The sequence below is a fragment of the Rhodococcus sp. 1163 genome (genome assembly GCF_002091985.1).
Lineage (GTDB): Bacteria > Actinomycetota > Actinomycetes > Mycobacteriales > Mycobacteriaceae > Rhodococcoides.
The window spans coordinates 287904-345574 of record NZ_MKKX01000038.1 but is presented as its reverse complement, the minus strand read 5'-3'; the positions used below and the strand labels follow the sequence as shown (position 1 = coordinate 345574).

54 protein-coding genes (2 of these 54 cut by a window edge) are annotated in these 57671 nt (G+C 62.3%); 29 read left to right on the top strand and 25 right to left on the bottom strand.

What is annotated here, in order from left to right:
* Window positions 1–396: the 3' portion of a GNAT family N-acetyltransferase gene (locus BJD99_RS19320; RefSeq protein ID WP_084348765.1), read on the top strand. 141 nt of this gene lie to the left of the window's left edge; the window shows 396 of its 537 coding nt (coding positions 142–537); its start codon lies beyond the left edge, outside the window; it ends in the stop codon at window positions 394–396.
* 39 nt (window positions 397–435) lie between these two features.
* Here the strand turns inward: BJD99_RS19320 and zapE are convergent, their stop codons facing one another.
* Window positions 436–1449 carry a cell division protein ZapE gene (gene zapE, locus BJD99_RS19315; RefSeq protein ID WP_084348764.1) on the bottom strand — a complete coding sequence of 338 codons (1014 nt, stop codon included), beginning with the start codon at window positions 1447–1449 and terminating at the stop codon, window positions 436–438.
* Window positions 1450–1483: 34 nt separating this feature from the next.
* Here zapE and BJD99_RS19310 point away from each other — a divergent pair, with 34 nt between their 5' ends.
* The 5 genes from BJD99_RS19310 (at window position 1484) to BJD99_RS19290 (ending at window position 6187) form a co-directional block, all read left to right on the top strand.
* Window positions 1484–2302, top strand: a complete 819-nt coding sequence (locus tag BJD99_RS19310) for a pyrimidine reductase family protein (RefSeq protein ID WP_084348763.1) — start codon at window positions 1484–1486, stop codon at window positions 2300–2302.
* Between the two features lie 13 nt (window positions 2303–2315).
* Window positions 2316–3878 carry an alpha/beta hydrolase gene (locus tag BJD99_RS19305; RefSeq protein WP_084348762.1) on the top strand — a complete coding sequence of 521 codons (1563 nt, stop codon included), beginning with the start codon at window positions 2316–2318 and terminating at the stop codon, window positions 3876–3878.
* A gap of 91 nt (window positions 3879–3969) precedes the next feature.
* On the top strand, window positions 3970–5226 hold the full coding sequence (locus BJD99_RS19300) for a glycosyltransferase family 87 protein (RefSeq protein WP_084348761.1): 1257 nt from the start codon (window positions 3970–3972) through the stop codon (window positions 5224–5226).
* Window positions 5227–5235: 9 nt separating this feature from the next.
* On the top strand, window positions 5236–5661 hold the full coding sequence (gene msrB / locus BJD99_RS19295) for a peptide-methionine (R)-S-oxide reductase MsrB (RefSeq protein WP_084348760.1): 426 nt from the start codon (window positions 5236–5238) through the stop codon (window positions 5659–5661).
* A 67-nt stretch (window positions 5662–5728) separates the two neighbouring features.
* Window positions 5729–6187 (top strand): MaoC family dehydratase, encoded by a 459-nt coding sequence (locus BJD99_RS19290; protein ID WP_179142420.1) that lies wholly within the window; start codon window positions 5729–5731, stop codon window positions 6185–6187.
* On the opposite strand, the gene BJD99_RS19285 is transcribed toward BJD99_RS19290, so the two are convergent.
* From BJD99_RS19285 to hemE, 5 genes are read right to left on the bottom strand one after another with little or no spacing between them, the layout of a single operon-like run.
* Window positions 6168–8501 carry a molybdopterin-dependent oxidoreductase gene (locus tag BJD99_RS19285; RefSeq protein ID WP_179142419.1) on the bottom strand — a complete coding sequence of 778 codons (2334 nt, stop codon included), beginning with the start codon at window positions 8499–8501 and terminating at the stop codon, window positions 6168–6170. The two genes, BJD99_RS19290 and BJD99_RS19285, sit on opposite strands and share 20 nt — an antisense overlap.
* Window positions 8498–9205, bottom strand: a complete 708-nt coding sequence (locus BJD99_RS19280) for an HAD family hydrolase (RefSeq protein WP_218775731.1) — start codon at window positions 9203–9205, stop codon at window positions 8498–8500. The genes BJD99_RS19285 and BJD99_RS19280 overlap by 4 nt, the downstream gene beginning before the upstream one ends.
* A 38-nt stretch (window positions 9206–9243) precedes the next feature.
* A complete protein-coding gene (hemQ, locus tag BJD99_RS19275; RefSeq protein WP_084348759.1) occupies window positions 9244–9939 on the bottom strand; it encodes a hydrogen peroxide-dependent heme synthase in 696 nt (231 codons plus the stop codon).
* A gap of 4 nt (window positions 9940–9943) precedes the next feature.
* Window positions 9944–11305, bottom strand: a complete 1362-nt coding sequence (locus tag BJD99_RS19270; protein ID WP_084348758.1) for a protoporphyrinogen oxidase — start codon at window positions 11303–11305, stop codon at window positions 9944–9946.
* Entirely contained in the window at window positions 11302–12366 is a 1065-nt protein-coding gene (gene hemE, locus BJD99_RS19265; RefSeq protein WP_084348757.1) for a uroporphyrinogen decarboxylase, read from the bottom strand. Before hemE ends, BJD99_RS19270 begins: the two co-directional genes overlap by 4 nt.
* Before the next feature lie 156 nt (window positions 12367–12522).
* On the opposite strand from hemE, the gene BJD99_RS19260 reads away from it, so the two are divergent.
* The 6 genes from BJD99_RS19260 to BJD99_RS19235 all read left to right on the top strand — a co-directional run bounded on the left by BJD99_RS19260 (window position 12523) and on the right by BJD99_RS19235 (window position 19818).
* Window positions 12523–13122, top strand: coding sequence for a DUF3000 domain-containing protein (locus tag BJD99_RS19260; protein WP_084348756.1), 600 nt, complete (start codon window positions 12523–12525; stop codon window positions 13120–13122).
* Window positions 13123–13164: 42 nt separating this feature from the next.
* A complete protein-coding gene (locus BJD99_RS19255) occupies window positions 13165–14493 on the top strand; it encodes a ribonuclease D (protein WP_084348755.1) in 1329 nt (442 codons plus the stop codon).
* 72 nt (window positions 14494–14565) lie between these two features.
* A complete protein-coding gene (locus tag BJD99_RS19250) occupies window positions 14566–15792 on the top strand; it encodes an acetyl-CoA C-acyltransferase (RefSeq protein ID WP_084348754.1) in 1227 nt (408 codons plus the stop codon).
* Window positions 15789–17894, top strand: coding sequence for a 3-hydroxyacyl-CoA dehydrogenase NAD-binding domain-containing protein (locus tag BJD99_RS19245; protein ID WP_084348753.1), 2106 nt, complete (start codon window positions 15789–15791; stop codon window positions 17892–17894). Before BJD99_RS19250 ends, BJD99_RS19245 begins: the two co-directional genes overlap by 4 nt.
* Before the next feature lie 214 nt (window positions 17895–18108).
* On the top strand, window positions 18109–19506 hold the full coding sequence (locus BJD99_RS19240) for a sugar porter family MFS transporter (protein ID WP_084348752.1): 1398 nt from the start codon (window positions 18109–18111) through the stop codon (window positions 19504–19506).
* Window positions 19507–19533: 27 nt separating this feature from the next.
* Window positions 19534–19818 carry a YciI family protein gene (locus tag BJD99_RS19235; protein ID WP_084348751.1) on the top strand — a complete coding sequence of 95 codons (285 nt, stop codon included), beginning with the start codon at window positions 19534–19536 and terminating at the stop codon, window positions 19816–19818.
* A gap of 59 nt (window positions 19819–19877) precedes the next feature.
* On the opposite strand, the gene dxs is transcribed toward BJD99_RS19235, so the two are convergent.
* Window positions 19878–21758: a 1-deoxy-D-xylulose-5-phosphate synthase gene (dxs, locus tag BJD99_RS19230; RefSeq protein WP_084348750.1), complete on the bottom strand. Its 1881-nt coding sequence runs from the start codon at window positions 21756–21758 to the stop codon at window positions 19878–19880.
* Window positions 21759–21973: 215 nt separating this feature from the next.
* On the opposite strand from dxs, the gene glsA reads away from it, so the two are divergent.
* On the top strand, window positions 21974–23800 hold the full coding sequence (glsA, locus tag BJD99_RS19225; RefSeq protein WP_084348749.1) for a glutaminase A: 1827 nt from the start codon (window positions 21974–21976) through the stop codon (window positions 23798–23800).
* Window positions 23801–23893: 93 nt separating this feature from the next.
* Here glsA and BJD99_RS19220 read toward each other — a convergent pair whose 3' ends face one another.
* Both BJD99_RS19220 and BJD99_RS19215 read right to left on the bottom strand, forming a co-directional pair.
* Window positions 23894–24652: an anti-sigma factor domain-containing protein gene (locus BJD99_RS19220; protein ID WP_084348748.1), complete on the bottom strand. Its 759-nt coding sequence runs from the start codon at window positions 24650–24652 to the stop codon at window positions 23894–23896.
* Window positions 24649–25398, bottom strand: coding sequence for a sigma-70 family RNA polymerase sigma factor (locus BJD99_RS19215; protein WP_084348747.1), 750 nt, complete (start codon window positions 25396–25398; stop codon window positions 24649–24651). Before BJD99_RS19215 ends, BJD99_RS19220 begins: the two co-directional genes overlap by 4 nt.
* Window positions 25399–25524: 126 nt before the next feature.
* On the opposite strand from BJD99_RS19215, the gene BJD99_RS19210 reads away from it, so the two are divergent.
* Both BJD99_RS19210 and BJD99_RS19205 read left to right on the top strand, forming a co-directional pair.
* Complete coding sequence (locus BJD99_RS19210; RefSeq protein ID WP_084348746.1) at window positions 25525–26484, top strand: ATP-binding cassette domain-containing protein; 960 nt, start codon at window positions 25525–25527, stop codon at window positions 26482–26484.
* Entirely contained in the window at window positions 26481–27311 is an 831-nt protein-coding gene (locus tag BJD99_RS19205) for an ABC transporter permease (protein WP_084348745.1), read from the top strand. Before BJD99_RS19210 ends, BJD99_RS19205 begins: the two co-directional genes overlap by 4 nt.
* 13 nt (window positions 27312–27324) lie before the next feature.
* Here BJD99_RS19205 and BJD99_RS19200 read toward each other — a convergent pair whose 3' ends face one another.
* The 3 genes from BJD99_RS19200 to BJD99_RS19190 form a co-directional block, all read right to left on the bottom strand.
* Window positions 27325–27855, bottom strand: coding sequence for a CGNR zinc finger domain-containing protein (locus BJD99_RS19200; protein ID WP_179142418.1), 531 nt, complete (start codon window positions 27853–27855; stop codon window positions 27325–27327).
* Window positions 27856–28155: 300 nt separating this feature from the next.
* Entirely contained in the window at window positions 28156–29421 is a 1266-nt protein-coding gene (locus tag BJD99_RS19195; RefSeq protein ID WP_084348980.1) for a class I SAM-dependent RNA methyltransferase, read from the bottom strand.
* Window positions 29422–29426: 5 nt separating this feature from the next.
* On the bottom strand, window positions 29427–31424 hold the full coding sequence (locus BJD99_RS19190) for an APC family permease (RefSeq protein ID WP_084348744.1): 1998 nt from the start codon (window positions 31422–31424) through the stop codon (window positions 29427–29429).
* Between the two features lie 230 nt (window positions 31425–31654).
* Between BJD99_RS19190 and BJD99_RS19185 the strand changes: the two genes are divergently transcribed.
* Both BJD99_RS19185 and BJD99_RS19180 read left to right on the top strand, forming a co-directional pair.
* The gene (locus BJD99_RS19185; protein ID WP_179142417.1) at window positions 31655–32320 is read left to right on the top strand and encodes a TrkA family potassium uptake protein; all 666 of its coding nucleotides are present in this window, start codon (window positions 31655–31657) and stop codon (window positions 32318–32320) included.
* Between the two features lie 30 nt (window positions 32321–32350).
* Entirely contained in the window at window positions 32351–33025 is a 675-nt protein-coding gene (locus BJD99_RS19180) for a TrkA family potassium uptake protein (protein ID WP_084348742.1), read from the top strand.
* On the opposite strand, the gene BJD99_RS19175 is transcribed toward BJD99_RS19180, so the two are convergent.
* Together BJD99_RS19175 and BJD99_RS19170 are read right to left on the bottom strand one after the other, a co-directional pair.
* A complete protein-coding gene (locus BJD99_RS19175) occupies window positions 32984–33652 on the bottom strand; it encodes a DUF3159 domain-containing protein (protein ID WP_256895957.1) in 669 nt (222 codons plus the stop codon). The genes BJD99_RS19180 and BJD99_RS19175 overlap by 42 nt on opposite strands.
* 204 nt (window positions 33653–33856) lie before the next feature.
* A complete protein-coding gene (locus tag BJD99_RS19170) occupies window positions 33857–34234 on the bottom strand; it encodes an OB-fold nucleic acid binding domain-containing protein (protein WP_084348979.1) in 378 nt (125 codons plus the stop codon).
* A 167-nt stretch (window positions 34235–34401) separates the two neighbouring features.
* Between BJD99_RS19170 and BJD99_RS19165 the strand changes: the two genes are divergently transcribed.
* Window positions 34402–35109, top strand: coding sequence for an alpha/beta fold hydrolase (locus BJD99_RS19165; protein WP_084348740.1), 708 nt, complete (start codon window positions 34402–34404; stop codon window positions 35107–35109).
* Between the two features lie 57 nt (window positions 35110–35166).
* On the opposite strand, the gene BJD99_RS19160 is transcribed toward BJD99_RS19165, so the two are convergent.
* Together BJD99_RS19160 and dut are read right to left on the bottom strand one after the other, a co-directional pair.
* Window positions 35167–36024 (bottom strand): DUF3710 domain-containing protein, encoded by an 858-nt coding sequence (locus BJD99_RS19160; RefSeq protein ID WP_084348739.1) that lies wholly within the window; start codon window positions 36022–36024, stop codon window positions 35167–35169.
* 51 nt (window positions 36025–36075) lie between these two features.
* Window positions 36076–36600, bottom strand: a complete 525-nt coding sequence (gene dut / locus BJD99_RS19155) for a dUTP diphosphatase (protein ID WP_084348738.1) — start codon at window positions 36598–36600, stop codon at window positions 36076–36078.
* Between the two features lie 169 nt (window positions 36601–36769).
* On the opposite strand from dut, the gene BJD99_RS19150 reads away from it, so the two are divergent.
* Entirely contained in the window at window positions 36770–37222 is a 453-nt protein-coding gene (locus BJD99_RS19150; RefSeq protein ID WP_256895956.1) for a DUF3093 domain-containing protein, read from the top strand.
* 119 nt (window positions 37223–37341) lie between these two features.
* Here the strand turns inward: BJD99_RS19150 and BJD99_RS19145 are convergent, their stop codons facing one another.
* Window positions 37342–37644 (bottom strand): DUF4193 domain-containing protein, encoded by a 303-nt coding sequence (locus BJD99_RS19145; protein WP_084348736.1) that lies wholly within the window; start codon window positions 37642–37644, stop codon window positions 37342–37344.
* A 594-nt stretch (window positions 37645–38238) separates the two neighbouring features.
* Between BJD99_RS19145 and cei the strand changes: the two genes are divergently transcribed.
* The gene (gene cei / locus BJD99_RS19140; RefSeq protein ID WP_084348735.1) at window positions 38239–38919 is read left to right on the top strand and encodes an envelope integrity protein Cei; all 681 of its coding nucleotides are present in this window, start codon (window positions 38239–38241) and stop codon (window positions 38917–38919) included.
* Window positions 38920–38943: 24 nt separating this feature from the next.
* Here the strand turns inward: cei and BJD99_RS19135 are convergent, their stop codons facing one another.
* Window positions 38944–39792, bottom strand: coding sequence for an inositol monophosphatase family protein (locus BJD99_RS19135; RefSeq protein WP_084348734.1), 849 nt, complete (start codon window positions 39790–39792; stop codon window positions 38944–38946).
* A gap of 267 nt (window positions 39793–40059) precedes the next feature.
* Here BJD99_RS19135 and ppgK point away from each other — a divergent pair, with 267 nt between their 5' ends.
* Together ppgK and BJD99_RS19125 are read left to right on the top strand one after the other, a co-directional pair.
* Window positions 40060–40863, top strand: a complete 804-nt coding sequence (gene ppgK, locus BJD99_RS19130) for a polyphosphate--glucose phosphotransferase (RefSeq protein ID WP_084348733.1) — start codon at window positions 40060–40062, stop codon at window positions 40861–40863.
* Window positions 40864–40986: 123 nt separating this feature from the next.
* Window positions 40987–42363 (top strand): RNA polymerase sigma factor, encoded by a 1377-nt coding sequence (locus BJD99_RS19125; RefSeq protein ID WP_084348732.1) that lies wholly within the window; start codon window positions 40987–40989, stop codon window positions 42361–42363.
* A gap of 129 nt (window positions 42364–42492) precedes the next feature.
* On the opposite strand, the gene BJD99_RS19120 is transcribed toward BJD99_RS19125, so the two are convergent.
* Window positions 42493–42852 (bottom strand): DUF952 domain-containing protein, encoded by a 360-nt coding sequence (locus tag BJD99_RS19120; protein WP_256895918.1) that lies wholly within the window; start codon window positions 42850–42852, stop codon window positions 42493–42495.
* 311 nt (window positions 42853–43163) lie between these two features.
* Between BJD99_RS19120 and BJD99_RS19115 the strand changes: the two genes are divergently transcribed.
* Window positions 43164–43358, top strand: a complete 195-nt coding sequence (locus tag BJD99_RS19115) for a hypothetical protein (RefSeq protein WP_084348730.1) — start codon at window positions 43164–43166, stop codon at window positions 43356–43358.
* A gap of 125 nt (window positions 43359–43483) precedes the next feature.
* Here BJD99_RS19115 and BJD99_RS19110 read toward each other — a convergent pair whose 3' ends face one another.
* Window positions 43484–45226, bottom strand: a complete 1743-nt coding sequence (locus tag BJD99_RS19110) for a DEAD/DEAH box helicase (RefSeq protein WP_084348729.1) — start codon at window positions 45224–45226, stop codon at window positions 43484–43486.
* 212 nt (window positions 45227–45438) lie between these two features.
* On the opposite strand from BJD99_RS19110, the gene BJD99_RS19105 reads away from it, so the two are divergent.
* Window positions 45439–46632 (top strand): YihY/virulence factor BrkB family protein, encoded by a 1194-nt coding sequence (locus tag BJD99_RS19105; protein ID WP_084348728.1) that lies wholly within the window; start codon window positions 45439–45441, stop codon window positions 46630–46632.
* Here the strand turns inward: BJD99_RS19105 and BJD99_RS19100 are convergent.
* Complete coding sequence (locus BJD99_RS19100; RefSeq protein WP_084348727.1) at window positions 46605–46841, bottom strand: DUF3039 domain-containing protein; 237 nt, start codon at window positions 46839–46841, stop codon at window positions 46605–46607. The genes BJD99_RS19105 and BJD99_RS19100 overlap by 28 nt on opposite strands.
* An 83-nt stretch (window positions 46842–46924) precedes the next feature.
* Here BJD99_RS19100 and BJD99_RS19095 point away from each other — a divergent pair, with 83 nt between their 5' ends.
* The 3 genes from BJD99_RS19095 to BJD99_RS19085 all read left to right on the top strand — a co-directional run bounded on the left by BJD99_RS19095 (window position 46925) and on the right by BJD99_RS19085 (window position 49955).
* A complete protein-coding gene (locus tag BJD99_RS19095) occupies window positions 46925–47293 on the top strand; it encodes a DUF3099 domain-containing protein (protein ID WP_084348726.1) in 369 nt (122 codons plus the stop codon).
* Between the two features lie 51 nt (window positions 47294–47344).
* A complete protein-coding gene (locus BJD99_RS19090) occupies window positions 47345–48835 on the top strand; it encodes a class I SAM-dependent methyltransferase (RefSeq protein WP_084348978.1) in 1491 nt (496 codons plus the stop codon).
* Between the two features lie 148 nt (window positions 48836–48983).
* A complete protein-coding gene (locus tag BJD99_RS19085; protein ID WP_084348725.1) occupies window positions 48984–49955 on the top strand; it encodes a sigma-70 family RNA polymerase sigma factor in 972 nt (323 codons plus the stop codon).
* 172 nt (window positions 49956–50127) lie between these two features.
* Here BJD99_RS19085 and BJD99_RS19080 read toward each other — a convergent pair whose 3' ends face one another.
* Both BJD99_RS19080 and BJD99_RS19075 read right to left on the bottom strand, forming a co-directional pair.
* Window positions 50128–52773, bottom strand: a complete 2646-nt coding sequence (locus tag BJD99_RS19080; RefSeq protein ID WP_256895954.1) for a bifunctional GNAT family N-acetyltransferase/acetate--CoA ligase family protein — start codon at window positions 52771–52773, stop codon at window positions 50128–50130.
* A 43-nt stretch (window positions 52774–52816) separates the two neighbouring features.
* Entirely contained in the window at window positions 52817–54106 is a 1290-nt protein-coding gene (locus BJD99_RS19075; RefSeq protein ID WP_084348977.1) for an acetoin utilization protein AcuC, read from the bottom strand.
* 173 nt (window positions 54107–54279) lie between these two features.
* On the opposite strand from BJD99_RS19075, the gene BJD99_RS19070 reads away from it, so the two are divergent.
* Window positions 54280–54966 (top strand): metal-dependent transcriptional regulator, encoded by a 687-nt coding sequence (locus tag BJD99_RS19070; protein ID WP_084348723.1) that lies wholly within the window; start codon window positions 54280–54282, stop codon window positions 54964–54966.
* 68 nt (window positions 54967–55034) lie between these two features.
* Entirely contained in the window at window positions 55035–56030 is a 996-nt protein-coding gene (gene galE, locus BJD99_RS19065; RefSeq protein ID WP_084348722.1) for a UDP-glucose 4-epimerase GalE, read from the top strand.
* On the opposite strand, the gene BJD99_RS19060 is transcribed toward galE, so the two are convergent.
* On the bottom strand, window positions 56014–57138 hold the full coding sequence (locus BJD99_RS19060) for a DUF4192 domain-containing protein (protein ID WP_084348976.1): 1125 nt from the start codon (window positions 57136–57138) through the stop codon (window positions 56014–56016). The two genes, galE and BJD99_RS19060, sit on opposite strands and share 17 nt — an antisense overlap.
* 137 nt (window positions 57139–57275) lie before the next feature.
* Window positions 57276–57671: the 3' portion of a sensor domain-containing protein gene (locus BJD99_RS19055; protein ID WP_256895917.1), read on the bottom strand. Its footprint extends 249 nt past the window's final position; 396 of the gene's 645 nt are visible here — the last part of the coding sequence; its start codon lies off the right edge, out of view; the stop codon is at window positions 57276–57278.

The window sequence follows — 57671 nt, the reverse complement described above, 5'->3', positions numbered from 1 at the left end:
GAGCGGTTCGGTGAGTACCTGGCGGATCCGCAGCGCACGATTCTGGCGGCGACCGAGGATGATTCCATGGTCGGTTACGCCATGCTCGTGTCCGGACCACCATCGGATCCGGACGTCGCGCGAGTGCTGACGTACGCACCGACGATGGAAATCTCCAAGATGTACGTGCTTCCCGACCATCACGGGAGCGACGTGGCGGCGGCCCTGATGGCCGAATCGCTGGCCCGAGCGACCCTCGGCCGGTGCGCAGGTATCTGGCTGGGCGTCAACCAACAGAACCTGCGCGCTCAACGCTTCTATGCCAAACAGGGATTCGAGATCGTCGGAACCAAGACCTTCACACTCGGCTCCGAGATCCACGACGATTTCGTCATGGAGCGAGCACTACGGTCGTGAATCTGCGCCGACCCGACCGTCACCCGACTGACCTGAGCGTCATCCGACGGCGGCGAAACGAGACAAGGCAAGCAGACGAGACGTCGCACGGAGGTACTTCTTGCGGTAACCACCGGCCAGCATCTCCTCGGTGAAAATCTCGTCGAGCTTGCTGCCCGATCCGGTCACCGGAATACCTGCGTCGTACAGGCGGTCGGCGAGCACCACGAGTCGAAGCGCGACGGCCTGATCCGAAGCGGGGTGCACGTTCTTCCAGAACACCGCCTGCACACCGTCGAGCAGCTTTCCGTATCGCGACGGATGCAGTGTGCTCAGATGTGCCAACAACTCGTCGAAGTCATCGAGGGTCGCATCGGCCACGGAGTCCGCCCGTTCGATCAGTTCGGCCTCGGACGTCGGATCGGGGGCCGGGGGCAGATCACGGTGTCGGTAGTCGGGCCCGTCCACCCTGATGGACTCGAAGATGGATCCGAGCTTCTTGATTTCTCGCATGAAGTCCTCGGCTGCAAATCTTCCTTCGCCGAGCTGACCGGGCAAGGTGTTGGACGTTGCCACGATGGACACGCCGCGCTGGGACAACTCGGACAGCAATCGCGACACGAGCATCGTGTCGCCTGGATCGTCGAGTTCGAACTCGTCGATACACAGGACGCTGTGACCCGACAACTCCTCGAGCGCTTTGTTGAAGCCGAGCGCGCCCACGACGTGAGTCAATTCGACGAACGTACCGAATGCCTTCGGTTCGGGGACGCTGTGAAAGATCGACGCAAGGAGGTGGGTCTTACCGACACCGAAACCGCCGTCGAGGTACAAGCCTGCACCGGTAGAGGGCGCCTTCTTGCCGAAAAGTCCGCGTTTTCCCTTCCCGCGAATCTTGGTCACCTTCTCCGCGAACGACTCGGCTTTGGCGACTGCCTCTGCCTGGCTGGGTTCGTTCGGATCCGGGATGTACGAGGCGAAACTGACTTCGTCGAACATGGCCGGGGGGACCATCTGCGCGATCAACTGATCGGAGGGAACGACAGGATTACGATCGACAAGACGTCCAGGCATCTAGTAAGCGTAACGAGGTGGTCTTATCTACAATGTGCGCCTACTCGATATTGCGACCTACTTCACACCAGGCTCCGGCCCCTCGTACCCGGCCGACGGCGTCGTCGGCCGGGCCGAACTACGCCGGTTGTACGCCTATCCGGACAACCTGACCGCGCCGTGGATCCGAGCGAACTTCGTCTCCAGCATCGACGGAGCCGTCAGCGCCGACGGTGTCTCCGCGGGTCTCGGGACACCCTCCGACAAGGCCGTGTTCGATATGCTTCGGACCCTGGCGGATGCGGTTCTCGTGGGGGCCGGGACGGTCCGAAGCGAGAATTACGGGGGTGTCCGGCTGACGGAGTCACAACAGAACCAACGAATCGGCGCAGGCCTGGCACCAGTTCCCCCGGTAGTGGTCGTCACTGCCTCGGCGTCGATCGATCCGACATCGCGGCTTCTCACCGACACCGAAGTGCCGCCGACGATCATCACGACGGCCTCCGCGTCGGCCGAGTCACGTTCGACACTTCGCGAAGCAGGTGCGCGCGTAATCGAAGTCGAGGGAACGACCGTTCCGACCTCCGCTGTCCTGGCGGCCTTGGACGAACTGGGTCTGAGGCGAGTCCTATGCGAGGGCGGCCCAGGCCTGTTCGGAACGCTGCTTGCAGACGATGGCGTCGACGAACTATGCCTGACGACTTCGCCGAACCTGCTTGCGGGAAAGTCGGGGCGCATTGCGCACTCGAACGCCGCAGTACTGCACCGGATGAAACGTATTCACGTGCTCGCCGACGACGACGGAACTCTGCTGACCAGATGGGTCCGAGTGCGTCCGGCCGGTACCGGTGAAGTTCCGGGTGCGGAAAAGTAGATAGCCTCGCAGCGTGACGCAGAAAAGATCGTTGCTCGTAGTTCTTCTCTCGGTCTCGATGTTGGGGGCAGCATGCAGTGCTGGGCCGTCCGGACGCCCGGACGTCGCCGTCGAGCAGAACTCCCCCGGGCTACCCGACAAGTCGACTGCCGATCCGGAACCGGAGAATCCAGAATTACAGGCTCCGGTGGACGATCTTGCGTGGATCGACTGCACGCAAAGCACCCTCGATCTCTACGGCCTCACCTCTCGCACACCCGGGGTTGTCCTCGAATGCGCAGACTTCGACGCGCCCGTCGACCCATCCGGTCAGATGTTCGGGTCCTTCTCCGTCGGCGCACTGCGTGCGAAACTGGATAGGACGCCGCCCGATGCCGCACCCCTGGTCTTCACCTCTGGGTCCGACCGTGCGTCGATCGCCACACTTGCCGACCTCGCGGCCGGCAACAGCACGACGATGCTGGAGGCTCACCCGCTCGTCGCCATCGATCGGCGCGGAATCGGTAGGTCGACAGCCATCGATTGTGTCAAAGCCGACACTCGCGAGACGCTGGCGAACCTGGGGCAATTCGCGGTGTCCGACGGTGACGCCGTGGACCGCGCCGTCGCCGTCGGACGCCAGGCGACTATCGAATGCACCGATCTACTGCAGCCGCAGGAGATCGCTTTCGCTACCAGTTATGCCGCAGGCGATCTGGAACAGCTTCGAATCGCCTGGGGAATCGATGCGCTCGGCATCATCGGCACCGGGAACGGTGCATCCACTGCGTTGGCGTATGCGGCCCAGTACCCGGACCGAGTGGCGCGGTTGATTCTCGATTCGCCCACCGGAATGAACGTAGATCAAATGACCGTGGCCCAGCAGAAAACGGAAGGACGAGAAGCTGCGTTCACTGCGTTCGTGCAGCGGTGCCAGGCCCTCCAGTGCTCGCTCGGATCCGACCCCAAGGCCGCGGTATCCGAACTACTGACACAGGTGGCAAGCGGAGCCTTGGCACCTCTGTCGACCCACTCTGTGCTCGACGGGATCGCCTATGCACTCGCCTCGTCCTCCGGCGACCCGTCGAGACGGACACTCGAGCTTGCCGATGCACTATCCGCAGCCAGGTCCGGCGATCCGTCCGCACTGAGCCGGTTGTCCTCGCGCGGTGCAGTTGCCTACGGAACGGACGGTCAGTTCGTCGCACGGTGCATCGACGGCCGGCAGTGGCCGTCCCCGCAGGCCGTGCGGGATGCCGGCGCAAGTTGGAGCGAGCAGTACCCCATCTTCGGCACCGACGCCGCCCTGACAGCACTCACGTGCTCGTCGTGGCCGACTGCACCCGCTCCGCCCCTGCCGACGTCGCTGTCGGTGCCAGTTCTCGAACTCAGTGGCGCCGGTGACCCGGTCGTCGGCAACGGGGGGTTCGCCGGTGTGACCGGGCTTGTTGCCGCCACCGGCGCGCGTTCGGCCGCAATGACGTGGCAGGGTGCCGGCCACCCGGTGATCGGCGGGTCCGTGTGCGGCCAGGCCGCGGCCGCTGCGTATGCGACCGACGCGTCGCTTCCTCCCGATGGCAGCGTCTGTCCCGCATGACACGTCTGGTGCCGATCCACGGAGTGGTACCGAACACACCCAACGGGTGTCGACGGTCATTGCCCGAGCCCGGTCAAGGTACCGTTCCCACGTGTCACTTAGCTTCCTCGAGCCCCGCAACGGCCGGACGACCGCGGATGTAGTCCGGTTCGCGCTATGGCCGATCGCCATCATGACTGTTCTCAACCGGGCGATCGTACGGGCGGTCAACGGTGACTTCACCAATGATTTCATCCCCGTCTACCGGGCTGCTCTCGCGTTTCTCAATCGCGAGCCGGTGTACACGGCGAACTTCGACTCGGTCGATCCGCATTATCTCTATCAGCCGAGCGCGACGATGCTGTTGTCGCCTCTCGCAATCATCGATCCCGAACGCTCTCGCTGGTTGTTCATCTTGGCGAGCACGATTGCCATCGTTCTTGCGTTGTACATCTTGCTCAAGATCTTCGGCTTCGGACTGAACTCTGTCGCAGCGCCTGCACTTCTCCTCGCTGCCTTCGCGAGTGAAACAGTGACCAACACTTTGGTGTTCACCAACTTCAACGGTTTCGTTCTGTTGGGTGAGGTTGCATTCATCTACTGGCTGCTCCAGCGAAAAGACTTGTCCGCCGGTGTGGCGATGGGGCTGACACTAGCCATCAAACCGATCCTCGCACCGCTGTTGATCATTCCGCTGATGACCAAGCAGTGGAAAGTTTTCATCACCGCAATCGCAATTCCGGTCGTGTTGCTCGTGATCGCCTGGCCGCTGTCGGTGGACCCGATGGAGTTCATCGACCGCACCCTCCCCTATCTCCTCGAGTCGCGCGATTACTTCAACAGCGCGATTGTCGGCAACGGCCGCTACTACGGATTGCCGGAGCTCCTGATCTACGGAATCCGCGGGGTTCTCGGCATGATGGTTCTGGTGTCGCTGTGGTTGCTCTACCGCTACTGTCGCGAGGACCGCCTGTTCTTCATAGCGACAACTTCGGGCCTGGTACTGACTGCACATTGGCTACTCGGGTCACTCGGCCAGATGTACTACTCGATGCTGCTCTTCCCACTGTTGATGACGGTCGTGCTCAAGAACTCGGTTCTCCGAAATTGGCCGGCGTGGCTCGCAATCTATGGATTCATGAGCTACGACCGCTGGTTGTCCGGTCGATTCCCGACGGGAGGTCGAGCAATGGACTACATGCGCACTACATTCGGCTGGAGCTTGCTGATCATCGTGATCTTCTCGGTTCTGATCGGACGGTACTTCGCTGCTCGCAGTGACGGCCGCCTCGACGACGGAATCGAACCCGAGTACCTTCTTCCGGAGAGCTCACCTGCGCAAACAACGAAGCAGCTCGAGAAGTATTAGCGTGGTGTCATGAGTTCAGCGACCGAAAAAAATTCTGTTCCCGCCGTTCAGCTCACCGACGCACAATGGCGCGAGAAGCTCACCCCCGAGGAGTACGCAGTCCTGCGTCAGGCGGGCACCGAGCGTCCGTTCGTCGGGGAGTACACCGACACCAAAACCGATGGTGTGTACAGCTGCCGCGCATGCGGTGCCGAACTGTTTCGCAGTACCGAAAAGTTCGAGTCACACTGCGGTTGGCCGTCGTTCTTCGATCCCGCAGACAGTGACGCAGTCATCCTCAACGAGGACACCACGCTCGGTATGCGGCGCGTCGAGGTCATCTGCAAGAACTGCCACAGCCACCTCGGCCACGTCTTCGAGGGAGAGGGCTATCCGACGCCCACAGATCAGCGGTACTGCATCAACTCGATTTCCCTCGTTCTCGACCCGTCCTGACTGCCTGTCCTGACGGGTGCGCAGGAGGCGACTCCGCGGACCTTGGCGCTCAGCGCATAATGTGACGATGCGCACTTTCACCTCAGCACAGCAGATCACTGCGGCCGTCGGCGAGGACCTCGGCACGAGTGACTGGATGCAGATCACTCAAGACCGGGTCGACACCTTCGCCGACGCCACGGGTGATCACCAGTGGATTCATATCGACGTCGAACGAGCCAAGAAGGAAAGCCCGTTCGGCGGCCCGATTGCGCACGGCTACTTGAGCTTGTCCTTGATCCCGGTGCTCACTTGGCAGATCTACACCATCGAGAATGCCAAGCTCGGAATCAACTACGGGTCCAACAAGGTTCGCTTCATCAACCCAGTCAAGGTCGGATCTCACGTCCGGTTGCAGACCACACTGACTTCGGCCCAGGAAGTGTCCGGTGGCGCACTCCAGATCGTGGCCACCAACACACTTCACATCGAGGGCGAAGAGAAGCCCGCGTTGATTGCGGAAACGATCAGCCGAGTTCTCTTCTGACCGTCTCTCGTTCTACGAACTGTGGCGGATCGAACGCGGTGATCGGTGGCACTACGCCCTCGAAGCGTTCGATCTGCACCAGCACATGCTGGCCCGTGCACCCGTGTGACAGCGAGGATGTGCCGACGTCGGCTGTCAGTACATTCGGATTGCCATGCACGCACATCGAACCGACGTCCGCGGGGTCCTCGGGGTCGTACCAGGCACCCGTCGCCAACTGCACCACGGCGGGCATCATGTCCTCGTCCACCACGACACCGGCGAGACACGCACCACGATCGTTGAAGACCCTGACTACGTCACCGTCGCGTAGCCCGCGCTCGTTCGCGGCCTTGGAGTGCATCCGGATCGGCTCACGGTCATGCACCTTCGAAGCCTGACTTATCGCTCCGTGATCGAGTTGGCTGTGCAGCCGCGTTCGTGGTTGATTCGCGATAAGATGTAGCGGAAACTGTTGCACGCGTTCACCTTTGAGCCATTCCACCGGTTCGTACCAGGCTGGGTGCCCAATGCAGTCCTCGTAACCGAACCCGTCGATCACTTCGGAGAATATTTCTATACGTCCACTCGGGGTTCGAAGCGGGTACTTCTCGGGATCGCCGCGGTAGTCCTCGAGCAGGGTCAGCCCATCCTCGGTCGCCATCCGCCATGAACCGAGCTGCCAAAATTCTTCGAAACCCGGAGTGTCCACATTCATCCCGCGCAGGTAACCGCGCCACTGATCGTAGAGATGCTCCACCCACTCCCCCGAGGTGCGTCCCTCGGTGAAGTGCGCACCGACTCCGAGTCTTTCGGCCACCGCGGAGAACGTGTCGTAGTCATCTCGCGCGTCGGCAAATCGTGGCACGGCAGGGTGCATGGCGACCAGCAGTGGATCGTTGCGTGTGCAGCTGATGTCACTGCGCTCGAGCGACGTCGTCGACGGGACGACGATGTCGGCGTGCTTGGCCATGGGCGTCCAGTACGGGTCGTGCACCACGACCGTGTCGGGCCGTGCCAGCGCCCGGCGAAGTCGTCCGAGATCCTGATGATGATGGAAGGGATTGCCGCCCGCCCAGTGCACCAGCCGAATATCGGGATACGTCAGTCGCTGTCCGTCGAAATCGAATTGTTCGCCGGGGTGGAGCAGCATGTCCGACACGGCAGCCACCGGGATGAAAGTCTTCACCGGATTCGAGCCTTGGGGCAAGGTGGGAAGTGGATACGGTACCGGCGCGAGACCAGGCTCGTTCATCGACCCGTAGCCGTGCCCGAATCCCCCACCGGGGATGCCGATCTGTCCGAGCATCGACGCCAGTGTCACACCCATCCACGGTGCTTGCTCGCCCGATTTCGTCCGCTGCAGAGACCACGTGACGGTGATCAAAGTGCGACGCCTCGCCATCTCGCGTGCCAGGTCGGCGATCTCCGAGGTGGAGACTCCGCAGATGTTCGACGCCCACTCTGCGGTCTTGGGCGTGCCGTCCGAGACTCCGAGCAGATACTCCTCGAAGCGTGCGTATCCAGTGCAATATCGGTCGAGAAATGCAGTGTCGTGCAGATTTTCGGAGACGAGAACGTAGGCGAGTCCGAGCATCATCGCGACATCGGTGCCGGGAATCGGCGTCATCCAACGAGCAGCACCGTCGAGATCGTTTCGAAGCGGACTGATGGTGACGATCTTTCCGCCACGGGCGCGTAGCGCATCCAGAGCCGACGCGGTGGGATGGTCGGAAGTACCACCGTGGTTGATGCCGGTATTCTTCAGCGGAATTCCGCCGAACGCGACGATCAGTTCCGTCTTCCGGGCGATCACCTCCCAGGAGGTGGAGCGAGAGAACATCTTCCAGTGCGCGCCCAGAACGTGCGGCATGACGACGCCGGTGGCACCGAGCGAATAGCTGTGCACCGAGCGCGTATAGCCGCCGATGCAATTGAGAAATCGGTGAACCTGGCTCTGCGCGTGATGGAATCGTCCCGCACTGGCCCACCCGTAGGAGCCGCCGTAGATCGCCTGGTTGCCATGGATGTCGATCACGCGAGCAAGCTCGACGGCTAGCAATTCGGTGAGTTCGTCCCAGGACACCGAAACGAACTCGTCGCTGCCGCGCCGATCCGTCGGACCTGGACCACGCTCGAGCCAACCGCGTCGAACGGCAGGGCCCTTCACCCGAGACCGGTGCGTCACCGAGCCGGCGAGATTGCCCAGCACGGGCGAGGGATTACGGTCGGTCTCCCGGGGATGCACGGCGGTCACCTCGCCGTCGGCACTTTCGGCTCGAAACATTCCCCAGTGACCCATGTGCTGTGACGTTTCCTGGCGCGGCTGCTTCATCGAATTCCGCTGCTCGCCAGTGCATCCAGCAAGGCTGTGGGACGCTCCCCCGTCGCGATCGGATCGACGAGGGCAAACGAGCACCCTATTGCCCGTGCCGCCCCGTCGGCCTCTTCACTGTCACCGACCATCAATGTCCGCGCCGGATCCACCCCGAGCGAACGCACCGCAGAAAGGAATATTTCCGGCTGAGGTTTGATGTACCCGACCTCGTACGACAAGACGAACTCGCTGACGTAGTCGCCCACTCCGAGCATGTCGAATGCCGGGCGGATGTCGAAGGCAATATTGCTCAGCACCGCGACTGGTATCGCTCTGCTGGCAAGCATCGCCAGCGCGTCCGCCGTATCCGGGTATGGAGTCCAGCACGATGGGTCGATCACTCGGCCGTACACGGACTCGGCCTGAGCGCGGTCGCTGACGCCGGATTCACGAAGAACATGCAAATACGCCTGACGGTGCAGCGCCGGATCGAGATCGCGGTTACGCCAGGCGTGTCTGCTCACTTCGTCGAACTCGACGACCTCCCCCACCGGCGCAGTCATCCGTCGCATCAATTCCGCCGCACGATGACCGTCGACCGGTGTTCCATCCGAGTGCGTGACGGTCTCGAACCAACTCGCGTCCTCCTCCAAACGGAACAGCGTTCCGGAGAAGTCGAACACCACAGCTTCGATCGGAGACGCGTCGGACTGGTTACGCACACCGCTTGTCCCCGCCGCGTGCGTCTCCGACCCCGAGGTCACGGCAGTGACGTGACGAGCGCTTCGACGTCGACGCGTGGCCCGGTGAAGAACGGAGTCTCCTCGCGAACGTGCCTTCGTGCCTCGGTTGCGCGTAGGTCCCGCATCAGGTCGACGATGCGATCGAGTTCGGGAGCTTCGAAGGCGAGGATCCACTCGTAGTCCCCCAACGCGAACGCCGGGACGGTGTTGGCGCGCACATCCTTGTATCCGCGCGCGGCCTTGCCGTGGTCGGAGAGCATCGTGCGCCGCTCTTCGTCGGGGAGCAGGTACCAATCGACGGAACGCACGAATGGGTAGACACAGATGTAGGCGCCGGGTTCTTCACCAGCGATGAACGCCGGGACGTGAGACTTGTTGAACTCGGCCGGACGATGCAGCGCGGTGTTGCTCCACACCGGCGTACTGGCCTTGCCGAGCGCGGTGGTGCGACGAAAATCGGAGTACGTAGCCTGCAGGTCTTCGATGCGTTCCGCGTGTGTCCACACCATGAAGTCGGCGTCGGCTCGCATGCCCGCGATGTCGTACACACCACGTACTGCGACGCCTTTTTCTTCCTGACTCTCGAAGAACACTCGCGCCTGCTTGGCGGCTTCGGCTCGGTCCTCGCCCAGGACGCCGGGTGTGACCTTGAAGACCGAGAACATCAGGTAGCGGAGGGTCGAATTGAGGGTTGTGTAGTCCAAACGTGGCATGGCTCTATCGTGCCACTTCCGCTATGCGTGTGGCTGCTCTGGTGGCCGAAGCGACACAAGCCGGCACTCCGACGCCGTGACTCCACGCACCGGCAACGGCCACACCGTCGACATCCCGCACAGCTGCCTCGATGGCGGCAACTCGATCCAGGTGACCAGGCGCGTACTGCGGTAGGCCCCCACGCCATCGCTGGACGAACGAGGACGACGGCGCAGAGTCCACGCCGGTCACCCGGTGTAGGTCTCGTACGGCTGCCTCGACCAGCTGCTCATCGGACCAGGTGAGCGGACCGGCGTCACCGAATCTTGCCAGCGATGCACGGACGAGTGAGATCCCACGCTCGGCAATATGTGACCACTTCCTGCTGGACAACGTGAACGCCTTGACGGCCAATCCGGCGTCGGTGGCGACGAGTACGCCGGAGTTGTCGGGTAGGTCGACGGCGGTGTCGAACGCCATGGCCACCACGACGGACGACGCGAGCTCGATTTCGGCAGCAGCTGCAGCGGCATCCGGAACGACAGAGCGCAGTATCGACGCCAATGCCGGCGCGGGAACGGCCAGCACCACCGCGTCGAACTGCCCGATCGGATCCACCACCCAACCGCCGTTTTCTCGGCGTACGGACGTCACCGTAGTGCCCAACAGGGTGCGCGGTGCAGCGGCCGCAACCAGCGCATCTATCAAGGTGCGATATCCATCACGCAGTGCACCGAAAACCGGCGCGGAACTCGGAGCCGGAAGCGCGGACGCCACGGCCGCCGACAGACTTGTGGCTCCGGCGTCCAGGGCCGCTGCCAGGGTGGGTAGTGCTGCGCGAACCCCGATCGAATCGGAAAGCCCCGAGTAGACGCCGCCCAGCAGCGGGTCGACCGATCTCGCAAGAACCTGGTCACCGAATCGCGAACCGACCAACTCGGCGACACTGAGGTCGCTGGTTCGGTCCCAGGACAACTCGGTGTCACGCTCACCGGCGATGGTTGCCAGCGACCGTGCATCGACCAGGCCCTCCACGGAGGCAGCGTCCGCGGGGATACCCATCAGCGTCCCGGTCGGGAGTGGGTGGAGCGTCTCGCCCGAGAAGACGAGTGGACGCAATCCGGCCGGATGGACGAGCTGCGCGCTCAATCCGAGCTCATCCATCAGGGCAGGCACTTCGGGTCTGCGGCCGATGAATGCCTCGGCGCCGACATCGAACGGCCCGCCCGCCAACGTGACCGTGCGCAACGTGCCGCCGAGGCGCATCGATTCTTCGACGATGGTGATATCGGCTTCGGGACCCAACTTCTGCCGCAGCCTGAAGGCGGCAACAAGGCCGGTAATCCCGCCACCGATCACCACAACACGAGGCGGCCCTACGGTCACAGCGAGTGCACCAACTCCACAACCCGGGTCAGCACATCCGGATCGGTATCGGGCAGAACTCCGTGACCGAGGTTGAAGACATGCCCCACAGCGCCTGCTTCGACGGCGCGATCGCCCTCGGCGACGATGCGCCGAACCTCACTCTCGACGGCATCCCAACCGGCGAAGAGCACCGCAGGGTCCAGGTTTCCCTGCAACGCCTTCCCCGGGCCGACGCGTCGGGCTGCGACATCGAGGGGAATTCGCCAGTCGACACCGACCATGTCGGCACCGGCCTCTCCCATGGCACCGAGGAGTTCGCCGGTCCCGACACCGAAATGAATCTTCGGTACGCCGGCCGGGGACATCGCATCGAGCACCTTCGTCGAGTGAGGCAGCACGAACTCGCGGTAGTCCGCCAGTGAGAGCGCGCCTGCCCAGGAGTCGAAGAGCTGAACCGCGTCGACACCCGCCGCTAGCTGTGCCTGCAAGAACGTGATCGTCGTGTCGGCGAGAGTGTCGAGAAGGGTGTGCCACGTTGCCGGATCCGAGCGCATGAGCGCTTTGGTCTTCTCGTGGTTCTTACTCGGTCCACCTTCGACCAGGTAGGAGGCGAGCGTGAACGGAGCCCCTGCGAATCCGATGAGCGGGGTATCGCCCAATTCACGGGTCAGCGTGGTCACCGCATTGGTGACCGGCTCGACCTGCTCGGCGCTCAACTGCGGCAACGCTGCGACGTCGGCTGCCGAACGTACCGGCGACGCCACCACCGGCCCGGTTCCGGCAACGATGTCGAGATCGATACCCGCGGCCTTCAGCGGAACCACGATGTCCGAGAAAAGGATGGCTGCGTCGACGTCATGGCGTCGAACCGGCTGCAGCGTGATCTCGACAACCAGGTCGGAAGTGAAGCATGACTCGAGCATGCCGGTACCGACTCTGAGCTTGCGGTACTCCGGTAGCGATCGCCCGGCCTGCCGCATGAACCACACCGGACGACGCGATGTCGCCCGTCCCGCGATGGTGGCCAACAAAGGCGCGTCGGGCAGCTGACGGCGAGGGTACGGCGCGATTGTGTTCATTGCCATCCATGCTGCCACGAGATAAGAATATTGCCGCCATGCAGGCCTGAGCGCGACTCATGGCTCCGTCGACTCCAGGTCGGTTGCCCTGCAGTCGGTCGCACTTGCGGCGCGCCTCCGACGAACCCGAAGGTGACGAGTCTAACGTCCGGAGTCGTGACCAATCCCGGATCCACTGCCGAACCTGCGCCGTTTCGATCGGCGATCGAGGCGATGCACCGGGCCGTCGTGCACCCAGCCATCGAACTCGGACCGATCCGCCCACCGCAACGCCTAGCCCCGTTCAGCTACGCGATGGGTGCTGAAGTTCAGCATTCGACTTCCGAAGATATCGCGGAACAATCCGACGGCGATGCGTTCGGCCGGCTGATTCTGCTCTACGACCCAGACGGTGACGAAGCCTGGAACGGAACAATGCGTCTCGTCGCTTATATCCAGGCCGACGTCGATGAATCTCTTGCCTCCGACCCCATGTTGCCCGAGGTGGCATGGAGTTGGTTGGTCGATGCGTTGGAGAGTCGGTCGGAGTCGATGAACGCCCTCGGCGGGACGGTGACGTCGACGAGTTCGGTCCGCTACGGCGATATCGCCGGTCCGCCGCGAGCCCATCAGCTCGAGCTGCGCGCGTCGTGGACCCCCACCACCGGCGAGTTGGCTCCGCATGTCGAGGCCTTCTGCGAGGTGCTTGCTTATGCAGCTGGGCTGCCACCCGCCGGCATCACCGAACTCCGCACACACGGTGGTAACCGGACCTGAGTTCGCACGGCGTCGCGGCACGAGGGCTTAGAGTCTGCTCTCATGTCAGCGATGAGTTCCAACGATGCCTCGGACGTAACGAACGACGGTGACAGTGTCGATGCGCCCGCTCCGAAACCCCTGTTGGCGCCTGCCGACGGCGTTCCCGCAGTTGTCGACACCGTCGAGGGCGTGGTGGCGGCAGCCGAACTGCTCGCGGGTGGTCACGGCCCGCTCGCTGTCGATGCCGAGCGTGCGTCGGGTTTCCGATATTCGCAACGCGCCTACCTATTGCAGTTTCGACGACGCGGCGCAGGCACCGTCCTGCTCGATCCGATTCCGGTCACCGGTGCACTCGAACCGCTGGCTTCGGTGATCAATCCTCTCGAATGGGTCCTGCATTCGGCGGACCAGGATTTGCCAGGTCTCGCCGAGCTGGGGCTCGTGCCTGCGGCGTTGTACGACACCGAACTGGCCGGACGACTCGCCGGTTTCGAACGAGTCGGGCTGGGCCCGATCGTCGAACGCACGCTCGGCTTGTCGCTTCAGAAGGGACACGGAGCGGCAGATTGGTCGACACGTCCACTCCCCGACAGCTGGTTGAACTACGCCGCGCTCGACGTCGAAGTTCTGCTCGAGCTGCGTGATGCGATGGCAGAGGAACTCGCCGCGAAGGACAAAACCGAGTGGGCACGACAAGAGTTCGCGCACATCCTTGCGCTCGGTCCAGCAAAGCCCAAGCCTGACCGCTGGCGAAAGACGTCGGGAATCCACGCGGTCAAGTCGGCGAGGGTATTGGCCTCCGTTCGTGAATTGTGGCGCTCACGCGACGAGATCGCGGCACACCGCGACATTGCGCCGAGCCGCATTCTGCCCGATTCGGCGATTGTCGCCGCAGCGACGGCAGATCCGAAAACGGAGGGCGAACTACGTGCACTTCCGGTCTTCGGTGGTCCGCGTCAGCGACGCTCGACCAAGGTGTGGCTGTCTGCCCTCGAGCGCGCACGACGCTTGCCGACCGAGGAGCTTCCACCCAAGTCGGCTCCCTTCGACGGCCCTCCTCCGGTGAATCGGTGGGCACGTCGTGAACCCGAGGCTGCGGAGAGACTGGCCACCGTGCGTGCGGCGATGACAGCATTGAGCGAGGACGTCGAGGTGCCGGTGGAGAACCTGCTCATGCCCGATCTGCTTCGCCGCCTGGTGTGGGATTGGACACCTGTCGATCGTGATGTCGCGGAGGACATCATCGACAAGAAGCTCACCGAGGGGCAGGCCCGGCCGTGGCAGCGCGAGCTGGTCGTACCAGTTCTCGCCGCCGCGCTGACCTCTGAGCAAGAGACCGGTACCCCTGAACACGAGAGCGGTACCCCTGAGCAAGTTACCGGCGGGTAATACCGGCTAGAGTGGATGGCGGTCCGGCGTCAGCCGGGCCGCAATTCCGCATCTTCCCGGGAGGATCGAAGCGTGTCTGTACCCGCGTCCACAAGCTCACAGCGCAATGTCGTGTTCGTAGACGGCATCCGCACACCGTTCGGCAAAGCAGGCCCCAAAGGCATCTACGCCGACACTCGCGCCGACGACCTCGTCGTCAAAGCGATCCGCGAACTACTGCGCAAAAACCCGGCTCTGCCCCCGGAGCGCATCGACGAAGTCGCCATCGCGGCTACGACGCAGACCGGTGATCAGGGGCTGACCATCGGGCGCACGTCCGCTCTCCTCGCAGGACTCCCCCACAGCGTCCCCGGATTCGCCATCGACCGCATGTGTGCGGGCGCAATGACCTCCGTCACGACGACAGGTTCCGGCATCGGATTCGGTCAATACGACGTCGTCATCGCCGGTGGCGTCGAGCACATGGGCCGCCACCCGATGGGCGAAGGCGTAGACCCCAACCCGCGCTTCCTCACCGATAGGCTCGTCGATCCGAGTGCACTCGTCATGGGCAACACGGCCGAGAATTTGCACGATCGGTTTCCGAGTATCACCAAGGACCGCACCGACGCCTATGCCGTCGCGAGCCAGAACAAGTACGAGGCCGCCAAGAAGGCCGGCTTCATCGCCGACACACTCGTACCGGTAGCCACCAAGTCCGCTGCTGGTTGGGGCCTTGCCACCGAGGACGAGCCACCGCGTCCCGGAACAACCATCGACGATCTCGCGAAGCTCAAGACTCCGTTCCGCCCAGCGGGCCGGGTCACAGCAGGAAATGCTGCCGGTCTCAACGATGGTGCCACCGCTGCGATCCTCGCCGGCGAGGACACTGCGCACGAGCTCGGCCTGAACATCGGTATGCGTATGGTCGGCTTCTCGTTCGCAGGCGTCGACCCTGCTGTGATGGGCATCGGACCGGTCCCCGCTACCGAGAAGTTGCTCGGCCGTACCGGTTTGAGCATCTCCGATATCGGGTTGTTCGAAATCAACGAGGCGTTCGCAGTGCAGGTTCTCGCATTCCTCGAGCACTACGGCATCGCCGACGACGATCCCCGCGTCAACCAGTGGGGCGGCGCCATCGCCTGTGGGCACCCCCTCGCCTCCTCTGGTGTGCGACTGATGACTCAGTTGAGCCGCCAGTTCGCTCAGCGCCCCGACGTTCGTTACGGCCTGACGACCATGTGCATCGGTCTCGGCATGGGCGGAACCGTCATTTGGGAAAACCCGATCCACTCCGATTACTCAGGAGCGAAGGCATGAGCGACATCACCACAGCGTTCACGGACGAGGTAGTCACGAACGCGTTCACCAAGATCATCTCCGTACCTGGCCTCGAAGGCAGCATTGCCCTCGTAACCCTGGACAACGGCTGCGACCACACCAAGCCGTCGACATTCGGTCCGGCCGGACTCGCGCGGTTCGATGCCGCCCTCGATGAGGCCTTCGCAGCTGATCCCGTTGCTATCGCGGTGACCGGCAAGCCGTTCATCTTCGCCGTCGGCGCCGACCTCAACGGCGTACCCAACATCAAGACCAAGGACGAGGCGCTCCAGATCGGGCAGCTCGGCCACAAGGTGTTCCGCCGCCTGCGCGAGTCACGCATCCCGACGTTCGCTTTCATCAACGGCGCTGCACTCGGCGGTGGACTCGAAGTCGGACTGCACTCCCACTACCGAACTGTCGCTGACAACGCCGCAGCGCTGGGGCTCCCCGAGGCATTTCTCGGACTCGTTCCCGGCTGGGGCGGCACCCAGTTGCTGCCCAACATCGTCGGCGCTTCCACCGCAGTGACCGTCATCATCGAGAACTCGCTGAACCAGAACCGCACGCTGAAGCCACAGCAAGCTGTGGACCTGGGCATCGTCGACGCCATGTTCGGCGGCGCCGACTTCATCGAGCAGTCTCTTGCATGGGCTGTTCGGGTGTTGAACGGCGACGTCGTTCCGAATCGGCCCGAGATCGACCGCGGCCAGGCGTGGGACGACGCCATCGCGCGTGCGAAGGGCATCGTGGCCGGCAAAACAGGCAACTTCGCGCCGGGTCCAGTAGCTGCGGTAGAACTGCTCGAGCTTGCCAAGAACACCGACATCACCGATCCGGCTTCGCTGGACAAGGCCTTCGCCGCAGAAGACGATGCACTGTCGACGTTGCTGGTCAAGGACGAACTTCGCGCCGGGTTGTACGCGTTCGATCTCACTCAGAAGCGCGCGAAGCGTCCCGCAGGCGCACCCGACAAGTCGCTGGCTCGCAAGATCACGGGCGTCGGCATCGTCGGTGCCGGGTTGATGGCCAGTCAGCTTGCTTTGCTGTTCGTGCGTCAGCTGAAGGTGCCCGTCATTCTGACCGACATCGACCAGGAACGCATCGACAAGGGCGTCGGTTACGTCCATGGCGAAATCGACAAGCTGCTCGGCAAGAAGCGCCTCTCCCCCGACGCCGCGAATCGACTCAAGGCGCTGGTGTCCGGATCGATCGACAAGGCCGCTTTCGCCAAGACCGATTTCGTCATCGAGGCCGTGTTCGAAAACCTCGATGTAAAGAAGAAGGTGTTCGCCGAGGTCGAGGAATTCGTCTCCGCTGAAACGATTCTCGCGACGAACACGTCTTCGCTGTCGATCACCAAGATGGCAGCAGATCTGAAGCACCCGGAACGCGTTGTGGGGTTCCACTTCTTCAACCCCGTAGCCGTGCTTCCACTTCTCGAGGTAGTCAAGGGCGAGAAGACCGACGATGCAACGCTGGCAACAGCATTCGCGACTGCGAAGACACTCAAGAAGTCCGCGGTTCTGTCCGCAGATCTTCCGGGCTTCGTGTTCAACCGCTTGGTGACCCGCGCATCCAACGAGATCATCGGGGCGATCGACGAGGGCACCCCCTTCGACGTCGCCGACGGCGCAGTAGGCGAACTCGGTATGCCGATGAGCCCGTTGACTCTCCTCGCTCTGGTCGGGCCTGCCGTCGCATTGCATACGGCCGAAACGCTTGCAGAGGCTTACCCGGATCGGTTCAAGGACTCGCCCGGATTCCGCGCCCTGGTCGAGGCGAAGAAGCCCGGCGTCTGGACGTACGGACCCGAAGGCCAGGTCGTCGACCCCGAGGTTGCTGCCCTATGGCCGCAGGGTGACTCACCATCGACTGCAGAGCAGGTGCTCGATCGCACCCGCAACGCAATCGCCGACGAGATCCGAATCATGCTCGACGAAGGCGTCGTCGCGGCACCCGAGGACATCGACCTCTGCCTGCTACTCGGCGGTGGGTTCGGATTCTGGAACGGCGGAATCACGCCGTACCTCGATCGTAGTGGCGCCTCGGAGGCGGCCACCGGGCAGCGGTTCCTCGCTCCCGGTGTTGCCAGCATCTGAGCTGAACACTGGGAGGACGGCCCGCACTTTCGTTGTGCGGGCCGTCTTTCGTTTCGATACCGTCGCCATTTCCCTCACACCCGGCGCCTGCCCTTTACGTGCGGTAACTCTTCGGGGCAAGATCCGCCGATTTCCACCACTTTCGAGCGGGTCGGGGCCATGATGGCCTAACCACCATCGCTGCTGGCACACGACCTCGAAAGCTGGGTTCGCAATGACGCAACCTACAGATCGCTACACCGCGAAAGTCATCGGAGTCACCGTCGCTGCCGCGGTCGGGGGATTTCTTTTCGGTTTCGACAGTTCGGTCGTCAACGGCGCGGTCGATTCGATTCAAGAAAATTTCGGCCTGAACTCGTTCATCACCGGTTTCGCCGTCGCCATTGCGCTACTCGGTTGCGCAGTAGGCGCATGGTTCGCCGGACGACTCGCTGATAGCTGGGGACGCAAACGCGTCATGCTGCTCGGCTCAGCATTGTTCACCATCTCTTCCGTCGGTTCAGGTTTCGCATTCAGCGTTCCGGACCTGATGCTGTGGCGAGTCATCGGCGGACTGGGCATCGGGATCGCTTCGGTGATCGCGCCTGCATACATCTCGGAGATCGCCCCGGCGAAGTATCGGGGCGGTCTTGCGTCACTTCAGCAGTTGGCGATCACCATCGGTATTTTCGCCGCATTGCTCTCCGACGCGGTACTGCAGAACGCCGCAGGTGGGCCATCGAACGACCTGTGGTTCGGAATGGAAGCTTGGCGATGGATGTTCCTCGTCGGCGTCGTTCCCGCGCTCGTGTACGGCTTCCTCGCTACGCTCATTCCGGAATCGCCCAGATACCTGGTAGGCAAGCACCTCGACGAGGAAGCCGCGCGCATTCTCGGTGAAATCTCCGGCGAAATGCATCCGAACGAACGAGTCAAGGAAATTCGGCTCACACTCAGAGCTGAAGCCAAATCTTCGTTTGCGGACATACGAGGGCCCAAATTCGGCCTGCAACCCATCGTCTGGGTCGGTATCACCATGGCGATTCTGCAACAATTCGTCGGCATCAATGCGATTTTCTACTACTCGACGACTCTGTGGAAATCGGTCGGGTTCAGCGAAAATCAGTCTTTCGTCACCTCGGTGATCACCTCGGTCATCAACGTGAGCATGACCTTCGTGGCGATTCTGTTCGTCGATCGATTCGGTCGAAAGAATCTATTGCAGATCGGTTCCATCGGAATGTTCGTCGGTCTGGTTCTTGCCGCAGCATCGTTCACCCAGTCGATCGGGTCCGGGGACAACATCACCCTCCCCGACCCATGGGGTCCGGTCGCCCTCGTGGGTGCCAATCTGTTCGTCATCTTCTTCGCCGCCACATGGGGTCCGATCATGTGGGTCATGCTCGGTGAAATGTTCCCCAACCGAATGCGCGCGGTCGCGCTGGGCATCAGCACTGCCGCCAATTGGGTAGCCAACTTCGCAATCACGCTGGCTTTCCCTCCGCTGACCGAGACGATCGGCCTCGGATTCATCTATGCGTTCTTCGCGTTCTTCGCTCTGCTCTCCTTCTTCTTCGTCAAGTTCAAGATTCGCGAGACCAAGGGCATGGAACTCGAAGACATGGTTATCTGAGCCGCTCCTCGCAGAGAGTGAGATGTCATGTCCACGTTTATCGTCGAATATTCCTACACACCGGAATCATCGTCCGGTAGGGACGATCACCGGACGGATCACCATGCATGGCTCACCGAGATGATCCGACGCGGGATCGTGCGATCTTCCGGACCGTTGGCGGACCACACTGGCGCAAAGTTCATCGTCGAGTCGACGGACTTGGACACGGCCAGTCGACTGTTCACCTACGATCCGTTCGTTCGCGCTCATCTCGTCAAGGACGTACGCGTCGTCGAATGGTCGCCTCCTACTGACGATTCCAGCGACTGACTTGAACGATCCGATCGACACGACCCATCATGGCGCTGCCGGATGCACCAAGCGAAAGTTCAGGGCGACTTGGACCATCCCACGATTCGCTGTGCGACGTCTTCCGAGGTCAAACCGAGCTCATTGAAAATCTGCTCACGAGAAGCGTGATCCAGGAACCTCTGTGGCACACCGATGTCGTGGCAGATCGTGTCGACACCCGCGGCGCGGACAGCGGCAGATACGCTCGATCCGATTCCGCCATGTAGACCCGAATCTTCGATCGTGACGACGAGACGGAAATCCTTGGCCATCTCGAGGAGCGACTCCGGTACCGGAAGCACCCAGCGTGGATCGATCACTGTAACCGAAAGCCCCTGAGCTGCAAGCTTTTCAGCTGAATCGAGCGCCAATGAAGCGAAGGCCCCCACAGCGACGATGAGAATATCGCGCTCTCCGGACTCCGGCTCGACAAGAACGTCGACGAGACCGTCGAGTCGTCGCAGCGCTGGAACATCATCCGTCACGGCACCTTTGGGGAACCGCAGTGCCGTGGGACCGTCGTTGATCGCCAAAGCTTCGGCGAGCTCCTCCCGAAGGGTCGCGCAGTCACGAGGAGCGGCGACACGAATTCCTGGCACTATCCCCAGCAGCGACATGTCCCACATGCCGTTGTGACTGGCGCCGTCGTTGCCGGTGACACCTGCACGGTCGAGAACCAACGTAACCGGTAAGTTCAGCAACGCCACATCCATGAGCAGTTGATCGAATGCACGATTGAGGAACGTCGAGTACACAGCTACGACTGGGTGCATCCCGCCGAGCGCGAGGCCTGCCGCCGAGGTCATGGCATGCTGCTCAGCGATCCCGACATCGAAAAGCCGACCGGGGTACTTCTCGCCGAATGCAGCCAAACCTGTCGGGCCGGCCATCGCCGCGCTGATCGCGACGATGTCTTCACGGTCAGCCGCGATATCGATGAGTTCACGAGAGAAGACCGACGTCCAGTCCGGTGCAGCCACCGAACGTGATTGTCCGGTAAGCGGATCGATGACACCGGTGGCATGCATCTGATCGGCGACATTGTTCTCGGCGTGCGCGTAACCCATCCCCTTGCGCGTCACCGCGTGAACGATCACCGGGCCGCCGTAGTCCTTGGCACGTCGAAGTGCCGACTCGAGCGCCGGCTCATCGTGGCCGTCGACGGGTCCGAGGTACTTGATACCGAGATCGGTGAACAGGACCTGAGGACTCAGCGCGTCTTTCACCCCGGCCTTCATTCCGTGCAACATCGCGTATGCGGTCTTGCCGACGAATGGAATCTTGCGCACGATGCGTCGACCGTTGTCGAGGACCCGCTCGTAACCGGGTTGTAGCCGAAGCGCTGCGAGATGCTCGGCGAGGCCGCCTATCGTCGGTGCGTAGGAACGTCCGTTGTCGTTGACGACGATGACAACCGAGCGGTCCTTGCCTGCCGCGATGTTGTTGAGGGCCTCCCAACACATGCCACCTGTCAGGGCACCGTCGCCGACGACGGCTACGACATGCCTGTCGGTTTGCCCCTTCAGTTCGAAAGCTTTTGCCAGTCCGTCTGCGTACGACAGCGAAGCCGATGCGTGTGAAGACTCCACCCAGTCGTGCTCACTCTCTGCACGTGAGGGGTATCCGGAAAGACCGCCCTGCTTGCGCAGCGAATCGAAAGCTCCGGTCCGACCGGTGATCATCTTGTGTACGTAGGCCTGGTGGCCGGTGTCCCAGATGATCGGGTCGTGTGGCGAGGAGAAGATACGGTGTATCGCCAGCGTCAGTTCGACGACGCCGAGATTCGGTCCGAGGTGACCTCCCGTCGCCGACACCTTGTCGACGAGGAACTCACGGACCTCGACTGCCAGGTCTGCCACTTCGGACGGGGCCAGTAGGCGCAAGTCCTCGGGCGTCTGGATTCGAGCTAGGACACCCAACGAGATCGCTCCCTCCGGCCGGAAATCTTCGGTCCTTGCAGTCTTGCCTTGTTCGATGCGAACTGTCTTGTCTCCCCAGTCTACGTAGCGTCCCGTGGAGCGACGCCGAGATAGCTCCTACTGTTCGACAATACTGCGGTCCGGCACATGCACCCAACAATCGCGGCGCGTCCATCGTCACATCGAAAGAGGTGGCCGGAGCATAGGGTCACCTCATGACAACTGTCGTGGACCAAATCCTGAAGGACGTGTTCGACGCATGCCGAGACAATACGTCGGGTGCGGTTGCCGACTACATCCCGGAGCTCGCGGCAGTCGCACCCGACGGCTACGGGATAGCCCTTGCGACCAGCGATGGCTATGTCTACGAAATCGGCGACACCGCGACCCCCTTCACCATTCAGTCGATCTCGAAGCCGTTCACCTATGCATTGGCGCTGACAGATCGCGGTGAGGCTGCAGTTGCCCGCAAGATCGACATCGAACCGTCGGGTGAGCCGTTCAACGAGATCAGTTTGGACCCGATCACCGAACGTCCCAGAAACCCGATGATCAATGCCGGCGCAATCACCTCGGCGTCGTTGATCAAAGGACGCACGAGGAAACATCGGTTCGAACGGATCAGGGCGGCGTACTCACGTTATGCGGGCCGAGAACTCACCTTCAACGAGAGCGTGTACGCCTCCGAGGCCAGAACCGGAAATCGAAACCGCGCGATCGGATACATGCTGCGGTCCTTCGACATCATCGAGGAGGATCCAGACGCGGCCGTCGACCTCTACTTTCGTCAATGCTCGATCGATGTGACCGCCGCCGATCTGGCCATGATGGCAGCCACCATGGCCAACAACGGCGTGAACCCACGAACCAGGGAACGAGCTTTGGCACCCGCCCTCGTCGAACGAGTACTCAGCGTGATGACGACATGCGGTATGTACGACGGTGCAGGTGATTGGGTTGCGCGAGTGGGCATGCCGGCCAAGAGCGGAGTAGGAGGTGGACTGCTCGCAGTGTTGCCGGGGCAGATGGGAATTGCGGTGTATTCCCCCCGTCTCGATCAACACGGGAGCAGCGTGCGGGGAGTGGCGACCTGCCGCGAATTGTCCACCAGGCTCGAACTTCACTTCCTGCATGTGACCCGTGCAGCCCGTTCGGCCATTCGCGCTCGTTACACGCTCACCGAAGTACCGTCTCGAAAGCGCAGAAGTGACGTCGAACAAGATGCTCTCGCCGAGTTCGGTACTCGCGCAAGAGTATACGAACTACACGGCGACCTGCTGTTCTCGGGCGCCGAGACGGCTGTACGCGAGATCGGCAATCTCGACGACAAGCTCGACGCGTTGGTCATCGATGTCCGCGGGGTCGGCGAGGTCAGTGACGTCGCGCGCAGCATGTTCGACGCCCTGCACAGTCACCTGGCTGAACGTGGATGCCAAGCCTCGCTGGTCGACCCACAGGGAGTCATGGGACACAAGGTTTCCAGTATCGACCCGAACGCCGGAGCTGGCCGGGTTTTCTCCGACGCAGGCTCGGCCATTCGATGGGCAGAAGAACTGCTACTCGACCGCTACTGCGCAGGGCCGCGGCAACCGGAGACGATCTCGGTATCGGAACATCCGGTCCTGAGCGGACTGACCCCCGCTCAGCACAAGGAAGTGGAAGCGCTGATCGACATCCGGGACTATCCCCGCGGCCAAGTGATCGTGCGCGGCGGAGACCCGGCGTCGGGGCTGTTCCTGGTGCTCGCAGGTGAAGTCAGCTCGATCTTCGTGGCCGACGACGGTTCACGCCATCGAATAACCACGCTGTCGCCTGGCATGAGCTTCGGTGAGATGCCACTTTTGGCCGGCACGACCTTCCTCCTCGACTTCTGCGCGGACACGCCGTTGACCGTAGGGGTGCTTTCGGTCGAGGACTTCGATGCACTGACGAAAAACGCACCCGCCGTGAAACTGGAGCTACTGACCAACCTCGCTACGGGGGCATACCTGCAGATGAACACAGCGATAAAGTCGCTTGGCCAGTTCGAAACGCGGCGCTGAACATCGACCGCGGACTCCCGTTGGAGCCAGGACGCCGGCGGAAAAATCTCCACCGGCGTCCTCGTCCACCCAGCTTCAGCAATCACATTGTTGCTAGGCGCCCAATGTCGCCATTGTCAGCACCTCGGTCGGCTGCGGTGAGCCGCCTGCGGGTTCGAGCGAGAACGCGAAGTTGGTCGCTCCCCCCATACCCTCGATGACCGTCTGGCCGCCTTCCTCGAGTTGCGCCGGCGTGACGAGCCCGACCGATCGTGGAGTTCCTTCGACGAACCACATCTGGTAGTCCTTGCCCGCCTCCGGTGCCGCCACACCGTCGAGTTCCACCACGGCCGAGTCTGCTTCACGTGAATACGAGATCTTCGCAGTACCTCCACCAGGGAAGCTCGCTGTGGATTCCTGCGTGTCACCGTACGCAATCACCTGCTCGGCCTGCGTCGGGCTTGGATCGTTCCCGATCACTTGCGTCGCGACGACACCTCCACCGACTACAACGACCACCGCCGCCGCGGCAGCCATCAACGAGGTACGCAACCTGGTGCTTCGCCGTTCACGGTGACCCTTCATGCTCGTCACGTTCGACGCGGTCACCGGCGGTGGGGTCACCTGCGATGTACGCGGAACTTCGTCGAGAAGCCGTGCGCGAACCTCTGGCGGGGGCTCGACGGCATCGAGCACCGAAGCCAGCGCCAACGTCTCCTGAATCTCCCCGACGAGAATGCCGAACTGGACGCGGGCGGTGTCGTCGACCGACTCGAGATCGCGTTCGATCTCTGATTCTTCTGCTGCGCTGACCGCATGGAGGGCAAATACCTCCGCGGAATCGAGCAGTCGCTGTCGAATCGCTTCGCTCATGAGGGTGTCACCCCCAAACATGTCTTCAACTTGATCAGCCCATCTCGTATTCGCGATTTGATGGTCGGTACCGCTACCTCGAGGCGCTCGGCAACCTCGCGGTAGGTCCAACCGCTGTAATAAGCCATTCGCACAGATTCACGCTGGGTATCGGTCAACGTATCGAGGCATGCGATCACTGCATCGGACTCGAGCCGTTGCGTGACAGCCTCGAGAACCTCGTCGTGCTCGGGTGAGTGGCTGATGGCGCCGTACGCTGCCTCACGGTCGGTACCGGATTGCTCCGACCTGACCCGATCGACGGCCCGCCGATGAGCCAGAGTCATGACCCAAGCGAGCGGACTGCCCTGTTTCGGATCGTAGTTCGGAGCCGATCGCCAAATCTGGAGAAAGACTTCCTGGGTGGTTTCCTCGCTGTACCCGGGGTCACGAAGTACGCGTAGCACCATGCCGTAGACGCGAGCAGACGTCGCGTCGTACAACTCGGCGAACGCACGCTGGTCACCCTGGGCAACTGCTGCCATGAGACGACGAAGACGCTCGGTCTCGTCGGCGCGCAAATTACGCAACTGTGCGCTGGGGACCGCACACGCGGCTCCTTCGGAGTCCACCGATGCCGGCGGGTCGTCGTATGAATCGGATGTCCCCTGAAACGGCGAGTCCGAACTCGGGGTGGCGCTCACCGGACCAAGGTCCCAACTGATTCGAATCTGATCGCGTTCATTGATCAAGAGAGTAGTGCTCATATGGCTCTCACACCGAAACCTCCGCGTTTTCCCGCCGCACAAGGTATTCGGTACACGGAACGAAAGGGATGGGCGAGCGCGAAAAATGGATTGCGGACGAGGCGAAAATCGGGCAATCATGAAGGAATGGACACATCGGCGGCAATATCGACTCACGGCATCGTCAAACGATTCGGCGATACCGTTGCCGTCGACGGTATCGATCTGACCGTTCCATGTGGTGGGGTGTACGGCGTGCTGGGCCCGAACGGAGCAGGCAAGACGACAACCATCCGGATGCTGGCAACGCTCCTCCCCCTGGACGGCGGCAGCGCCCGCATCCTCGGTCACGACCTCGCCACCGAGGCGAGCGCCATCCGAAGCAAGGTCTCGCTCACCGGCCAGTTCGCGTCTCTCGACGAGGACCTGACCGGTACCGAGAATCTCGTTCTACTTGCGCGGCTCTATGGATACTCCCGTCCTGCAGCACGTTCGCGGTCGGAACAACTTCTTACGGCGTTCGGGATCGCCGATGCCGGTGGGCGTCAGGTGAAGACGTATTCGGGCGGAATGCGGCGTCGGATCGATATCGCCGCAAGCATCATCGTCACTCCTGAGCTCATTTTTCTCGACGAGCCGACCACGGGGCTCGATCCGCGGAGCCGAAACCAAGTGTGGGAGATCATCAGGGCACTCGTGGCCGGCGGAACAACAGTGCTGTTGACGACGCAGTACCTGGACGAGGCCGATCACTTGGCGGGTCGAGTCGCTGTCATCGACCGAGGGAAGGTCATCGCCGAAGGGACTACCGGAGACTTGAAGGCGTCGGTCGGGGCAGGTGCACTTCATGTGCGCGTTCTCGATCCGGCGCGGCGCAGTGCAGCCGCCGCGATATTGCGAACCATCCTCACCGACGAAGTCGTGGAGGACGCAGATCCGGTGGCCATCTCTGCGCGAGTCGACTCCGCGTCGTCGGTAGCGGCCGCACTTCCCGCTTTCGAAGCAGCGGGTATCGCAATCGCTTCCTTTGCGATCGGACAACCGAGCCTGGACGAGGTCTTCCTGGCTCTGACGGGGCATGCCTCGGAGACGGAGGCCGCATCATGACCACGACGCTCACCGACGCTTCCGCCTCGGTGGCCGAGGTGCTGCGCAGCGCAGGGCCACGACCATCGAGACCCAGCGCACTGTCCACATCGTCGAGTTTCGGCTGGCGGGCGTTGCTGAAAATCAAACACGTGCCGGAGCAACTATTCGACGTCACGATGTTTCCCATCATGTTCACGCTGCTGTTCACCTACCTTTTCGGTGGCGCATTGGCGGGTTCGACCACCGCCTACATCCAATTTCTGCTTCCCGGAATCCTCGTGCAGACCGTGGTCATGATCACCATGTACACCGGCGTCACGTTGAACAAGGATATCGAGAAAGGCGTGTTCGACCGATTCCGCTCTTTACCCATCTGGCGTCCGTCGCCGCTGGTCGGTGCGTTGCTCGGCGATGTCGTGCGTTACACGCTTGCATCGGTCATCGTGTTGATTCTGGGTGTGATCATCGGATTCCGCCCAGCCGGTGGGATGCTCGGCGTCGCAGCGTCGATTGTGCTGCTGCTGGTGTTTTCGTTCTGTCTGTCCTGGGTGTGGACGATGATCGCGATGATCGTCCGAACTGAATCAGCGGTCATGGCCGTATCGATGTTCATTCTTTTCCCATTGACCTTCGCCAGCAACATCTTCGTCGATCCGCAGACCATGCCTGGGTGGTTGCGAGCCTTCGTCGAGGTCAATCCGGTGAGCTTTCTCGTCACCTCGATCAGATCACTGATGTCCGGAGACACCGACATCACTGCATTGACGGTGACCACGGTGATGTGTGCTGGGTTTCTAGGCGTCTTCGGACCGATCACGATGCGTCTCTACAACCGAAAGACCTAGCTGTGTTCGGTTCCTAGTGGCCGTGTGCCGCCTTTCGTGTTCGATGTCGCCGCACCGCATCACGGTTGGAACAGACAGTCCCGCAGTATCGTTGACGACCCGTTCTGGACACGTCCGCGAACGCGGTGTGGCAATCTTCGGCCGCACACCGACCCAACCGCGACATTCCGCGGCCAGTCAGATGAAGCGCAGTTCCCACGCTGACCAGGGCCCGAATTACTGACCCCAGGGCGATATTGGGGTCTCGATAGTGGATGTGCCAACCATCTCCTGCGTGGTTGGTCAGACGCGGGTAGGCGGACGCACGGGTAAGTAAGCCGTTGAGGATTTCCGCTCGAGATTCATCGGTGGGGGCGTCCACCACCGATGACCATTCGGCCAGAAAAGCCATCGTGTCCACCAGGTCGACGTCACCGGGGACGGTGTCGACAACCAACCCCGCCTCGACGCAGCGCCGTCCGAGTTCCGCGGCCGACTCGGGTGGAGAATTGAGCAAGCCGACTCCCAAGTGCACGGCATACGTTCCGTAAGGGTTGATATGCATAAGACCATTACAGCACAGTGGGGTTATGCATAGCCACGAAAACCACTCCCATAGCTGGGCAACAGTCTCTCGTCACAACACGAGCGAAGGAGCGATCAGCTACCAGAACTGCGCATGCGGAGCCCAGCGGATTCTCTCCTCATGCATCTACGAGCCAGGAATCCTCGCCCTCGTCAGCGCCCGATGAGAGCGCATCTGGTGCGCATTGTTCTCCGATTCGGAGCGGTTGCTACCGATCCTGCACTCTGGCGGCGGAAGGGAATATCCGCAGCCAGAGTGCAGCATTCGGTCCCCTTCGACTTACTTCGTGAACAAGCCGATGCACTCCACGTGGTGCGTGAGCGGAAAGGCGTCGAATGCACGCATCGCTTCGAACGTATACCCAGCATCTCGGTACAGGCCGACATCTCGGGCGAACGACGCTGGGTCGCAACCGATGTGAACGATGCGACGCGGTGAACGTGATGCGACGCTCGAGACGACCTCTTTGCCAGCGCCTGCGCGGGGAGGATCGAGCACGACGACGTCGGGAGCGTCCAACAGCTCCACTACCCGTTCCACCCGGCCGGGCTTGAACGCCACTTGTTTCACGTCCTGCAGTGCTGCGGCGCCGTCCGCTGACGCGCGTCGAGAGAATTCGACACTGACCACCCGCCCGTCGGTGCCGACACTGGGTGCGAGGCTGGCAGCGAACACTCCGACACCGCCGTACAAGTCCCACGCAACCGATCCGGGATTCGGTAGCGCCCATTCGGCCACGACGTCGCTGTACATCTGCGCGGCCCCGCGATGTGCCTGCCAGAAGCCGTTCGCATCCAGCTCCCATTCTCGTCCGGCAACGAATTCGTGTGCCCGCCCGCTACCTACGACGGTGCGCTGCGTCCGCTCCTGCGCCGACGCAGCACGTCGGGCGGACGCACCACGCCTGCCCGGCGAACGTCGCCCCGTTTTCGACACCGCTGCGGGCGCAATCTCGACCACGTGTCGTTCGCCTGCACCGTCGACCGCCACTGCAAGCTCCGCGCCCGGACGCCATTTCTCCTCGTTCAATCCGTCGAGAGCACCCGACACCACCTGGGGGCACTCGAGTTCGGTCACGATGGTCGAACTTCGGTAGCGGTGAAAACCCGCGCGTCCGGCAAGGTCCACGGTCAGTCGAACTCGGCTTCTCCACCCGGTTCCATCTCCCGTGAACGGCAATTCCTCCACCTCGACGTCACGCTCGAGGCCCGCGATACGACGCAGTTGCTCGCTCACCACGGATGCTTTCATCGCCCGGCCCGCAGCCAAGGTCGCGTGCGAGTAGTCACAGCATCCGGATCCACCTGGACCGGATATCGGGCAGAGCGGCGCAATCCGATCCGGTGACGCGTCGATGATCTCCACCGCATCCGCTCGACAGAACGACCCGCCGCGATCCTCTGTCACTGCGGCGCGGACGATCTCGCCCGGTAGTCCGTGACGCACGAACATCACGCGGCCCTCGTGGCGCGCAACGCAAAACCCTCCGTGCCCCGGCGCCCCGAGTGTCACTTCGATGTTCTGGCCTACCCAGTTCTCGCTCATCGTGCTCATTTCGGCGTCGGCGGTTCGTACCCGCGGCGGGACGCACCCGGAGCGTTCTGGATGGACTCGCGTCTCGCTTTCTCCGACGAGTGCAACTGCCACGGGACGCTGGTCACCATCACTCCTGGCTGAAACAGCAGGCGGCTCTTCAATCTGAGGGCACTCTGGTTGTGCAGAATCTGCTCCCACCAGTGTCCGACGACGTACTCGGGAATGAACACGGTCACGACGTCGCGCGGCGAATCCCGGCGCACCCTCTTGACGTAGTCGAGGACCGGCCTGGTGATTTCACGATACGGCGACTCGACGACCTTGAGCGGTACCGTGACGTCGCTCGCTTCCCACCCCCGAACGAGTGCACGTGTGTCCTGTTCATCGACGTTCACCGTGATGGCTTCGAGTGTGTCCGGCCTGGTTGCGCGCGCATATGCCAACGCGCGCATCGTGGGCATATGCAGTTTCGACACCAGCACGATCGAGTGTGTCCGACTCGGCAGGACGCCGTCCCACTCTTCGTTCTCGAGCTCGCGTGCCACCGTGTCGTAGTGCTTGCGGATCATCCGCATCAGAACGAATATCGCGATCATGGCCACGATGGCAATCCACGCGCCGGCTGCGAACTTCGTGATCAGCACAATTACCAACACGGTGGCAGTCATGGCCAGGCCGATGCTGTTCACAATCCGCGAGCGGAACATGTGTCGACGTTGGTCCGGGTCCTTCTCGCTGCGCAGCAAGCGGGTCCAGTGGCGAATCATTCCCGTCTGGCTCAGCGTGAACGAGACGAATACTCCGACGATGTAGAGCTGAATCAGCTTCGTCACTTCGGCACCGAACACGACGACGAACGCGATCGCGGCGCCGGACAGAAACAGGATGCCGTTACTGAAGGCAAGGCGATCACCGCGTGTGTGAAGCTGACGCGGAAGGTAGCGGTCCTGCGCAAGAACCGATCCGAGCACCGGGAACCCGTTGAATGCCGTGTTCGCGGCAAGTACGAGGATCAGAGCAGTGACGACGGTGATGAAGAAGAAGCCGATCGGAAATCCGGAGAAGACGGTTTCCGCCAACTGGGCGATCAAAGTTTTCTGCTGATAGCCCTCGGGGGCGCCGATCAACTGCTCACCGGGATCCATCGCATACTTGATGCCGATCTTCTCGGCCAGAATGATGATTCCCATCATCAGAGTGATGCCGATGACGCCGAGCATGAGCAAGGTCGTCGCGGCATTCTTCGACTTCGGTTTGCGGAATGCAGGCACGCCGTTACTGATGGCCTCCACACCGGTCAGCGCAGCACAGCCGGAAGAGAACGCTCGTGCGATGAGGAATGCGAAGGCGATTCCGTACAGATTCGAGTCCTCGGCTTTCAACTCGAAGACTGCCGAATCCGCCTTCAGATCCTCACCGAAGACGTACACCCGGATCAGCCCCCAGGCCAGCATCAACACCATGCCGACCATGAATGCGTAGGTGGGAACGGCAAAGGCCGCGCCGGATTCTCGGATTCCTCGCAGGTTGATCGAGGTGATGAGCACGATCGCAACGACGGCGAACAACACCTTGTGTTCGGCCACCAACGGCACAGCCGAGCCGATGTTGGATGCCGCGGCCGATATCGAGACCGCAACGGTCAACACGTAGTCGACCATCAGCGCACTGCCCACCGTGAGCCCGGCCGTGGGCCCGAGATTGACCGTCGCTACCTCGTAGTCGCCGCCGCCGGACGGATAGGCGTGCACGTTCTGCCGATAGCTTGCGACAACGACAGCCATCACGACGCAGACGGCAAGGCCGATCCACGGCGTCAACGCATAAGCGGAGATTCCGGCGACCGAGAGGACGAGAAATATCTCCTCCGGCGCGTAGGCCACCGAGGACATGGCGTCCGAGGCGAAAACGGGAAGCGCTATTCGTTTGGGAAGTAGGGTATGACCGAGCTTGTCGCTGCGGAACGGCCTACCGAGCACTAGCCGCTTGGCGGCGGTCGAAACCTTGGACACGGTGCAAAGCGTAGGCCGTCCGAATACGGCCGCACCACCGGTGCGTCCGAAACTCGCCGAACAAGTTCGACGGGCATCCACCGCATTCCTGAAATGCCCGGATTTCGCATCGCAGCACCGGCTGGGCTCGAACGGCGACGTGCCGACGGTTACCTTGTTGTACGAGCACCGAGAGTCGCCGGTCCCTTGCCGGAAGACGAATCGACGCTATCCGAACGGAGCTGGAGCCTGTGTACGTAGTAGTGATGGGGTGTGGCCGCGTCGGCGCATCGTTGGCCGGTGCGCTTCACCGAATCGGCCACGAGGTGGCGGTCATCGATCGAGACGAGACCGCTTTCCTCCGTCTGGATCCGAGCTTCGACGGCCACCGCATCATCGGCATGGGCTTCGACAGGGACGTCCTCGTGCGCTCCGGGATCGAGAAGGCCGAGGCGTTCGCAGCCGTCTCCTCCGGTGACAACTCCAACATCATCGCCGCGCGCGTCGCCCGCGAGACATTCGGCGTCGACAAGGTCGTCGCTCGTATTTACGACGCGAAGCGTGCGGCGGTATACGAGCGGTTGGGGATTCCCACTGTGGCAACAGTCCCCTGGGCTACCGATCGGTTCCTTCATAATCTTCTGCGCGACGATCCGACCACCAAATGGCGTGATCCTTCGGGCAATGTCGCAGTTGTTCTACTCGACATTCACGAGGGGTGGATCGGCAAGAAGCTGGCACTGCTCGAAGAATCGACTCGTTCACGTGCGGCATTCCTCATCAGATTCGGCACCGGACTTCTACCCGACAAGCGCACGATCATTCAGGCAGACGACGAGATCTATATCGCAGCGGTGTCCGGGACGGTTGCCGAGGCAATCGCGCTGGCAGCCAATCCCCCGCCCTCCGACGACTAGTCACATCCGCACCGAGACGAACGGGAACCCATGAGAGTCGCAATCGCCGGCGCCGGCGCCGTCGGCAGATCCATTGCCCGAGAACTGATTCGCAGCGAACACAAGGTCATGCTGCTCGAGCGCAAACTCGACCACGTCGAACCCGAGGCGATTCCGGAAGCGGAATGGGTGCTGGCCGACGCGTGCGAGCTCTCACTCCTCGAAGCGTCGAACCTCGAGACATACGACGTCGTGATCGCAGCAACAGGAGACGACAAAGCGAATTTGGTGTTGAGCCTGTTGGCCAAGACAGAATTCGGTGTCAACCGAGTCGTCGCGCGCGTCAACGATCCTCGAAACGAGTGGCTCTTCGACGGATCGTGGGGCGTCGATGTAGCGGTGTCCACCCCGCGCATGCTTGCCTCGCTGGTCGAGGAGGCCGTCTCGGTCGGCGACCTCGTTCACCTCATGACCTTCCGCAAAGGACAGGCCAACCTGGTGGAGATCACGCTTCCGGAGAACACCCCGCTGGCGGGCAAGCCCGTTCGGAAGCTCCTGCTCCCACGTGACGCAGCACTGGTGACCATTCTTCGTGGCGGCCGTGTCATCGTCCCGCAGCAGGACGATCCGCTCGAGGGTGGAGACGAACTGCTGTTCGTAGCCTCCGTGGAAGTCGAGAACGACCTACGCGCCGCGGTCGGCCTGACCAACATCGCGACGGGTTGATCGGTCGTCTGTTGGTTCGTTCACTTCCTCGATCGCTCGATCGGCCCGTCGAACCGCCCAGACCGTGACCAGAAGTGCGACGCCGGTCAACGGCCAACCCATGCCGATGCGTGCGACGGCCAGCCAACCGGTCTGGTCGGCGTCGTACAACTCGGACTGCACGAGATAGCGGGCACCGAAGACAAGTGCCCACGCGAACGTGGCGATGTCATAGGAGTGAACCGATCGACGGTGTGACCGCCACGTGGTGCCGTTGCCGTTCAGGTATCCCCAAGCCACCCCGACGAGGGGCCATCGAGCGAGCATCGACACCAGGAAGACTGCGCCGTACAGCAGGCTCGTGTAGATCCCGAAAAGGAAATAGCCCTTCGCGTCGCCTGTTCGGTACGCGATGAACGCACATATCCCGACACCGAAGAATCCCGATATCGCCGGCTGAATCGGATTGTGCCGCAACAATCTCCACACCAACACACCCAGAGCGACTGCGAGGGCGGACCAGATTCCGACGGCAAGCCCGAACATGCTGTTGGCGGGGACGAACACCACTACAGGAAGAGTCGAGGACACCAACCCGGTCAAGCCGCCGAGTTGCTCGAGGACAGTTTGCTTGCTCTCTTCGTCCAGACTCGCCGTAACATCGACGACGTCGGACTCCGTGTGCTCGACCTGCTGGGACGGTTGATCTGCCGGTGCGCCCGGTTGACCCAAGGAGCTGTGCTCGGGCCCGGTTCCGTCGGCTGGAACGTCGAGCTCGGGGCGTGTGTTCTGGCCACCCATCGGGCGACTGTCTCTCTCGGTCACATCATCGAGCGTGCCACATGAACGCGGTCAGGAGTCGTCGCGGAGTTCGTAGTACGGGTTGTAGACAATTTTTCGGCCGTTTCGCTCCCCCACCCGGCCTCGGATGAGGACGGTCTTGCCTGGCTCGATTCCGGCGATCTTTCGTCGGCCGATCCACACCAGCGTCACCGGATCGGTGCCGTCGAAGAACTCGGCTTCGATGTTTGCGTTGGCCGCCTTCGAGCACGCTTCGACGCTTCGCAAGCGCCCCAACATCGTGACTTCTTCGCCCCTGGAGCAGTCACAGGCACGGCGGGCGCCCGACGCTTCCGAAGTTTCCGCCATCTCTTCGGCATCGAGCTGATGGATGTCCTCCGTCAACTTACGCGTGAGCCTGCGAAAATATCCTGCGGCAACGGGTGCCATGGTGCGCTCCTGGAAGCATCTGCGACGAGTTACATCGCTGTGAAGACCTGTACCAACGCCACTGTAGCCCCGCGTGAGGCCGACGGCCAACCGCCAGTTCAACCGCGTCTGCGGGGCCGAATCGTCCGATCGACGGTCCGTGTAAGCCACCGGGCACAATCACCGGAATGAACGTGACGAGACCGGCAACTCACGTGGTGGTCCTACCGGGTACCGGATCGGATGCGGAGTTCGCATTCGACGCATTTGCAGCGGCGGTAGCGGCAGCAGGAGCCACGATCGAAGCAGTGAGCCCCAACCCCAACGGCATCGTCGCCTCTTACGAGGAGGCGATGTCTGCAGCGGCGCACCGACACGGCCGAATCATCGTCGGCGGCATCTCGATCGGCGCCGCGGTGGCGCTCTCCTGGGCGCGCCGCCACCCACAGTCGGTGATCGGTGTCCTGGCAGCCTTGCCGCCCTGGATCGCCGATCCGACCGACGCACCGGCGGCACTCAGCGCGAGGTACACCAAAGAACAACTCGACGCTTCCGGGCTCGACGCGGTGACTGCAGCGATGGAAGCGACGACTCCGCACTGGCTGGCGTCGACTCTCCGGCGTTCATGGGCGTCGCAATGGCCCGATCTTCCCCGCGCTCTCGCCGAAGCGGCCTGCTACGTGGCGCCCACTCTCGACGAACTACGCAGCACCCTCGTGCCCACCGCAGTGATCGGCGCCGTCGACGATCCGGTCCATCCGATGGACGTTGCGCGGACGTGGCACGACGAAATTCCGAACTCACGCCTGTCCACTGTCGCCCTTGCCGACATCGGTGCCGATCCAGGGGTGCTCGGTCACCGCTCGATGCAGGATCTGAAGAGCCTCGTCGACTGATACAGATGCCCGTCGGCATGACTGATCACCTGTCGCACGGACATCGCCAACGAGGCGTCAGCCGCCCAGCTGCTGCATTGCAGAGCCCGAGGAGCCTCGACGCGGGCCTTCGGTGGGTGTTGTCTGGTTCGCAGGCGCGGCGGAGGTCGGTGGCTGAGGCGGCGCTTCCTGTGGCTCTGTTCGCGCCTGCTCCGCCTGCTGCTGCTGGGCCGCGGCGAGTTGCGCGGTCAGAGCGGCCGGAAGGACCACCGGGAGCGGGGTGCGTACGGGATGCGGCTCGGTACCGCGATCGACCACCGTCTGTGCGAGGACGTCACGCGCGATCTGCACGAGTGGCGAGTCGTTGGCGACCGCGCCCGATGGGCCTGCCAGAACACAACGGACCATCCACCGATAGCCGTCGACTCCGATGAAGCGCAGATCCGCGTTCGATGTCACTCCGTGCAGCTCCCGTCCCCAAGGACCGGTTTCCATACTGACTGCGGACTGATCCGAGCGAAGCGAGGTAGCCAAATCGGCCGCAACCTCGCGCCACTGGCCGGGCGACTTCGGCGCGGCGTAGGCAGCAATGGTGATCCGGCCGTGCGCGGTGACGACATGCACTGCCTGCGGTGCGCCGGCCTGATTCATCTCCACCTGCAGCTGGCCTCCCGCAGGCAAGGGCACCAATACCGATCCCAAATCGAGTCGCGTCTGGGCAAGAGTGTCGCGATCTTCGTCCAATTCGGTGAGGTCGAACGGACCGAGATCGGGGTCCGCCTGCTCACCGACGGTTTCGTCGCGCGCGGCGGTCGCGGTGCCGAGCGCGTCGGCTCCGCCTGCCGAACTCGAGTCGTCGAAGGTGTCTTCGTCTCCGAAGAACCCACCGGTCGACGCTTCATCCTGTGCTGCGGTCTTCTTCCGCCGTCCGAACATGATCAGTTCTCTTTCTCTGCGAAATCAGTGCATTCTCTGCGAGTCAGGGTTTTATGTCTGTCGATTGGGGGCGACGCGAAGGCCCGCGTGTCCACCACTCGACCCGTAGCCGCCAGTTCCTCGTACCGTCTCGTCCAGAATCTCGACCTCGACGAAGGACACCAATTCGACCTTCTGCACGAGGAGCTGAGCTATCCGGTCCCCACGGACCAGTTCGATGCTCTCACTCGGGTCGAGGTTGATCAGGCACACTTTGATCTCGCCTCGGTATCCGGCGTCGATAGTTCCCGGTGCATTCACGATCGAGAGTCCGGATTTCGCGGCCAGACCCGAGCGCGGATGAACCAAGCCCACCATTCCGAATGGAAGCGCCACTGCAATTCCGGTTCCCACCACCAAACGTTGACCGGGAGCGAGTGATGCATCGGCCGTGATGTGCAGATCTACCCCGGCGTCACTGTCGTGGGCTCGCTTCGGGACCGGGAGGTCTGGGTCGAGTCGTTTCAACGCGACAGTCGGTGGATCGACTTCGCCGATGTCGGCTGAGGCACTGTTGGGATCGTCGCTCACGTGCACCGAGACTACGCTGCCACGACGCTCGGTCCATCTCTTCCCTTGACGTACGGCTCTACGTGTTCGACAGGGATACACGTATCCTGGACGAGTGCCACAGGAACAACATCACGATCTCGAACCCTCAGCCGTCCCGGATTCCGCGACGGGCACTGTCGTCTATACCGAAAAACTGTGGGTTCCACTGTGGTGGTGGCCGGCAGCGTTGGCTGTCGGTGCATTGCTCGCAGCCGAGGTCCACATGGGCGCGCCGGGAGTTAGGGCGTGGCTTCCGTATGTGATTCTGCTTCCGTTCCCGATCTGGGCTTTGTACTGGTCGAGCAGAATGACGGTCGAGGTAGTTCGCGACAACGACGGAGCTGGAGAGCTCCGCGTAGGGCGCGCACACTTACCCCTGGATGTGATCGCCAAGTGCGCTGCGATACCGGCGACAGCAAAAAGTGCGGCGCTGGGAAGGCAGCTGGATCCCCTTGCCTTCGTTCAGCACCGCACCTGGGTCAAACAAATGGTGTTGATTGTTCTCGACGATCCCGATGACCCCACCCCCTATTGGCTGGTCAGCACTCGGCGTCCGGAAGACCTGTTGGCCGCCTTGGCTCAGCCCACCCCCGAAGACCACTCGTAACGGTCTTGGCTGAGCCACTCGATTCATCCCGCTCGATCTCATGTGGACCGGCGAAATACATCGACCCGAGCTGCCCGTGCGTCAGTTGTTCTGCACTTCGACCGCGTTCTCGTGCTCGGTCAGGCAGCGCAGTCTCTACAGACCAGAACTCCGCCCGCGTCACTTGCCAATCGGCTCCGGTGATGGACGAGGAAGCAGCTCGAACAGGTGAACTCGTCGGCCTGCTTCGGCACCACACGAACCGATAGTTCCTCCCCGGACAAGTCCGCGCCCGGAAGTTCGAATGACTCTGCTGTGTCTGATTCGTCCACATCGACCACAGCGGACTGCGCCTCGTTGCGGCGTGCCTTCAGCTCCTCGAGCGAATCCTCGGAGACATCGTCGGATTCTGTTCTTCTCGGTGCGTCGTAGTCGGTTGCCATTGTTCCTCTAACCCCTCGTTCTCTTGCATGTTTCCGGTGGTTGCTGCGGGCGACGTCCTAGCGTGATCGCCAGCGTGATGAGGGCGCTTACGTTGCTCCCACCGTCCTGTTTCTTTTCGGTTCGCACTACTGAACCGTGCTGCCGTTCGAGCCTTGTTCCTACACCTTCACTTGCACTGCGCGACTGCCCGAGTCGAGGCGTCCGAAACTACATCGGGTGTTGCCCGAATAGCTGTAATCGAAACCTGATCGAGACCTCACCAATCGCTCTTGCGGTCCACCGAATCGGCTCCGTTCTGAAACCACCGGGGCCGCCAGACAATAGCCGAGCGGCGAGAGAATAGCTAGGCCGAATCGCCGTGCAGCCTATTTTCACCTGACCAATCCGCAAGAACAACCTCGAGCGCCAGTACATTCCGCGAGCGGTACGAAGCGGCGCCGACGGCCAACCCAACAGCCCGAAGATAGCCGGAGTGTGCACCTTCGGACAGCGGCAGTGCCCTTCGTCTCCACCGCCAACTACAGTGGGCGTGCGCCGACACTCGTTCGACTCGGCGCAGCTTCGATTCTGCCGACGGAAAGGCTTTCCACACCGTGGTTTCTCTGATCACCGAGGGCCGATCGGCCGACGACCAAGGCCGTCCGTTTCGGCGCCGGCGAGCGTTTCCCATTCTGATCGTGCTGCTCGTGCTGGCGCTCCTCGGTGTAGTCACCTGGATCCGAGTGTTCACGGCCGGCGAGGCTGCAACCACGACCGTGGCATGCAATGCACCCTCGACAGCACCTGCGAGCGATGGCACCGTGCCTGCGCCGCTCGGCGAACGCGTCGACCCGACGACCCTGTTGGAAGTGGAACCGGCGCCGGTCGCGAACACGAAGGTTCGGGTGTTCAACGCGAACGGCGAACGCGGACAGGCAGCAACGGTGGCCGCCGAGCTCAGCGACTACGGATTCGCGAGCGCACCGGACGTCCAGGTCGGTAACGATCCCGTCTACCTGGATCAGAACATGCAGTGCCAAGGTCAGATCCGGTTCGGTGCGGCTGGGACGGCTGCCGCGAGCACGATGTGGCTGGCTGCCCCTTGCGCCGAACTCATCCAGGACGGACGCCCCGATGACACCGTCGACTTGGCTCTGGGAACCTATTTCAAGGATTTGCAGCCGAACCCGGACGCGGAGTCGGTCCTGCAGTCGCTGGCTGGAGTGACGCCCGGCGCCGCACCTGCCCCGCTCGACATCGACCTGCTCTCGGCCGCGCGCAAAGCTCCCTGCTGACCGAGTGCCGGCCGTCGGACTCGTTCAATCGGCCGGAATCGGATCCAGCGCACCCAGTTTCCGCAACGTTTCGATGAAATCAGCTGCGATACCGGGTGCGACCGCGACGGTGACCGCCCCACCCGAACTCGTGGAGTTGGGATCGGGCAGGAGAACCGTTGCACCGGCCTCCTCGGCGATGAGTGAACCCGCTGCCCAATCCCACGGGCTCAGCCCGTGTTCGAAATGGGCATCCACCGAGCCGGACGCCACCATGCACAAGTCCAGCGCTGCAGATCCGATCCGTCTGACATCGCGAACCAGTGGAAGCAATTCACCGATGATGCGGCCTTGAACGGTGCGCCGCGCCGATCCGTATCCGAAGCCGGTGGCCACCAGAGCAAGAGGCACCTCGACAACCGGATTGCACACCAATTCTGTTGTGGTTCCGTTGGATTCGGTCACCGTCGCGCCATGCCCGCGCACCGCGGCATACACCTGTTCCCGCGCAACATCGACCACGACTCCGACCAGGCTGACACCGTCGACCTGCGCAGCTACCGAAATCGCGTAGGCGGGTATGCCGTACAGAAAGTTCACTGTTCCGTCGATCGGGTCGAGCACCCAGCGGACGCCGTCCACCGTGTCGGTAGCTCCCCCGCCCTCCTCGCCCAGGATCGGGTCACCGGGTCGACGCTCTGCCAGCAAGACCCGAAGCAAGTCCTCGGTTTCGGTGTCGACGATCGTGACGGGATCGGTCGGAGTGCTCTTGGTCTGCACCGAATCGCCGTCCGTCCCCACGGCAACCGCCGGAGCACCGGGACCGAACACCTCGGGCCGCCTCGTACGCACATGGGCAGCTGCAGCAACGGCAACCTCGCGTGCAACCTCCATCAACTCCTTTGCGAGAGTTGAGCCCGGGTTCGATGACGACGAGTCCTGCGATACACGTGGGTTCGACACACGACCATCGCATCACACCACACAGGGCAACACCACTCGACGAGATTCGCGGTTGCGGTCCAATTGTCGAGTCGTCGACACATCGCCCACCGGATTGGACATCGAGGATCTATTCTCGGTAGTACAACAGTCTTCGAGTATGCAGATTTCAATGCACGAATTCATTGCACGATCCTCGACAACAGGAGAACGCGGCACATGACAGAGGCAGGTTCGGTATCGATCACAACCGACAGTGCACATCGGCACGGCTTCGGTGTCGACGTCGGCGGCAGTGGAATCAAGGGTGGGATCGTGGACCTGGTCACCGGGGAGTTGGTCGGTGACCGGCACAAGATCGAGACTCCTCAACCCTCAACCCCGGACGCCGTTGCAGGGGTCGTAGCGCAGATCGTGCAGCACTTCGGCTGGACCGGATCGATCGGCGTGACTCTTCCCGCCGTCGTCACCGGCGGGGTTGCGCGCTCGGCAGCAAATATCGACAAGTCCTGGATCGACACCGACGCAAGGGCCTTGTTCGCCAAGGCGATCGGCAACGACAACATCACTGTCCTCAACGATGCCGACGCTGCAGGTGTTGCAGAAGACCGCTTCGGTGGAGGCAAAGACCAGACCGGTGTCGTCGTGCTACTCACCTTCGGCACTGGAATCGGGTCCGCTGTTCTTCACAACGGTGTATTGCTTCCGAACACCGAGTTCGGACATCTGGAGGTCGACGGCAAAGAAGCGGAACATCGCGCCGCCTCGTCGGTGAAGGAGTCCAAGGATTTGTCCTACAAGGAGTGGGCCAAGGAAGTATCGAAGGTCCTCGAGACGTTCGAGGCTTTGCTATGGCCCGATCTTTTCATTGCCGGCGGGGGAATAAGTCGCAAGAGCGCGAAGTGGATTCCGCACTTGACCAATAGAACACCCGTGGTGGCAGCCACTTTGTTGAACACCGCAGGCATCGTCGGTGCGGCTCTAGCAGCCGACACAGCGCGCGATACAGCCATCGACCGGTAACAAAGTTCCTATGGGTCGTTACAATGGGGGAAGCCGGTCTGCACGCCGGCACATTCGACAAGACCTCTCCGCCGGAAACCACTCTGGCGTGACGCCGCACGACACCGTCACGAAAGGGCGTACGTGGCAGCCACCGATATTCGTCAGACCGTAGATTCAGCATCGGAGTCTGCGTCCACTGCACCTGCTGCGGAAGCACCGACCGGCACGACCCTGGAGGTCGGAGCTGCACCAGCGGCAAAGGTCGCGTCAGCACCGGCCAAGAAAGCCGCCGCCAAAAAAGCTCCCGCCAAACGCGCAGCAGCCAAGAAAGCACCTGCGAAGAAAGCACCCGCGAAGAAGTCCACCGAAGATACGAACTCCGACGCTGATGCCCCCGGCATCGATGAGATCGACATCTCCGAAGGAGATATCGCCGCGGCAGCCAACGACGTCGTCGAGGTTGTTGCCGTGGGCGCAGACACCGAAGAAGAGTCGACCACAGAGCCCACTGCAGAGGACAAGGCGTCCGGAGACTTCGTCTGGGACGAAGAGGAGTCGGAGGCGCTTCGTCAAGCCCGTAAGGATGCCGAGCTCACCGCTTCGGCCGACTCGGTCCGCGCGTACCTGAAGCAGATCGGCAAAGTTGCACTTCTCAACGCCGAAGAAGAGGTCGAGCTCGCGAAGCGAATCGAAGCAGGCCTCTTCGCGACCGAAAAGATGCGCGAGTTCGCCGAAAAAGGCGAGAAGCTCCCCGTGGCCGCACGACGCGACTACACCTGGATCTGCCGCGACGGTAACCGCGCAAAGAATCACCTTCTCGAGGCCAACCTTCGACTTGTCGTATCACTGGCCAAGCGATACACCGGCCGCGGGATGGCCTTCCTGGACCTGATCCAGGAAGGAAACCTGGGCCTGATTCGTGCCGTCGAGAAGTTCGACTACACCAAGGGTTACAAGTTCTCCACGTACGCCACGTGGTGGATCCGTCAGGCCATCACCAGGGCCATGGCCGATCAGGCACGTACGATCCGCATCCCGGTACACATGGTCGAGGTCATAAACAAGCTCGGCCGTATCCAGCGCGAGCTTCTTCAGGACTTGGGCCGTGAGCCCACCCCCGAAGAGCTCGCCAAGGAAATGGACATCACGCCTGAAAAGGTCCTCGAGATCCAGCAGTACGCTCGTGAGCCGATTTCGCTCGACCAGACGATCGGCGACGAGGGCGACAGCCAGCTCGGCGATTTCATCGAGGACTCCGAGGCTGTCGTGGCGGTGGACGCCGTGTCGTTCACGCTGCTTCAGGACCAACTCCAGTCGGTACTCGAGACGCTGTCCGAACGAGAAGCAGGTGTCGTTCGTCTCCGCTTCGGTCTGACCGACGGACAGCCTCGCACGCTGGACGAGATCGGTCAGGTCTACGGCGTGACCCGTGAGCGTATTCGACAGATCGAGTCGAAGACGATGTCCAAGCTGCGGCACCCATCCCGTTCGCAGGTACTTCGGGACTACCTGGACTGATTCTCTACCGTCAGCGCAGAATGCCGTCGTCCACCTAGTGGGCGGCGGCTTTCGTGTATCCGGTCGCGAACATTCGGGCGGCATCGGTTCGGTAGGCACTGACAGTTCGCAGGCACGCGATGGGGACGATCAAAGCTTCGGAGGCCCGAACTGCCCATCCTCGTTCGGGGCATAGTCGACGACGCCGATGACCGCGGACGTGGGCAGTGGCCCGTAGAGATGCGGAAAGTGCATCGCTTCCGGATCCCCCGGCACGCCGGGCTCCCAGCACACTGGTGATCCGAGACGATCGGGGTCCACGAGAAGCAGGACCACATCGGTTCGTCCCGCGAATAGTCTGTTGGCGGGTAGATGGACCTGCTCCGCGGTGGACAGGTGCACGAACCCGATGTCGTCGAAACCGGGCGGCCGGATTTCGCTCGAAGCGCGCACGGACAGCCATTCTTCGATACTGCACAAGTGAAGCAGAACGGGCGAGGTGTCGGTCACGTCGTCATCGTACGAGACAGGTACGCCGAATCGACTCGTGGAGAATCGTTCGCATCGCCTGTCCGGCGATGTCGCGTCCGAAACGCCGATCGTCCACGAAATGGAATCAGCTGTAAGCGAACGCGGATTTCGGCAAAGCCCAACTGCCAGGGGCTTTCTGCTCATTTCTTGTTAGTGACAACACAAAGAAACACCCACGGGAACAACGCGCGACTGCCAAACGTCTGAGAGAGTGTACGGACCGCGCCATACCGACGCGGCGGACCGGCCCCAGGCGATCGCTTGATACCGAAAGCCAGTACGGAGGAGTCATGCCCGGAACATTGACCAGCCCACAATTGACAGCGACCGACCGGTGCGACCGGTGCGGCGCAGGGGCTCGCGCACGTGTTGTGCTCTCGACCGGTGGAGAACTCCTGTTCTGCGGCCATCATGCCAAGGAACACGAGGACCGACTGCGTGAAGTGAACGCAACAGTGATGACCGAATCGGACTCTGCAGTGTAACCGGCTCGCTCGTATCGGAAGGCGCATGCGCCGACTAATCGACAGTCATTCGACACCAGAACGGGTGGCCACGAGAAATCGTGGCCACCCGTTCTGCACTGTGTCCGGGATCCAACTTCTGCTCGTTACATCTTCCGCAGTTGAACGATCCGCTCGCTCAGCTGATCTGCGGTGGCCATGGCGGTCGGTGGCCCACCACAGATGCGCCGTAAGTCCCCGTGAATGATCCCGTGAGGCTTCCCGGTGCGATGGTGGTACACGGCAACCAGACTGTTGAGTTCACGACGAAGCCCGGCCAGCTGGCCGGCCGAGGACGCACGTTCGGACACCGCTATCGGAGCGGGGACGGACAGTCCGGGTGCTGTCGGCTTGTCGATCTGTTCCTGCTGGCGTTGACGAAGCAGGTCCCGCATCTGTTTGGCATCCAACAGCCCAGGAAGGCCGAGGTAGTCGGCTTCCTCGTCGCTTCCCGAGAATGTCGCGGTCCCGAAAGAGGATCCGTCGTAGATCACCTGATCGAGCTCCGCGTCCGCACCGAGCGAGGTGTACGCCTTCTCCTCCTCGCCTAGCTCGTCCTTCTGCTTGTTGGCATCGGCGAGCAACTCGTCGTCGAACCCGTCCTTTTCGCGATGGGGCTTACCCAAGACGTGGTCACGCTGCGCCTCGAGCTGACTTGCCAAGTCCAACAGAACCGGCACCGACGGCAGAAAAACGCTTGCGGTCTCGCCCTTGCGGCGTGATCGAACGAAACGACCGATGGCCTGAGCGAAATAGAGCGGTGTCGACGCGCTCGTCGCGTACACACCCACTGCCAATCGCGGAACGTCGACGCCTTCCGACACCATCCGGACCGCAACCATCCACTGTTGGGTGCTTTTCCCGAACTCGGCGATCCGCGCCGACGACGTCGGGTCGTCGGACAGAACGATCGACGGTGATTCCCCGGTGATCACCTCGAGCAGCTTGGCGTAGGCACGCGCAACGGTTTGGTCGGTGGCGATCACGAGTCCACCTGCGTCCGGCATGCCTCCGGCCCTCAGTTGCCCGAGTCTGGTGTGTGCGGCCAACAGCACAGCGGGCATCCAGTCGCCCTGCGGATCGAGAGCTGTCCGCCACGCCCGTGCGGTCTGCTCGGCACTCAGTGGCTCACCCAGTCGTGCGGTGAACTCTTCCCCGGCGTTGTCTCGCCACCGCGCCTCACCCGAATACGCGAGGAACACAACCGGCCGTACGACACCGTCGGCCAAAGCCTCGGAATAGCCGTACGAGTGGTCGGCGCGTGAACGCATCAACCCCTCGTCGTCCGGTTCGTAGTTGATGAACGGAATCGGGCTGTCGTCGCTGCGGAAAGGCGTACCGGTCAACGCCAGTCTGCGGGTTGCGTCACCGAAGGCCTCGCGGATGCCCTCGCCCCAACTCTTGGCGTCACCACCGTGATGGATCTCGTCGAGGATGACAAGCGTGCGCCGAGCCTCGGTGCGCACCCGATGGCGGAACGGGTGTGAAGCGATCTGGGCATACGTGACGACCACGCCGTGGTAGTCACTCGAGGTCTGACCGGTCGAGTTGGAGAAGCGAGAGTCGAGCGCAATTCCCACGCGAGCAGCGGATTCCGCCCACTGGTGCTTCAAGTGTTCGGTCGGGGCGACGACGGTGATCTGATCGACGGTTCGGTGCGCCAACAGCTCCGATGCGACGCGCAAGGCGAAGGTGGTCTTACCTGCTCCCGGCGTCGCGACAGCGAGAAAATCCTTGGGTGAGGCCACCAGATATCGGGTCAGGGCGCGTCTCTGCCATGCGCGCAGCGGCGCGCCACCTGCCGAACTTTCGGTGGGTGCTCTTCGGTCTGTTGATTCGGCTTCGGTCATGTCAGCGCTCACTGGCCCGCCGGTTCCTGGCATTCGATCGAATTCCTCGCGCTCTCGGTTGCCCTGCAGTTCCCGCCGTGGAGCCTATCGCTCCGCACCGACCGATCTCGCATCGGAAGGAGCACCCGAGGGGCTCGATCGTTCGACTCCTCCAGCGACACGACGGGTGCAAACGGGCACTCCGAGCCTCGTTCAGGAATGCTGGAGGAATCATGAGTGATTCTGCAGGCGAAACACCACCGAGCGGGCAGTTGTCCAGGAGACGGCCGCTTCGATCCATCTGGGTTGTGACGCTTCGCACACTGACCAAGTCCTGGGACGACTCGATCTTCAGCAAAGCTGCGACTGCGGCGTTCTGGCAGACGCTCTCACTCCCGCCGTTGTTGCTTGGAGTACTCGGCAGTCTCGGGTTCGTCGCCGGCTGGTTCGGTCCCAACACCATCGACATCATCGAGTCGAAGATCATCACCTTCAGCAGCACGGTCTTCAGCGACAGCGTCGTCGACGGCATCATCACCCCGACAGTCCAGGACATACTCCAGCAAGGACGAGGCGAGGTCGTGTCCGCCGGTTTCGTCTTGTCTCTGTGGGCGGGATCGTCGGCGATCTCCACGTTCGTCGATTCGATAGTCGAAGCGCACGGCCAGCAGGATGCACGTCACCCGATTTGGCAGCGAGTCTTCGCCCTGCTGCTCTACATGGCGTTTCTGATCGCAGCAGTGTTCGTCCTACCGCTGGTTGCGCTGGGCCCTACGTACGTGAAGCAGATCCTCCCGGGTTCATGGTTCGAAATCGGTACCGAACTGATCGACTTCTTCTACTACCCCGCCGTCGGACTGCTTCTCATCGCCGGATTGACCACGCTCTACAAGGTGGCGCTGCACACTTCGCTCCCGTGGCACCGACTTCTCGGAGGAGCGTTGCTGGCGGGCGTGTTCTTCATGATCGCCAGCGCGGTGCTTCGCCGCTATCTGACCTGGATCACCGGAACCGGTTACACCTACGGCGCGCTCGCGACTCCCATCGCGTTTCTGTTGTTCACTTTCTTCCTGGGGTTCGCAGTCGTTCTCGGCGCAGAGTTCAACGCGACCATCCAGGAGTTCTTCCCCGCGCGGGCGACCAGGATCGATCAGATGAAGGGATGGCTCGCTGCGCAGGCAGATTCCGAGGAGTCGGGGCCGGTGACAGCGGTCGCGTGGAGGTTGGCCACAGGCCCGATCCGGGTCGGACAGGACAGGGGGCGATCGAACAGGTTCAAGGAAGCATCGGGGAGTTCACCCTCACCCGACACCTCGGCGGAACCCGACGGCCCACCTCACCCGGGCCCTACCCCCAAAGTCCCGCCCTCCGGCGACCATCTGCAGGATCCGGACCGCGGTCAGTCGCCCTTCTTCAATCCCTCGTAGACCTTCTTGCAGTCTGGGCACACCGGCGAGCCTGGCTTCGCCGATTTGGTCACCGGGAAAACTTCACCGCACAGCGCGACGACGTGTGTGCCCATGACAGCACTTTCGGTGATCTTGTTCTTCTTCACGTAATGAAAGAACTTCGGTCGGTCGTCTTCCGTGGTTTCGTCCGGCGCGATCTCGGGGCGGTCTTTCGTCTGAGTGCTCATGATTCGATTATTCCGCATCCGTCGTTCTGAGACGAACGACGCCGACAAGTGCATTCCGGGTGAGGTAGTGCCACAGTGGAGGGATGACGAGAACCCAGGGGTTTTCCGGCTCGGCCGAGAGTGGATCGGCCCGTAACCCCACATTGATCACCGAGGCGCAGCAGTCGGTCGAAGATCAGCACAAAGCTCGCGTGCGGAAATACATGTTCATCATGTCTTTCCGTATCCCCGCGCTGGTTCTCGCCGCCGTGTCGTACAGCATGTGGGCCAATCCGTGGATAGCGATGGCGATCGTCGGGGTCTCCATCCCTCTCCCCTGGATTGCGGTACTCATCGCCAACGATCGCCCGCCGCGGACCAAGAACGAAGTGAGCCGCTACGACGGCCGACACGTCGAGTCGACACAGATCGAGGCCCGCTCCCATCGGGTCATCGACGCAAGCGAAGACTGACAGGCACGCCGGGTGGACACAGCGGTGCTCGCTGCCTGAAAGACTGTGTCGGTGACTGCAACACTGCTTTCTGCATGCCCATCTCTTCGACAAGCGTTCGAAACGAGTTCCTACAACGCCGACAGTCTTCTCGAAGCACTCGGAGATCACGCCCACGCCGCCCTGATGCGTAGCGAACCTGTCCCGGTGCGGCGCGAGAGCAAAGATCGTGGGCGCCTGGGTGTTCTGATTCGACTGTTCCTACTCGTCGACGACATCGAAGAGCTCGAGGCTGCCGAAGCCCTGTCCCCGCTCTCGATCGACGACGCTCTCGCAGCTGGAATCGTCGAGCGGGTCGAGCCTGATCGTGTGCGTGCCTTGCTCGACATTCGACCACTCGACGCCGGATACGGCACCCGCTGGATCTTCTCCGATCTCGACGGCAGCATGCGTCCACTACCAACCGCCACCGATCACGTACTGGGTGTCGGTCAGGCATCGCTCTCGCTACTTCGCGGAACTCCGACCACCCAGGTAGGAGATGTCCTCGACGTCGGTACCGGGTGTGGGGTGCAGGCGATCCACGCGGCCGAGTACGCCGACACCGTGACCGGTACCGACATCAGTGAGCGTTCGATGCTTCTGGCCGAGGCAACGTGTGCTCTCAACGGCAATGACATCGAGCTGCTGCGCGGATCCTGGTTCGAGCCCGTCGCGGATAGGACCTTCGATCGGATCGTTGCCAACCCGCCGTTCGTCGTCGGGCGCGGAACGATCGAACACAGCTACCGCGACTCGGGGATCGATCTCGACGGGGCGAGCAAACTGATGATCGAACAGGCCCCGAACCACTTGAAGCCCGGTGGTACTGCCGTCGTTCTGGCGTCCTGGATCCACGTCAGCGGCGAGGATTGGCGCGCGCGTGTCGCATCATGGATTCCCGATCACGGCGTGGATGCGTGGATCGTGCAGCGCGACGTTGCCGACCCAGCACTGTATGTAGGTACGTGGTTGCGAGACGGTGGGGTCGATCAACGGGACGTCACAGGAGGGGGTTTGGCAGAGTCCTGGCTGGCGCACTTCGCCGAGGCCGAGGTCGAAGGCATCGGGTTCGGATTCGTCTATCTGCGCAAGACCGACCTGCCGAGCGATGTTCTGGCCGAGGACCTTCACCATGCATTCGAAGATCCGCTCGGCAACGAAGCGATCGCCTATTTCGACAGGGTCGCCTGGCTTCGTGAAAACGATCCCGCTGACGCCGTGTTTCGGCTCGATCCCGCGACGGCCCTCGAACGTGTCTATCTGCCGGGCGAAGACGGGTGGAGCGAGGAGGTCGTCCGTGTGTACCGCGGAAACGGGCCGAACTGGAAGCACGAGATCGACGAGTTGGGCGCACGCTTGCTCGCAGGAATGCGACCGAATGGTCTGGCGCTACGCGAATTGGTCGCACTGTTGGCCTCGGCGAACGATCTCGACGAGACCGACCTACTCGAGGGTGCCGTCGAGCTGATCACCGGCCTGTTCCGTCACGGACTCCTCGCGCCGGAGGGTGCAGAGGACTGAGTTCCAAGCCTGAACCTTCTCAGCAACTTCTCAGGACGGGCACGGGATAGACGCTGGTCAAGCGGGTATCAGAGGGTGGAGCGTGGGAACTTTTCGGGGACACCCGGACGTTGATCCCTATGAGACACCACCGATCAGGAGGCAAGTCATGACCAGCCCCAGCACTACGACCCGCCCACGTCCGACCGACGCCGATCTCGACGCACAGAGCCCGGCTGCGGATCTCGTCCGCGTCTATCTCAACGGCATAGGTCGCACCGCGCTGTTGACTGCGGAAGAGGAAGTGGATCTCGCCAAGCGCATCGAAGCTGGCTTGTATGCGAAGAATGTGCTGGAGAACACCAAGCGCTTGACGGCGGTCAAAAAGCGCAAGCTGGCGATCATCGTCCGTGACGGGAGTGCTGCTCGGAGCCATCTTCTCGAGGCGAACCTACGTCTCGTAGTGTCCCTTGCGAAGCGATACACCGGACGTGGCATGCCGCTGCTCGATCTGATTCAGGAGGGGAACCTCGGTCTGATTCGCGCTATGGAGAAGTTCGACTACGCAAAGGGCTTCAAGTTCTCCACCTACGCAACCTGGTGGATCCGGCAGGCCATCACTCGCGGAATGGCAGACCAGAGCCGGACCATTCGGCTACCAGTACATCTGGTCGAGCAGGTGAACAAGCTGGCCAGGATCAAGCGCGAACTTCATCAGCAACTCGGTCGCGAGGCCACCGACGACGAACTGTCCAGCGAATCGGGAATCCCCGCCGCGAAGATTGCCGACCTACTCGATCACAGTCGCGACCCGGTCAGCCTCGATATGCCGGTCGGCAGCGATGAGGAAGCCCCACTCGGCGACTTCATCGAGGACTCCGAGGCTACTTCCGCCGAGAACGCGGTTATTGCGGGACTTCTTCACAGTGACGTCCGCACAGTGCTCTCCACACTGGACGAGCGCGAACAACAGGTCATCCGTCTGCGGTACGGCTTGGATGACGGGCAGCCCCGCACGCTCGATCAGATCGGCAAATTGTTCGGTCTCTCGCGCGAGCGCGTTCGTCAGATCGAGCGCGAGGTCATGGTCAAGCTTCGGCAGGGCGACCGAGCGGAGAAGCTGCGGTCCTACGCAAGCTGAAGACTGTACGACCGCACCCTGTACGACCGCACTGACGAGTGGCGCAGCGGTGAAGATTCCTGCGGCCACACCCTCAGATGTGGGTGGCCGAGTCGGCTTCCTTCCCCCCTCTAGGAATGCCGACTCGGCCCCCGCTTTCCGTAGAAAGAGAAACCAGTCGCGCCCGTGACGCTCAGCGCAAGCGTCGCGGGCCGAGGTCGTTCTTGCTCGGCTCGGGTCCGAGACGTACGCGTGCATCGGTGATCTGTGCACCATGCGCCGACGCCAGAACCGGTTCGCACGCCAGTTCTCTGATCTCGGGGATATCGTCGGCCATCGCCGACACTCGTTGGACAAGGTCCACTAGCGCGCTCTTGTCGACCGGGACTGCATTGCGGTACCCGGACAGCAATGGAGCAGCCTTCGGTGCGTCGATCAATTGTACCGCTTCGTCCTCCGTCAACGGCAGCACGCGATACGCCCTGTCTCCCAGAAGATCCGAGATCACCCCGGCCAGTCCGAACGAGATCAGCGAACCGAACGACGGATCGTCTTGAACCCGCACCACACACCCGATACCTTTCGCTGCCATCTTCTGGACGTGGAGCAGAGGCTCACCAGAATCGGATGCGAGCGCGCGATAGGCAAGACGTGTGGCCTCGGGGCCAGTGAGATCCAGCCGAACCCCACCGAGATCCGGTCGGTGTCTCCACTGCGCTCCTGTTGCTTTGACCGCGACGGGATAGCCCAATTCCTCACCGGCAGCAACGGCTTCGTCCTCATCTATCACCGAACGAAACTCGGTTATCTCTATCCCGTAGCACCCGAGAAGCTCGGCGGTCTCGAAATCCGAAAGCCATCGAGAGTGTTCCTGAGCCGACCAGTCACGAACCAACGACTGTGCACGTTCGGAATCGATACCGCTGGGCCGCAGGGGTGTCGACACAGGCCTGCTCCGCCAGGCCGCGTAACGCCAGGCCTTCGCCAGTGCCGTCACCGCACGCTCCGGGCTCGAATACGAAGGCACCGATCCGCGGATCGGCTGTCCGAATTCCCCGCGCACGGCCAATACGTCCGGTATCCCCTCGGTCGCGAGGAACGTCGTCAGGACGGGTTTGTCGGCACCGAGAACCGCATCGCCGAGAGCTTTGGCGAACGGCTCGACCGTGACCGCAACCGGTGGCACGAAGACGACGATGACCGAATCGACGTCGCCGGCGGCGAGGGCACCCGCCACTGCGGCCGCGAATTCTTCCGGGCCGGCCTGTGGCCCTACGTCGATCGGCACTCCCGCGTGCAATCCGTCGGCGCGCGCAGCGTCCACGGCGAGAACTCCGAGGGCCGTCGAGTTGCCGACGACGGCGACGCGTGGCCCGGAAGGCAATGGTTGGTAGCCGAACAGAATTGCGCAGTCGAACAACTGCGCGATGGTGTCGACTTGGATCACACCTGCCTGCTCGAACAACGCCTTGACGATGGAGTCATCGATAGCAGGTCCCGTTGCGAGTGCCGGCGGCACCGCACCTCTGCCACTCTTGACCGCGATGATGGGCTTGGTACGCGCTACGCGACGCGCGATCCGGGTGAATTTGCGTGGGTTACCGAAACTCTCGAGGTACAGCAGAACGACCTCTGTTTCGGGGTCCGAATCCCAGTACTGCAGAAGGTCGTTGCCCGACACGTCTGCGCGGTTGCCCGCCGAGACGAAGGTCGACAGACCCAGTCTGCGTTTTGCTGCTTGATCGAGAATTGCGATGCCGAGGGCCCCGGATTGGCAGAAGAAGCCGACGCGCCCAGGCATCGGAAGTCGCGGAGCGAGGGTTGCGTTGAGGGCGAAGGCCGGGTCGGTGTTGGCGACGCCCAGCGCATTGGGTCCGACGAGCCTCATCCCGTGCGCCCGCGCCGCGTGTACCAACCGGCGCTCGCTCTCCTGACCCGCTTCACCGGTCTCACCGAACCCACCTGACACGACGACGAGGGCTTTGACACCTTTGTCGAGACAGTCGTCGAGGACGTCGTCGATGGCATCGGCAGGAACGGCTGCGATGGCCAGATCCACTGAATCCGGAATGTCGTGCACCGACGGGTAGGCCCGAACGCCACGCACTGACTTGTGATCGGCATTGACCGGATATACCGGTCCGGTGAAGCCGCCGGCAAGGAGGTTGGCCAACACCGCATTGCCCACCTTGGAACTGTCGGTCGAGGCGCCGATCACTGCGACGGAGGTCGGACTCAATACGTTTCGGACACTGCGGGCCTCGGCCGCTCGCTCGCGCGAATTGCGCACCGACAGCAGAGCTTCACTCGGGTCGATGGCGAATTCCAGACGCAGCACGCCACCTTCGTAGCTTCGGCTGACCTGATACCCGGCTTCGCGGAAGACGCTGACCATGTTTCGGTTCTCGGCGAGCACCTCGGCAACGAACATCCGGACGCCGTTCTCCGCTGCAGCTCCGGCGAGATGTTCGAGCAGGATAGGCCCGAGCCCGCGGCCTTGATGGGCGTCGGCGACGACGAATGCGACCTCCGCAGAGTTGCCATCCCCCTCCGGGAGACGTTCGTAGCGACCGACCGCGATGATGTCGTCGCCGAGTATTGCCACGAACGCGACCCTGGAGTGATGGTCGACAGTCGTGAAGTTGAGGACGTCACGCTGCGGCATGGTCGGGTACGGGCCGAAATATCGCAGATATCGAGTGCGCTCGGACAGTCCGCTGTGGAACTCGATCAACGCCTTCCCATCGGACGGCACGATCGGGCGCAGATGCACCACTCCCCCGTCCGAGGCGAGTACGTCGACGACCCAGTGCTTGGGAAATGTCGTTTCCGAGCGCACACGGTCGCGCTCTTTCGCCGTGTCGGCGTCTTGGGTGGTCGGCTCAGTCACGAGGATCCTCCGGGTCGAGTCCGAGAAGCGGGAAGCTCGCTCTGCGAGTGGCGATGATCGCCGAATCCACCCTTTCGAGTGCACGATCGGCTGCTTCGATCGATCCCTGGACAGCACCCCCTGGGCCATCCCACGCGGGATAGTCCACATCGCCACCGTCACCCATCGCCTGTGGCAGGTCGACGCTGGGCGCCAAGTGTCGAACCCGATCGCGCCAAAGGTCGGGCAGAGGCATCGCAGGGTCTATCGGGCGACCGAGGGCTGCGGCGATCAGATGGGTCCACGCTCTGGGGACCACGCGAACCAGTCCGTAACCACCTCCGCCGACTGCCAGCCATCGCCCCTCCGAATGCTCGTCCGCGAGGTCACGCATAGCGAGAAAAGCGGCGTTCTGGCCGTCGACGGTGAGGGCGAGGTCCGCAAGCGGATCCTCTCGGTGACTGTCGACTCCACATTGGCTCACGATGATCTGAGGGCGGAACGCCGAGATGGCCCCCGGCACGATCGCATGGAAAGCGCGTAACCACAGTCGGTCACCGGTGCCAGGTAGGAGTGGAACGTTGATTGCCGTGCCCTCCGCAGCGCCGGAACCGACTTCGCTCGACCACCCGGTGTTGGGCCACAACGTCGCCGGATGTTGGTGCAAAGACACGGTCAGCACCCTCGGATCATCGATGAAGGCATGCTGCACCCCGTCACCGTGGTGTGCATCGACATCGATATACGCAATTCGATCGAACCCGTTGTCCAGCAACCACGAAATTGCGATCGCGGCGTCGTTGTACACGCAGAAACCAGATGCCCAGTCCGCCATGGCGTGGTGCATCCCGCCGCCGATGCTGACAGCTCGCCGAGCCCGTCCGGACGCAATCTCCCGGGCTGCTGCCAGAGAACCGCCGGTCAGCATCGCGCTGGCTTCGTGCATGCGCTGAAAGATCGGATTGTCGTCCCCGCCGAGCCCGTGTTCCGGTTCCTCCGGGTGGCCGGCCGATGCGAGTTTCTCCGAAGCGGCAAGTTTCTCCGGTGCACGCTTGACCGCTTCGATGTAGGCCGGAGTGTGAATCCTCAGCAGCTCCGAATCCGGTGCGGCGATCGGCTCCACGAGTTCGATGCCGTCGAGCACGCCGATCTGCCGCGCCAGCGACATGGTCAGATCCAGTCGGGTCGGGTTCATGGGGTGGTCATCGCTCCACCGATACGAGAGGTACTCCGCGCTCCACACGACGATGTCTTCGGCGGCTGCCGGATTCTGGAACGGTGATCGAGCCACCTGGTCTGCCATGACGGACACGCTACGTGCCGCGAGGGCACTCTGCGGGCAACGGCACTGTGCGAGCATCGCCGAACGTTGCCTCCGTTACGAGTCTCGGTACCGTCCGGCTCGCCAGCGGAACGGGCTGGAACACCTATACGCGCCGATCAACGGTAGAATCGGCCAGGACGAAGGGGTTGAGTGTGAAGGATCTGGTCGACACCACGGAGATGTACCTCCGCACGATTTACGATTTGGAGGAAGAGGGTGTGGTGCCTTTGCGGGCACGTATCGCCGAACGCCTCGAACAAAGTGGTCCTACCGTCAGTCAGACTGTGGCCAGGATGGAACGTGACGGGCTGCTTTCCGTCGCGGGCGACCGCCACCTGGAGCTGACCGAGAAGGGACGCGGACTCGCCGTGTCGGTGATGCGCAAGCATCGACTGGCCGAGCGACTGCTGGTCGACATCATCGGTCTTCGCTGGGAAGACGTGCACGCCGAGGCATGCCGTTGGGAACACGTGATGAGCGAAGAGGTGGAACGTCGTCTCGTCGCTGTACTGAACAATCCGACGACCTCGCCCTACGGCAACCCGATTCCAGGTTTGGATGAGTTGGGTCTTGGCCAGCCGGTGGCGGTCCACGAAGATTTGATTCGCTTGACGGACGTCTCCCACGGCCACCCGACGGCGGTGGTCGTGCGTCGACTCGCAGAGCACGTCCAATCCGATCCGGAGGTCATCGCACAGTTGCGTGATGCGGGTGTCGTCCCAGACGCCCGGGTTACAGTCGAGGCCAAGCCCGGCACGGTCACCATTACCGTTCCAGGTCATGAGGGAATCGATATTTCGGAAGAAATGGCTCACGCCGTTCAGGTGAAGTTGGTCTAGTTCATCGCGTCGAGGCGCGGAGGCCGGCATACATCGAGCGGCCTTCGGCCCTACGAGGAGATGAAGTAGTGAGACTTTTGGTGACCGGCGGTGCCGGCTACGTGGGCAGTGTCTGCGCGGCGGTACTTGTCGATCGAGGACATGACGTCGTCGTCGTCGACAATTTGTCCACCGGAAACAGCGAGGCCGTCCCGGCGAACGCGACGTTCGTCGAAGCCGACATCAAGGATGTCGCGGCCTCGCTGTTATCCGAAACGAAATTCGATGGGGTATTGCATTTCGCCGCCCAGTCGCTTGTCGGTGAATCAGTTGTCGCGCCGGCAAAGTACTGGTCCGGCAACGTAGTGACCACGCTCGCGTTGCTCGATGCGATTCGCGAGTCGAACACCCCTCGGTTGGTGTTCTCTTCGACCGCTGCCACATACGGTGAGCCGCAGAAGACACCGATCACCGAGGATGCACCGACAGCGCCGACCAATCCTTACGGTGCAACCAAATTGGCGATCGATCACGCGATCACGTCGTATTCAGCGGCATATGGTTTGGCCGCCACCAGCCTGCGATATTTCAACGTCGCTGGTGCTTACGAGAAGTTCGGCGAGAATCGGGTTGTCGAGACGCATCTGATTCCGCTCGTGCTGCAAACGGCTCTGGGCCAACGCGAGAAGATTTCGGTCTTCGGTTCCGACTATCCGACACCGGACGGAACTGCGGTACGCGACTACATTCATGTCGCGGATCTGGCCGAGGCTCATATCCTGGCGCTGGAGGCATCGACACCGAGCAGTCATCGGATTTACAACCTCGGCAGCGGGACCGGATTCTCCGTCCGTGAGGTCATCGACGCGTGCACACGTGTGACAGGCCTCCCCATCACCGTCGAGGATGCACCCCGTCGCGCAGGTGACCCTGCTGTCCTGATCGCTTCGAGCGATCGTGCCATCTCGGAATTGGGGTGGACTCCGCGTTTCACCGATCTCGACGTCATCGTCGCGGACGCATGGACGTTCCTGCAGAATCTCGGAGACCGATCCCACGCGGTACGAGTCACCGCGCGCTCGTAGGTGGCGACAAACGGACGCCACACAGTTCGGCGACCGCGTAGCCACTGAGCGCGACTTCTCTGATCATCTCCGGACGGGCACCGGCGTTCAAGGCGGAGTCGAGGAGGCGTGCGAGTGAATAGTCGGGGTCGGCGGCCAAGGCTAGTTCGATCGCAACCCCTGCCATTACTCCGTCACCGCGTGCGTAAGCGCTGAACCCGAGCAATGTTGCCGGGCACGCCCGCTCGGGTGCAGGCAACGTACGCGACAAATGCGACCACAGTTGCTCGGCGGTGGCAGCGCAGTCGTGGAGGACCAAGGCGAGCATGCTGTCGCGAACCATGAAGCGCGTCAAGGCAACCCCGAACTCGGCGATCTGCGCCGCCGAAAGCTCGAGCGATCTCGGATGATCGAGTGGCGATTGTGCCCACCGACCGATCTCTCGAAGGATTCGTTCGATGGAGGTTCGTTCCGAGGGCAGGTCCTCTTCTTGTGCCGCGCCTATGCACGCGCGCACCTGCCTGCTCAGTGCGGTGTCCAAGGGCTGCAACAGATCTGCGAGCGCTTCTCTGGACTCCAGCATTGCCCTCCCCCCGAGCACATACGCGAGCGTCACGGACGAAGACCGCGGATCCGATACGGTCCCCTTCTCTCGCGGCTCGGTCAGCGAGATCCATGCGCATCCATGCGCGATGTTCGCGGTCAGGAACGTATCGAGCAAGTGGGTGCCCCGCGCCTGGAGTCGGTCCTCGAGCCGGCTCCCGAGAGCCTGGTAACGGGCATCACCGCGGCCGGATCCCACAGAGGTCTTCCTTCCGTCATCGACGATGACAGCGATGGCCGTGCGAACCTCATCCCGCAAGCAGACGGCGGCGAAGCGGTCGATCACATCGGCCATCTCCGTGCTTACCGAGCGCTGTGTCAGGTCGGGGTCGGGAAAACTCAGATCGTGACGCATCACTGTGCCGATAGTGAGGCTTTCGCCGATCCGGCCGTCCAGGCAGATGAGCAGGAGAGATCGCGAAGGGGCGAAGCCGAGCATTGCCGGGATGGCAGCGATCAGATCACCGGTAGCCGACACCGTGGCCAGCATCGGTGGAGTGGGTCGATTGTCAGGGAACGTCGTCATGGCGAGAACAATGGCTTGTCGACATTCGATCGACAGATCTGCGACCTGGGCCGGAACATGGCTGTGGACAGCGCTCGATCCTGTGGAGAACACGGCCCACACGTTCGAGATCCGACGCTTACCGTCGGACGGTCGTGCTATCCGGCGTTCACTTTCTGGACTGCAGCGGTGAACAACTCGTCCAACACGGCCGCATCCGGCGCGGAGTTGTCGAATGACATGAACGTTGCTGCTATCCGGACGTCGTCGACCTGAGCCATCAACGTGAGCATCGACTGCGTCACCGAGTCCGCGCCGGTACCAGAATTCACGGTCTGTTTCACCGCAAGTGTCTCGTCGGCATTGATCGGAGGCGCCGGGGAGATAGTCGACCGGATGACGGAGGTGGCACCGGATTTGGTTGCCTCGACCTCACCGCACTGCTGAAGTTGCTCCTCACGTACCGACAGAGGCTCGTCGACCACGGTCAGTTCGATCGAAATCGTGGACCGGTTGGCGTTGTCGGTTCCGACGATCAACGCAGCGCTACCCGG

What these genes read in the sequence shown, in the direction of transcription:
- BJD99_RS19160 (WP_084348739.1), bottom strand. Translation starts at nt 36,024, where the DNA reads ATGTTCGGACGGCGGAAGAAGACCGCAGCACAGGATGAAGCGTCGACC.
- BJD99_RS19200 (WP_179142418.1), bottom strand. Translation starts at nt 27,855, where the DNA reads ATGCATATCAACCCTTACGGAACGTATGCCGTGCACTTGGGAGTCGGC.
- BJD99_RS19135 (WP_084348734.1), bottom strand. Translation starts at nt 39,792, where the DNA reads ATGGAGGTTGCACGCGAGGTTGCCGTTGCTGCAGCTGCCCATGTGCGT.
- BJD99_RS19105 (WP_084348728.1), top strand. Translation starts at nt 45,439, where the DNA reads ATGAGTGATTCTGCAGGCGAAACACCACCGAGCGGGCAGTTGTCCAGG.
- BJD99_RS19180 (WP_084348742.1), top strand. Translation starts at nt 32,351, where the DNA reads ATGAGAGTCGCAATCGCCGGCGCCGGCGCCGTCGGCAGATCCATTGCC.
- BJD99_RS19170 (WP_084348979.1), bottom strand. Translation starts at nt 34,234, where the DNA reads ATGGCACCCGTTGCCGCAGGATATTTTCGCAGGCTCACGCGTAAGTTG.
- BJD99_RS19215 (WP_084348747.1), bottom strand. Translation starts at nt 25,398, where the DNA reads ATGAGCACTACTCTCTTGATCAATGAACGCGATCAGATTCGAATCAGT.
- BJD99_RS19255 (WP_084348755.1), top strand. Translation starts at nt 13,165, where the DNA reads ATGTCAGCGATGAGTTCCAACGATGCCTCGGACGTAACGAACGACGGT.
- BJD99_RS19100 (WP_084348727.1), bottom strand. Translation starts at nt 46,841, where the DNA reads ATGAGCACTCAGACGAAAGACCGCCCCGAGATCGCGCCGGACGAAACC.
- BJD99_RS19060 (WP_084348976.1), bottom strand. Translation starts at nt 57,138, where the DNA reads ATGACGACGTTCCCTGACAATCGACCCACTCCACCGATGCTGGCCACG.
- BJD99_RS19095 (WP_084348726.1), top strand. Translation starts at nt 46,925, where the DNA reads ATGACGAGAACCCAGGGGTTTTCCGGCTCGGCCGAGAGTGGATCGGCC.
- BJD99_RS19220 (WP_084348748.1), bottom strand. Translation starts at nt 24,652, where the DNA reads ATGAGCGAAGCGATTCGACAGCGACTGCTCGATTCCGCGGAGGTATTT.
- BJD99_RS19245 (WP_084348753.1), top strand. Translation starts at nt 15,789, where the DNA reads ATGAGCGACATCACCACAGCGTTCACGGACGAGGTAGTCACGAACGCG.
- glsA (WP_084348749.1), top strand. Translation starts at nt 21,974, where the DNA reads ATGACAACTGTCGTGGACCAAATCCTGAAGGACGTGTTCGACGCATGC.
- BJD99_RS19210 (WP_084348746.1), top strand. Translation starts at nt 25,525, where the DNA reads ATGGACACATCGGCGGCAATATCGACTCACGGCATCGTCAAACGATTC.
- hemQ (WP_084348759.1), bottom strand. Translation starts at nt 9,939, where the DNA reads ATGCCACGTTTGGACTACACAACCCTCAATTCGACCCTCCGCTACCTG.
- BJD99_RS19290 (WP_179142420.1), top strand. Translation starts at nt 5,729, where the DNA reads ATGCGCACTTTCACCTCAGCACAGCAGATCACTGCGGCCGTCGGCGAG.
- BJD99_RS19165 (WP_084348740.1), top strand. Translation starts at nt 34,402, where the DNA reads ATGAACGTGACGAGACCGGCAACTCACGTGGTGGTCCTACCGGGTACC.
- msrB (WP_084348760.1), top strand. Translation starts at nt 5,236, where the DNA reads ATGAGTTCAGCGACCGAAAAAAATTCTGTTCCCGCCGTTCAGCTCACC.
- BJD99_RS19110 (WP_084348729.1), bottom strand. Translation starts at nt 45,226, where the DNA reads ATGACCGAAGCCGAATCAACAGACCGAAGAGCACCCACCGAAAGTTCG.
- BJD99_RS19235 (WP_084348751.1), top strand. Translation starts at nt 19,534, where the DNA reads ATGTCCACGTTTATCGTCGAATATTCCTACACACCGGAATCATCGTCC.
- BJD99_RS19285 (WP_179142419.1), bottom strand. Translation starts at nt 8,501, where the DNA reads ATGAAGCAGCCGCGCCAGGAAACGTCACAGCACATGGGTCACTGGGGA.
- BJD99_RS19240 (WP_084348752.1), top strand. Translation starts at nt 18,109, where the DNA reads ATGACGCAACCTACAGATCGCTACACCGCGAAAGTCATCGGAGTCACC.
- zapE (WP_084348764.1), bottom strand. Translation starts at nt 1,449, where the DNA reads ATGCCTGGACGTCTTGTCGATCGTAATCCTGTCGTTCCCTCCGATCAG.
- BJD99_RS19145 (WP_084348736.1), bottom strand. Translation starts at nt 37,644, where the DNA reads ATGGCAACCGACTACGACGCACCGAGAAGAACAGAATCCGACGATGTC.
- ppgK (WP_084348733.1), top strand. Translation starts at nt 40,060, where the DNA reads ATGACAGAGGCAGGTTCGGTATCGATCACAACCGACAGTGCACATCGG.
- BJD99_RS19115 (WP_084348730.1), top strand. Translation starts at nt 43,164, where the DNA reads ATGCCCGGAACATTGACCAGCCCACAATTGACAGCGACCGACCGGTGC.
- BJD99_RS19085 (WP_084348725.1), top strand. Translation starts at nt 48,984, where the DNA reads ATGACCAGCCCCAGCACTACGACCCGCCCACGTCCGACCGACGCCGAT.
- BJD99_RS19195 (WP_084348980.1), bottom strand. Translation starts at nt 29,421, where the DNA reads ATGAGCGAGAACTGGGTAGGCCAGAACATCGAAGTGACACTCGGGGCG.
- BJD99_RS19205 (WP_084348745.1), top strand. Translation starts at nt 26,481, where the DNA reads ATGACCACGACGCTCACCGACGCTTCCGCCTCGGTGGCCGAGGTGCTG.
- hemE (WP_084348757.1), bottom strand. Translation starts at nt 12,366, where the DNA reads ATGAACACAATCGCGCCGTACCCTCGCCGTCAGCTGCCCGACGCGCCT.
- BJD99_RS19075 (WP_084348977.1), bottom strand. Translation starts at nt 54,106, where the DNA reads ATGGCAGACCAGGTGGCTCGATCACCGTTCCAGAATCCGGCAGCCGCC.